Origin of the sequence: Cloacibacterium caeni, assembly GCF_907163125.1 — a bacterium.
Classification (GTDB): domain Bacteria; phylum Bacteroidota; class Bacteroidia; order Flavobacteriales; family Weeksellaceae; genus Cloacibacterium; species Cloacibacterium caeni_B.
This window is the reverse complement of sequence record NZ_OU015319.1, coordinates 2,075,918-2,133,588: the sequence shown is the minus strand read 5'-3', so window position 1 is coordinate 2,133,588 and position 57,671 is coordinate 2,075,918. Positions and strand designations below refer to the sequence as shown.

Below are 57,671 nucleotides of genomic sequence, written 5' to 3'. Positions count from 1 at the left end.
TATTTTTCTTTGTTTTCGTTTATCGTTTTTAATAACCTGCCTTGTAAATCAAAAAGTTCAATTTTTTGAATTTGTTTATCAATGGTTTCAATAAATAAAATTTCATCTGTTGGATTTGGGAAAATTTTGAAATTTTTGAGGCTATTTTCGACTACTCCCAATGTTACTTTATCAAAAACAACACTTGCAATATCAACTCTATCATCAGCTCCATTAAATAAGTAGCCTTCGAATCGACCAGAGTGTTGTAATTCCACCGTAAATTGTGTTCCTGCATAGCTATCAAGATTGATAATCAAATTTTGATATTGAGCATTTACAGCACCTTGATAACTTGGTCCAATTTGTGTACCATTTACCAAAACTCTAAACCAAGAATTATTGACTGTTCCAAATCGTCTAACTCGATGTCTTACGGTCATATTCAAAGTAGTTGTATTTTGAGCATCAACTTTCATGAACAAAGATGAAATAAAATCTTTATTTTCATTCCAAGCTTGAGATTCTGTAGTATTGTTACCTCCAATCCAAGTTATTTCTGTTCCTCGTTGATGTAACGAAACGGCTGGGTTGCCACTGGTGTAATTTACTGTGCCAAAAAGGCTGAATTGTGGTGATACAAACTGTCCTGTTGTATTGGTAGTAAAAAAAACAGAATAAGGTGGCGAAATAATATTGGGTAATGTAGAAACAAAAAATTCATTCCACTTGCTATTTTTCGAACTACATTTTTTTCGAATATAAATTTTATACGGAGAAGCAACACTCAAATTTTGAAAAGTATAGGGTAAAGTGGAGCTAATCCAACTATCATCTGTTAATTCTAATGCTTGGCTAACAAAGGCAATATCATACAATGTGGTGCTATCAAGCCCTGATAAAGTTATGGAATTTGTTGTTTTTGAAATACTTATTTCTTGATCGGTGATAGAGCAACTTTCTTCTTTTAATTCAATGGTATCAACCCATGCACTTCTTTGATTGTTTGGACTATAAAAATCGCTTACATGTTCTATAGTTAATGTGAATTTTTTGCCTATGTATTTTTTTAAATCTACAATAACAGTTTGAAATTCAGTATCATCGCTTGTGGTTGTTCTGTAGGTCCAACCTACTTGCAAATTGTCAATTAGTACTCGTAAGTTCGACTTTAATTTTTGTTTTAATCTGAAACTAAATATAGGATTAACGGGGTTATTGGTCAAGTCAACCAAAAATTCTGCTTGGGCAATATAATCAGAATTATTATCCCAAATATTTCCAGCTTCTGTATAACTTGGTGTACCCAACTTAAAATCAGATGATCTAAAGAGTAATCCATTAGTTGAATTATCTGCTGCAACTGCACTAACAGATGAGTTTCCTAAATATCCTGTAGGTAAAAAATAGTCTCTAGAATACTGTCCATCAAAAGTAATGATGTGTGGGACACTAATTTCTAAAGGTTTTGTTGAGAAAGTTTGGTTAGCATATCGTGGTGCTGGACTATCACAGTCGGATGTAGCACTAAATCGGTATTTTTCTGCTGGAAGTAAGTTGGTTAAGTTAAGAGTATTAGAAGTAGTGGTTTTCAGAGTAGAAGGAATAGTAGTGCCATCTGGATAAACAGAATAATGGTAAGCATTAATTAACGGATTGTTTTGAAAGTTTATAGTTGCAGTTGATTGAGTTATGTTTTGAACACCAGTTTGAAATGTTGGAGAAATGCAACGTTCAAGTGACCCAAAAAAACGTGTTGCTGGATAGGAATTTTCAATTAGCACTGATGTTCCAGATGAATCGGTCAACGACATAATACTTCTTTTGGGAGGATTATTAAAGTTTTCTCCTCCTTTAAATCCTGATAATGCGCTCGAGGTTGAACCTGGAGCGATTTCTTCTACTTGGATAACTAAATTTTCTGTTCCTGTATAATTAAACGGCGTTGTAAAATTAATTATTACTTCTCCAGAACCTCTAGCAATAGAACCATTAAAAACTTCAGTAAGTTCAGATTGGTTGATGAACCCAACACCATTGCCAAATTCCTCAATGCTTGTTGTTCCTAATTTAACAATCCATTGACTAGAGTTTTCAAGTGATATACTAGAAAAAGAGGTTAAGTACCTTATCTGATTTATTAAACCTTTAAAATTCAGATCAGATTTGTAATATATAACTTGTGATTTTGAAAAGTCTGATTGCGGAGAAATAGGTTGATTCGTGAAATCAATAGAAGACCCAAAATCTATATTTGAGACTATCTCAGTTTGACTAAAAGAAAATAGAGGTAGTAAAAAAAGTAAGATTGTTTTCATTTTATGTATAAAGTTTGGTTTATGGTTATTTGCAAAATTAGGTTAATCTATCTGATATAAAAAATGGTAAACACCAAACGGTCATTTTTTGTTGTGAAAAGTGTATTTCATTTATTATATAAGGTTTTCTTTTTAGCGTGATGTTCGTCATAAGGTTTCTTGCAACGTTTTGCGGCTTGGCGAAGGGCGGGATTTTTAGCACTAAAGTTTAAACGAAGTACAAATGTTGAACCTTGCACAAATGTTTCTACGAAGCACGAAACCCCGCCTTTTGCCAAACCGCTGTGCTTGTTGCACAACTCAAATATACAAAAATTTGTATAAAAATTGGATATTTCGTAAATTTAAATATGCAAGGAAAGAAGAGTTTTACGCCCCAATTATTTGTTTCGGTTAATTTGTTGGATTTGGTTCCAGAGGATAATTTTTACAGAAAATTGCAAACCGAACTCAATTTACATTTCATTTACAAAGCTACTCAAAAGTATTATGGCAAAGAAGGCCAAGAGAGTATAGATCCTGTAGTTTTCTTTAAGATATTGTTGGTGGGATATTTGAATAACATCAATAGTGATCGACAATTAATTGCTTTTTGTAGTGATAGCTTGTCGATACGATTGTTTTTAGGTTATGATGTACATGAGCAGCTTCCTTGGCACAGTACCATTAGCCGAACTCGCAATTTATATGGCGAAGAAGTGTTTTTAAACTTGTTTAAAGAAGTCTTGAGAATGTGCGTTTCTAAAGGCATGGTTCGTGGTAAACGACAAGCGGTGGACAGCGTTTTCATCAAAGCCAACGCCAGTATGGATAGTTTGGTAGAGAAGGAAGTTTTGGAAGATGCCAGTGCTTTTGTAAACGAATTAGAAGAAAACAGCGAATACAAAGTAACTTCCACCCGCAAGAAACTGGTAGAACGCCACCACGATTGGAAAGCAGAAGCGTATAAAGGAATGCCAGCAAATAGCAACAGCAATCAAACCGACGAAAACGGCAATCTCATCCGTCCCAAATACTTGTCTAATCACACCCATTATTCTCCCACAGATACAGATGCCAGAGTAAGCGTAAAACCTGGCAAAGCGAGACAATTAAATTATTTTGGACAAATCGCAGTAGACGATGCGCACCATGTCATTACAGGAGCGTGTTCTGATTTTGCTGATAAACGCGACAGTCAATGTTTAGAACAAATTGTAGAACTTACCGAAGAAAACTTAAAAGAAAACGGAATCGAACTCGAAGAACTCTTAGCCGATGGTGGTTACAGCAGTGGTGAAGCATTGGCGTATTTACATGAAAAAAACATCAACGCTTACATCCCAAACTTCGGACAATACAAACCCGAGCGAGAAGGTTTTACCTTCAACAAAGAAGAAAATTATTACCAATGCACAAAACCCGAAGGCAACCAAGCGAAACTGCTTTTCAAAGGCGAAAAAAGGGATAGTAAAGGCTACACCAAACGAACGTACCGAAGTAGCGAAACAGATTGCAAAAACTGTCCACTAAGAGAACAATGCTGTGGCAAAAGCACCAAGTTCAAAAAATTAGACGACAGCATCCACAAAGAACATTACGACCGCATGCACCAAAAACTCACCCAAAACGAGAAATATGCCAAGAAAATGGTAAAAGTGCGAAGTAAAACAGTAGAACCCGTGATAGGAACGTTGGTCAACTTTACGAACATGAAGAGAGTCAATACACGAGGCATCAAAAACGCAAACAAACACGTATTAATGGCAAGTTTAACCTACAACTTGAAAAAATACTTACGCTTTATCACCAAAAAACCGAGTGTTTTAGCCCAAGTTCTATCTCTAAAACAAGGGAAGAACTTTGCTTTTATAAAATCAGTCTTCCCAAGCATCAATAACTCAATTTTAAGCACCCCAAATTTTATGATTTTGAATCTTAATTAAAAAATAAACCTCTCTAAAATTGCTTCTAAAGAGGTCAAAATTTTATGTTTTTGAAAACTATTTTCTAAAAAAAGGAGTTGTGCAACAGCTACCGCTGTTAGCAGTAGTGGTTCTTCTTTCGTCCGTCATTTTGATAGTTTTAGAATTTTAAATGCTCCTTGTCCAACGATGAAAAATACAATTGTTCCAACGATAAGGTCAGGATATTTTGAGTTTGTCAAGTAAACAAGTCCGCCTGCTACGATTACTCCAAGATTTACAATTACGTCATTAGAAGTAAAAATCATACTTGCTTGCATATGAGCTTCTTTGCTTTTACTTTTTTGCAGTAAATACAAACAAAGTCCATTACCAATAAGAGCAAGAAGTGAAATAATTATCATTGTCTGAAATGCTGGAATTGTTTCCGTTCCAACAAATCGTCTGATAACTTCTATAAAACCAAAAACCGCAAGTGTCAATTGAAAATAACCTGCCGATTTTGCAATATTTTTCTTTCGTGTCATTGTTCCGCCAACTGCAAAAAGTGCAAGTCCGTAAACAATACTGTCGGCAAGCATATCCAAACTGTCCGCTACAAGTCCCATTGAGTTTGAAATAAAACCTGTCGTAAGTTCAAGTGCAAAAAAGAAAAAGTTTATGGCTAAAACTTGCCAAAGCAATTTTTTCTCACGGTCAGTGTTGTCGGTTGTTGCAATGTAATTGTCTGCCGAAACGCTATCAATAAGAGAAGTATCAAATTTTAAGTTGTCAAGTCGCTGAAAAATTTGGTCATGGTTTTCTGTGTGAAAAACGGTCAGTTGTCTGTTAGGTATATCAAAGTCCAACGAGTTGATGTTTGTCAAGTCGGCAAGTTTCATCCGTATCATTTGCTCTTCGGATGGGCAGTCCATTTTTGATATTTTAAATGTCGTTTTTCTCATTCTCTATTGTTGTCGGTTGGGTCGTCCTACCATTACTGCTAACGGATTGCAGCTACCCGAAGGTGGCGTTTTGAAACACTAAACTGTCTATACGCTCAATGTTTGTTTGAAACACCAATGTCCGTTTACGCACTTCCCCGCCACTTTTGGGTAGCTGCTGTTAGCGGTTCGTTGTTTTCGGTCTATTTGGCCATTACTTGTCCACCGATTTTAGCAGTCTATTTGATTTTTTAAAACTTTTAAGAAACAAAATTAAACTAATTAATGTCAATATTGAAGCAATTAAAAAAGGAATTCCTGGAAAATAAATCTCGGATTGTTCTCCCGTAAAGTAAGAAAAACTGCTTGTCATTAACGGTGGTGCAACCAGAGTTGTCAAGCCCATTAAACTACCTAAAGCACCTTGAAGTTCGCCTTGTTCGTTGTCGGGCATTGCAGAAGACATAATACTTTGAACGGCTGTTCCCTGAATTCCACCAACTATGAAAAGTAATAATGCTGTAAAGAGTAACCATTGCCACGGTGTAAAAGCAAACAGAAAAAAGCCTGTCATCATAAGTACAAACCCTAATACTGCCATTCGTTTATCGCCCAGTTTTTTTGCCAAAATACCGACTAACCATAGCTGAACGATAATTGATAGAATGCCTATAAATGCTAATGAGTAGCCAACAAGAGAGCTGCTCCATTTAAATTTTTCAATGGTGAAAAATGCCCAAACACTTTCCATACTGTGATTGGCGATGGAAACAAAAATCATTGATAGCACTAAAGTTTTTATCAATGGGAATTTCTGTAAGTGTTTGAGGGAACCAAATGGATTAGCTCTTTTCCAGTCAAATTTCCTGCGGTTATTTGCTTTTACCGATTCCGGGAAAAAGTAATAGCCAAAAATAAAATTGATAAAACTTAAAATAGCAGCAACGATAAAGGGTGTATGAGTTCCGAATTGTCCCAATGTTCCGCCAATTATGGGCCCAATTATAAACCCTAAACCAAAACCTGCGTTTATAAGCCCGAAATTTTTAGTTCTATTATCGTCTGTGCTAAAGTCGGCAACACAAGCAGATGCAACGGAATAGCTTGCTCCTGTTATACCTGCAATTGTCCGCCCAACAAAAAGCCACAAAATATTTGGTGCAAAAGCAAGAAAAATGCAGTCAATACTGAACCCAAACAATGAGCATAAAAGCACTGGTCGCCTGCCATATTGGTCGCTTAAATTCCCTAAAACTGGTGCAAAAACAAATTGCATAATTGCATAAGCAAATGAAAGCCAGCCTCCGTATTTGGCGGCTGTGCTGATGTCTGAATGAAGTAGATTAGTTAGTAGTTGTGGTAGAACTGGAAAAATTAGTCCAAAACCTGCGGTGTCAATTACGACAACGATTAATACAAATATGAATGTTGATTTATGATTTGATTTCATTTTTATGAAGCGATAAATTATAGCATTACTCTGAAAAAGCATAATGCAGTTTGTTAATAATAAATTCAATGGAAAGAAGTCTCAACCAGATTTGGTCAAGAAAAAAAAACGTTGATCGCTCTGAAAATATTATTGCCTCATAATGGCACAAATATATAAACAAAGTATAAGAAGTCAATGACGAGTTGCGAAAAATAATTAACAAGACCAACGAAGCGTTAGTTTTTTTGTCGGGCGTTTAATGCTCGTACGGTCGTCTTTTTACAATGACCGCTAACATCCAAATATACGCATTGCGTATAATTTAATTATATATACCTGCGTAAAAAAACAATAAAAATATATAAATATTTGATAATCAGTATTTTATTTTTATTAATTTTGGACTTGCGCAATAATTGTAATATGGACTACAAATTAGTAGACAAATTTTTAACTAGACTGAGGGTACAAAGATTCTGAGAAAATACAATTGAGAATTATAAAAGTCAACTAATTTATTTTTTAAAAATTTCTAATCAGTATAAACCAGAAGATATAACTGATAATCAGTTAGAAAAATTTATTATATGGCTAGTGAATGAAAAAAATATTGGTCAATCTTATCAAAAAGCAATGTTAGCAACACTAAAAAAATTTTATAAAGAAATTTTTAATAGAGAAGTTAACCTGTCTCATCTTTATCCTAAAAGAAAAGAAAATAAATTACCAAAATTTCTTACACAAAATGAAATTAAAAAAATTATTGATATTACAGAAAACCTAAAACATAAAACCATCATTACTACTATTTATTCTTGCGGGTTTAGATTAAGTGAATTATTAGAATTAAAAATATCTGACATAAAATCAGAACAAGATTGTATTGTTATTAGACAATCAAAAGGAAATAAAGATAGAATAGTAATGCTTTCACCCAAACTTTTAGATCTATTAAGAGAATATTATAAAAAATACAAACCAAAAGAATATGTTTTTGAAGGGCAACTTGGCGGAAAATATTCTGCAAGAAGCGTTCAGCAGATTCTTAAAAAGTCAATAGAAATTGCAAAAATTAAAACTCAGGCTTCTGTGCATACTCTCAGACATTCTTACGCCACACATCTATTAGAGAATGGAACTGATATAAGGATTATTAAAGAGCTTCTTGGGCATAACTCGATAAAGACTACGGAAATTTACACTCATATAACAGATGTTCAGAAACATAAATTAAGAAGTCCGCTTGATTTTCTGTAAAAATTTCCTCACTTCAAAACCTTTATTTATATTTGCTTTAAGCAGAAATTATTTATGAAGCTCAATATAAAAAACGAAACAGGCAGATTAAAATCGGTAGTTCTAGGTCAGCCAAAGTCTATTGGCCCAGTTCCTACTTTAGAAGAAAGTTATGATGCTAAGTCATATTACTCCATAGAAAATGGCATTTATCCTAAAGAAGAAGACATCATCGCAGAAATGACCGCCTTCGAAAAAGTGCTCAAAAAATATGATGTAGAAGTTTTCAGACCGAATATTATCAAAGATTACAATCAGGTTTTCGCAAGAGATGTAGCCTTCGTCATCGAAGATAAAATGATTATTTCAAACGTCATCAAAGATAGAGCAGATGAACAGGAAGCTTATCGCAAGATTTTTGAAAAAGTAGAATGGCGCAAAATTATTAATCTACCTGAAACTGCTCATATAGAAGGCGGAGATGTAATTGTTTGGGATGATTTTCTGTTTGTAGGAACATGTTTCTCCGAAGATTACAGAAATTATAAAACAGCCAGAACCAATGAATACGCCATAGAAATTCTGAAAGAATATTTCCCGAAAAAACGTATCATAGACCTTGACCTTAAGAAAAATGACAAGGTTCCGTATCAAGGAGTTTTGCACTTAGATTGTACGTTTAATCCTATCGGAAAAGACAAATGTATTATCTATAAAGATGGTTTTGTAGATGAGAGTGATTACCAACTTATCATCGATATTTTCGGGGAAGAAAACTGCTTCCACATTACACCAGAAGAAATGTTCGAGATGAATCCTAATATTTTCTCTATTTCGCCAGAAGTGGTGGTTTCAGACGAAACTTTTACCAGAATGAATGACTTTCTGAGAAATGAATGGGGTTTTACGGTAGAAGAAATTCCGTATCGTGAAATTTCTAAAATGGGCGGTTTGCTCAGATGTTCTACCATGCCTTTGGTTAGAGAATAATTAGATTGTTTTTATCAAAATAAAAAAGGACAACTTCATAAAGAGGTTGTCCTTTCGATTTAAAGAAATAAGAAATAAAAAATTATTGTAATGAAAACTTGATTTTCGTTTTTATAGCGTCTGAAGAATTCCCAATCAGCGCTTCGAAATCACCAGGTTCTGCTACCCAATCGTGTTTTACAGGGTCAAAGAAACTTAAAGCTGATTTGTCAATCGTGATGGTTACTTCTTTTTGTTCACCCGGATTTAAGTAAATTTTTTCAAAACCTTTCAGTTCTTTTAATGGTCTTGGCAAAGAAGATTTTACGTCTCTTATGTACAATTGAACTACTTCTGCACCTGCTTTTTTGCCTGTATTTTTTACTGGAATCGTAAACGTAATAGTCTCATCTTCGGTAATAACGGCTTTGTCTGCTTTAGCTTGACCAATCTCGAAAGTGGTGTAACTTAATCCATGCCCGAAACTGAAAAGTGGTTTGATATTTTTGGTGTCATGCCAACGATAACCTACGAAAATACCTTCGTTGTATTTTATGTTGATAGGGTTTTGTTGGTCTTTTCCTTTTCCTTGTGCCAATTCTTCTTTATTACCAGGATATTCTCCTAATTGATGCGCTGAATTGTCTTCTAATTTCACAGGGAAAGTGAAAGGCAATTTACCAGAAGGATTAGCGTCACCTGCTAAAACTGAAGCGAGAGCATGACCACTTTCTGAACCTAAATACCACGCTTGAACAATGCTAGGAACTTCTTTTACCCAAGGCATTTCTACAGCATTTCCTGAAACTAAAACTACAGAGAAATTTTTGTTCACTTTTGCTAAAGCAGAAATTAATTCATCTTGATGATAAGGCAAGCCCATATCTTTTCTGTCATTTCCTTCACTGTCTTGGAAATCACTTTTATTAAGTCCACCTACAAAAATTACAAAGTCAGAATTTTTAGCGAGTTCTACCGCTTCTTTGGTTAATTCCGCCTGTGAACGTTTGTCAGTAAGGTCTTTTCCAGTTTTTACACCGTTATATTCTCCAGTTACATCTCCTACATAACCTCTCGCAAAAACTACTTCTGCATCTTTCCCGAATCTTGCTTTGATTCCGTCTAAAGGTAAAGTTTCATATTTTACTTTTAAGGAAGAAGAACCACCACCTACAGTCATCATTTTGATGGCGTTTTCACCAATTACAGCAATCTTTTTAGTTTTGGCAACGTTAATTGGCAATACATTTTTTTGATTTTTTAGCAATACAATTCCTTCTTCACCAATTTCTTTGGCAATCGCTCTATGTTCTTCAGAAGCAATGTTTCCAAAAGGTTTGTTTTTATTCATTGTGGTTAAGAAAGCCAATCTTAGGATTCTTCTTACTTTATCATCCAATTCTTTAGTTCCTACTTCACCAGACTTGATGAGTTTTAAATAAGGATGTGCCAAATAGTAATTGTCATAAGCATTGCTAGTTCCTTCCGAAAGTCCATTTGTCCAGCTTCCGAATTCCATGTCAAGACCATTCATAATGGCTTGTTTGGTATCATTTACAGCGCCCCAATCAGAAATCACTACTCCTTTAAAACCCCATTCTTTTTTCAGAATATCGTTTAATAAATATTGATTTTGACTTGCATACTGATTTTTGTACATATCATAAGCTCCCATGATAGACCAAGTGTCTCCTTCTTGTACAGCTGCTTTGAAGGCAGGTAAATAAATTTCGTACAGCGTTCTATCATCTACAATTACGTTGCTGGTATGTCTAAATTGTTCCTGATTATTAAGTGCATAATGTTTTACACAAGCAGCTACACCATTAGATTGAACCCCTTTAATGTATGGAACCACCATTTTAGAAGATAAAAATGGGTCTTCTCCCATATATTCGAAGTTTCTACCGTTTAATGGAGTTCTGTAAATATTTACACCAGGTCCTAATAGAATATCTTTTTTTCTATAACGAGCTTCTTCTCCAAGAGCTTTTCCGTAATTCCAAGACATTTTTTTGTTCCATGTTGCAGAGAGTGCAGTAAGCGCAGGATAAGCAATGATGGAGTCATTGGTCCAACCAGCTTGATCCCATTCATCCCATTTTACTTCAGGACGAATTCCGTGTGGTCCATCGGTAGTCCAAAATTCTGGAATTCCTAATCTTGGAACACCTGGTGAACTGAATTTTGACTGAGCATGAAGCATCGCTACTTTTTCTTCTAAAGTCATTTTAGAAAGTGCATCTTCTACTCTGACTTCTATAGGTTGCGAATCATCTAAATAAATTTGTGTCTTTTTTTCTTGTGCTTTTGCTTGAAAACTCATTAACGAGACTAAGCAAACAAGTGCAATTTTCTTGAACATAAGAATTAATTTTTGGTTCAGTAAAACTACAACTTTTTATTATTATCTCAAAATGAGATAATAAATTTTTCAAAAAACTTATCTTGAGATTAAAGATTTAAAAATAAAAATCAATAAATCACCTGTTAATCAGTTGGTTATGATTTGTTAAAATGAAAAAAATATTTTTTTTCTTCTAAAAATTTGGTTTTCTGTAAAACTTGTTTTTATATTTGCACCACGATAAACGTTCTTTATACACGCAACTTATTAAGAAAGGTGGAGGGAATTGACCCTGCGAAACCTTGGCAACCTGCTAACAGAAATGAGAGTAAGGTGCCAAATTCAACCCCGAAATTCGGGAAAGATAAGTCTGAAATCAGTTTAAAATAGTCATACACTATATCAAAAACTCTTTCGACTTGTCGGAAGAGTTTTTTTATGCTCTTTCGTCAAGAATTTTCTGCAAATAAGTTGCTCTAATATTTAACAATTAAAAAATTATTAAAAAAATGAGCAATTTAAAATTTGAAACGCTTCAACTTCACGCTGGTCAAGAAATCGACCCAACTACCAATTCTAGAGCGGTGCCGCTTTACCAAACTTCGTCTTATACCTTTAACAATGCAGAACATGCTGCCAATCTTTTTGGGTTAAAAGAATTTGGGAATATCTACACCAGACTCATGAATCCTACTACAGATGTATTCGAAAAACGTGTGGCTGCACTTCACGGTGGAGTAGCTGCTTTGGCTACCGCTTCTGGTCACGCTGCGCAATTTTTGGCAATTACCAATATTTTACAAGCAGGAGATAATTTTGTGAGTTCGCCTTATTTGTACGGAGGAAGTTATAATCAGTTCAAAGTTTCTTTCAAAAAATTAGGAATCGAAGCACAATTTGCTAAAGACGATGAGCCAGAAAGTTTTGAAGAACTCATTAACCAAAACACCAAAGCGATTTATTTAGAAACCATAGGAAACCCTACGTTGAACGTTGCGGATTTTGATGCAGTCGCTGCAGTGGCTAAAAAACATAATATTCCACTTATTGTAGATAATACTTTTGGAGCAGGTGGTTATTTGTTTAGACCGATTGAACATGGCGCAAATGTAGTGGTAGAATCTGCAACCAAATGGATTGGCGGTCACGGAACTTCTATTGGCGGAATCATCATAGATGGAGGAAATTTCGATTGGGGAAATGGTAAATTTCCACAGTTTTCTGAACCTTCAGATGGTTATCATGGATTGGTTTTCTCAGATGTTTTTGGAGTTAATGGACCTTTTGGAAATATTGCTTTTATCATCAAAGCCAGAGTAGAAGGTCTTAGAGATTTCGGGCCTACGATTTCTCCATTCAATTCATTTTTATTGCTTCAAGGTTTAGAAACATTATCGCTTAGAGTAGACAGAACCGTAGAAAATGCTCAGAAATTAGCGGAATTTTTAGAAAATCACCCTAAAGTTGAAAAAGTATTGTATCCAGGTTTGCCTAGTTTCCCAGATTATGAAAATGCCAAAAAATATTTGAAAAAAGGTTTCGGAGGGGTACTTAATTTTGAAATCAAAGGCGGAAAAGAAGCAGCGGTAAAATTCATCGATCATTTACAATTGATTTCGCATTTAGCAAACGTTGGAGATTCTAAAACGCTGATTATTAACCCTGCTTCTACTACACACGAACAACTTTCAGATGAAGAAAGATTAAAAGCAGGAATTACTCCGGGACAAATTAGATTAAGCGTAGGAATAGAACATATTGATGATATTATCGCAGATTTAGAGCAATCATTCTCTAAAATATAGAAATTGGAAGGCTGAAATCGGAAATTATCAATAGAATCGGGCTTTAGCCCGATTTCAAAAAATAAAAATTCAACTGGCTTTAGCCAAAACTTAAGATTAAAACAATCTTTTTTTAATATAAATTTGAAAATTTTGGAAAATTTTACGGCAGGAAGTTTTGCCCTAGAAAGTGGAACTGAAATAAAAAATGTAAACATTGCTTATCATATTTTTGGTGAATTAGCTCCAGAAAAAAAAGTGATTTGGATTTGTCATGCCTTAACTGCAAATTCAGATGTGCAAGATTGGTGGCCTAATTTCATTGGCAAAAATTTAACCTTAGACACCGAAAAATATACCATAGTTTGTGCCAATATTTTAGGTTCTTGCTACGGAACGAGTTTCCAAAAACAAGAAAAACCTCCATTAATCACCATTCGTGATATGGTAAAACTTCACCAAGAGTTAGCCAAATTTTTACAAATTTCTGAAATAGAATTGCTTCTAGGAGGTTCTCTCGGCGGAATGCAATGTTTAGAGTGGGCGATTGCAGAACCAGATTTTATCAAAAAATTATTTGTAATTGCTACCAATGCAAAGCATTCTGCGTGGGGAATTGCTTTTAACGAAGCACAAAGAATGGCGCTGGAATTAGGCGAAAACGGAATAGATGCAGCAAGAGCTATCGCCATGCTTTCGTACAGAAACTATGATACTTTTGAAGCCACTCAAACTGATGAAGAAGAAAAATTAGAACAATATAGAGCAGCTTCTTATCAAAGACATCAAGGAGAAAAACTCAGAAAAAGATTTTCTAAAGAAAGTTATTTCATGCTTTCTAAAGCTATGGATTCTCACCACTTGGGAAGAGGAAGGAATTCAGTAGAAAATGCTTTGAACCAAATTACAGCAGAAACTTTGGTGATAGGAATTGATAGCGATATTCTTTTTCCTGTTTCGGAGCAAAAATTTATAGCTGAACATATTAAAAACGCTAAGTTGGAAGTGATTTCTTCATTGTATGGACATGATGGTTTTTTAATTGAAACTGATAAGATTTCAACATTGCTTAAAAAGCATTTCAACTTATAAGAAAACACAAATGATGATTTTCAAAAAATTAAAATTAAAAAAATGAGCAAAAAATTAACGATAGGATTGTTTGGTTATGGAGTGGTAGGAACTGGTCTTTATGATGTTTTGCACAAAAGTAAAACGGTAGATGCCACCATCAAAAAAATTGTAGTAAAGCATAAAGATAAGCCTAGAAATATTTCGCCAGAGCATTTTCATTATGATAAAAACGAAATTCTGCAAGATGAAGAAATCAATCTGGTCGTAGAATTAATAGATGATGCAGATGCAGCTTTTGAAATTGTAAAAATTGCGTTAGAAAACGGAAAAGCAGTGGTTTCGGCGAACAAAAAAATGATTGCAGAACATTTCGAAGAATTGCATGAACTGCAAAAAAAGCATCAGGTTCCTTTCTTGTATGAAGCGGCAGTTTGTGGCAGTATCCCGATTATTAGAAATTTAGAAGAGTATTACAATAATGACTTTCTGCAATCTATTCAAGGAATTGTAAATGGTTCTACCAATTATATTTTGACCAAAACTTTCCAAGATAATTTAAGCTACGAAGAGGCACTGAAAGAAGCCCAAGAAAAAGGCTATGCAGAGAGCAATCCTATATTGGATACAGGCGGTTTTGATGCACGCTCTAAACTTCAAATTCTATTGACGCATTCTTTCGGAATTACCACGAAGCCAGAAGAAGTTTTCAATGTGGGAATTCAGAATTTGGGAGATTTAGAACTCAAATATGCCAAAGAAAAAAATCTACAAATTAAATTATTGGCTTACGCTCAAAAAAGAAATGAAGAAGAAGTCATCGCACTTGTGATTCCGAAATTTGTAAAATCTACTGATACTTTTTCTACAGTGAGTGATGTTTTTAACGGAGTAAAAGTACAAACCGCTTTTGCCGATAAGCAATTTTTCTACGGAAGAGGAGCGGGTTCATTGCCTACTGCAAGTGCAGTTTTGTCTGATATTTCAGCCATTGCTTATGATTACAGATATGAATACAAGAAAATAGCCAACTCAGAAAATCTGAAATTGGCTCAAGATTTTCCTTTGAAAGTTTTATTTAGACATAAAGCCAAAGACAGCCAAAATTTTGAAAATTATTTTGAAGAAATTGAAGAGTTTTATGGCAATAGAGAAGATGCTTATTTTGTAGGAAGCATTCGTTTTCAGCAACTAAAAGACGTTTTCACAAAGCATCAAGATGAGGTGTCATTTGTGTTGATTGATATTTTATAATTATTAACTTGTTTTTTCCTTGAGCGTTGTTTTTCTCTGAAAAATGACGCTTTATTTTTTGTATTTTTGGCAGACAAGAAAAATATATGCAAACAACCAACACCGTTTTAATGATAGAGCCCGTTGCATTTGGTTTTAATGCAGAAACGGCACAGAATAATTATTTCCAAGTAAATTCAGAAAATGCTGAAACGCAAGGAAAAGCACTGCAAGAGTTTCAAAATTTTGCAGAAAAATTAAGAAGTCATGGCATCAATGTGATGACGATTAAAGACACGTTAGAACCTCATACTCCAGATTCTATTTTTCCTAATAATTGGATTTCTATGCACCAAGATGGAACAGTTGTTCTCTATCCAATGTGTGCCGTGAACAGAAGATGGGAACGTAGAAATGATATTTTAGAAACGCTTCAAGAGAAATTTGAGGTAAAAGAAATCATTGATTTTTCGGCGCCAGAAAAAGAAGGAAAATTTTTAGAAGGAACAGGAAGCATGATTTTCGATCATGACCACAAATTAGCGTATGGTTCTGTTTCGCTGAGGTTAGACGAAAAATTGTTCAGAGAATTTTGTGAGAAATTTGGTTACACCCCTGTTGTTTTTCATTCTTTTCAAACAGCGAATGGAGAAAGATTACCAATTTATCATACCAATGTGATGATGTGTGTAGCAGACCAATTTGTGGTGATTTGCCTAGATTGTATTGATGATGAAACCGAAAGAGTGAACGTAGTGAATACGATTTTAGAATCAGGAAAGGAAATTATAGAAATTTCTGAAGATCAAATGCAACAATTCGCGGGAAATATGCTTCAAGTACAAAACGAAGATGGCAAAAAGTTTTTGGTAATGAGTGAAACGGCTTACAATTCTTTAACGCCAGAGCAAATTTCAGCTATCAAAAAGTACAATGAAATTATTTATTCTAATCTAGAAACCATAGAAATAAATGGTGGCGGAAGCGCAAGATGCATGCTTGCTGAGGTTTTCTTACCGAAGAAATAAAATATAAACTGAAGCACCGAAGTTTTCGGTGCTTTTATTTTTTCCAATCTTTAAAACTCATTTCAAATTTTATTTCCTCTCCGTGGAATCCTGCGTTTTTCCAGCCCTGTTTTTTGTAAAATAGTTCTGCTCTAGAATTTGTTTCTGTTGAAAGCCAAATGGTTTTTTGGGTTTTGCTAAAATATTCGTCAAGCATTAATTGATGAAGTTTTTTGCCAATACCTTTTCCTTCGTATTCGGGTAGAAGAAATAGCGCCCAAACATTATTTTCTATAAAATCTACAATAGAAAAGCCTACAATATTATCATCAATTTCGCACACGAAACCAGTTCCTCTTTTGGTAATAAACTCTTCTACCAATTCATCAGGAATTAAGTTAGGATTAGAAAGTTGATTTTCTTTTACAGAATTTCTCACTACTTGTATCAGAGGAATATCTTTAATGGTTGCTTTTCTGTATATCATGTTGTAAAAATAAAAAAAACCACGAACAAAATTTTGCTCGTGATTTCTTTAATTAAAATTTAGTTTAATATGATGGGTTTTTGTGAGATTAGTTTCCTGTTCTGTTTTTGATTTCATCTGCTGCTCCATCTATGCTTCTGGCCTTTTTCAGTTTTTTGTTTCCAAAATTATAGGTAATAGAGAGGTTAAATCTTCTGTTGTATTGGTTTTGGTCTATATAGTTGTAATTTCCATCTGTTTGAATGCTGTTTATGGTAACCCAATTGGTATTAAGTACATCTCTGAAGTCTACCGCAAATGTGAAATCATTCCATATTTTTTTCACAGAGAAGTCTAAAGAAGAAATAGGGTCTAGAATGCCTAAATCTATTCTCTGTTTGCCAAGGTAGAAGTAATTTACGCCCAGAAACCAATCTTTTTTAGATGAGAGTCTAATATTGTTTGATAGTTGTAAAAATGGAGTAGTCATGCTTCCATTTGCGTGAAACGGCGCGAATTTTTCTCCAGTAATTGGATCTGTGTCTACAGTTCCTTTAAAAGAATTTACTTGTAAACCTAATACGTAATTTGCAGTCCAGATTTGGTTAAAGAAATTCTTATTCATTCCTAGATTTACAGAGAAATTATTTTCTGAGCCATAATTGGTTCTGATGTATCTTAGTTCTTTTACATTTTCTCCGTCAGAATTTTTGATGGTTCTCTGCAGAGGAACTTGTGTGGTAGCGTCTTTGGTATATGAGTCTGAAATTTGTAAAAAATAAGAATTTTTATACATGTACATTAATTCTTGGTTGTATACAGAAGAAGCTTTTACAAAAGGATTATTCTGTATATAATTAATTTCTGTAAGGTATACTCTTTCAGGATTTATTTCCCAGAAGCTAGGTCTTTTTACTCTGCTGGTAAAAGCATAAGAAAGAGAGTTGTTCTTATTGATGGTGTAATTTAGATTAACAGTAGGGAGCAGATTGGTGTTATTTCTTTTCACATTAATATTGGTGTTTAGAATTTCGCCGTAGCTGTCTGTAAATTCTAATCTAGCTCCTATTTTTGCTGAGAATTTTTCTCCAAAGTTTTTTTCTGCATTGGCATAGATACCTCCTATTTTTTCGTCATATACAAAATGATTACTTTGATTAATGTCTTTAATATAGGTTTGCGAAGGATAGTGAAATCTTTCTAAGTAAGTATCATTATCTGTTTTGGTTTTATTAAAATTACCACCAGTAGAAAGGGTGAAATTTTTAAAAACTTTTGTAAAATCCAGTGTTGTAGAAAGGTTATCGATGTTTTGAGGAATTTCTTGTCTAAATTTTCCTACTTCTGAAATATTATTCCCTAAAACGTCTGTAATAGTGGTTACATTAATGTTTTGTTGAGCTTTAGTAAAGTTAAGATAAGCTGCATTAAGGTTTATTTTGCTTCCTTTGTCATCTAATTTTGCTTCATAATTTAAGTTGATAGAGTTGTTAAAATCACGAGCGTTCATATTATTTACAGCTCTATTATAAGTAGTTTTAGTAACATTGTTATCATCTCGGTAGAGTAGAGTGTTCAGTAAATTACTTTGTGCGTCTTTTGTTTCGCTGTACCAAGAATTATAGCTTAAACCTATGTTTTGTTTTTCGGTAAGGTCATAGTCTACATTTACATAACCGCCTAAATCTAAATCATTATTTCTTACGTATCCTACAGAAGTGTTATTAAAATTAGCATCTCCGTTTTTAAGCGTGTATTGTTGGTCTCTAAAGGTGTTTCTGCTGTTAAAATTAGAACTTATTGCTAACTTATTTTTTCTGAAATTAATAGATGCAGAAGCATTTTGGCTATTTCTTTTGGCTTGAGTATTCCCGAATCGTAAATTTCCGTTTGTACCGTCGGTGAGTTTCTTTTTCAGAATAATGTTGATGATGCCATCACTAGATTCTACATGATATTCACTTCCAGGTACTGTAATGACTTCTATTTTTGCAATATTTTCTGCAGGCATACTTTTCAAAAAAGATTCTAGAGCATCTGCATTCATATTAGATTTTCTACCATTAATGAAAATTACAGCATTGCTTTTTCCAGAAATTTTTATGTTTTTATCATCGGTAGAAGAAACAAGTGGCGTTTCTTTCAATAAATCAAAAGCATTATTTCCTTTAGCAATAGGCGATGCTGCTACATCAAAAACCAATCTGTCAGATTTTTTTTGAAGCACTTTTTTGGTCATTTTTACTTCTTCTATGTCTTTCGTTTTTTCTTCTTGCGAATAAGAAAAAAGAGAAGTAAGAAGTGCGGCGGTAAATAATATTTTTCTCATGGTGTAATTTTTAAGTTTAAATGTTGTGAAAAAAAGAAAAGTCGCAGTAGGTTATTAGTTCAGTGATTTGGTGTGGTGATTAGTTTTTGTGGTTATTAATTTTTTCACTGCGACTTTTTCAAGTTTGGTTATTAGTTTTAGTTATTAGTTTTTAAATGGTTAAAAGTTTTTCTAAAAAATTTTCTTCTATTTAGCTGAAGTATGTTTTGTTAAATAATTTACATTGCAAAGATATATAATTAATTTAGTATTATGCAATACAAAGTAGTAAATAAAATTTATTACTTGATTTAACTTATTGATTTTCAGTGATAAAAATTTAGTTAATGAATTGCTTTCAGAAATAAGACAATCTAAATGGAATAAGTATTACATCAAAAAAACAAAAAAAAGTGAAAATTTCTTTCCACTTTTTATAATATTTTGAAGGTCAAATCTTTATTCTCTCTCAAATTTTGCCAGTTTTTTGTCAATCCAAATCGTTGCCAACGGAAAAAACGCAGCCAGAAGTGCGAATACAGAATCTTCGTCATCCCACTGATAAATTTTTCTACAAGGAAAGGCTAAAATCAGGTATAGTGTGAAAAATAAACCATGAATACTTCCCATCACACTGATGTAAATAATGGGTAAAATTCCCTCCTTGTCCTCACGAATCCAAATCATAGCAGAGAAAAGCAAAAGCCAAGAAATAGCTTCGGCGATACAAATTTGTCTAAACCATTTGATGAGTTTTTCTTGAGAATATTTGGATAAAAAGAAATTTTCGATGAATTCCATTGTGTAGTGAGTTACTTTATTTGAAGTACAAAAATAAAGATTTAATAATGAATTTTACTTATAAAAACTACTTCCGTCTAAATATTCAAAAACTTCTGGTGGAAGCATAGGTCTTACATTTTTGCCTTCTTTAATCATATTTCTAATTTCTGTGGCAGAAAGTTCTATTATCGGTGCATTTACCATGCTGATGTTCTCGCTCTGTAAATATTCGCTGTCTTTTTTCTCACCTTCAAAAGTTCTGGGATAGACTATGATTTGATAATCAGACATCAGTTTTTCTGCGTTTTTCCATTTAGGAAGCGAGTCTAGATTGTCTTCGCCCATAATCAGCGCAAAAGAATAATTGGGATATTTTTCTTTGAGATAAGTAAGCGTATCAATCGTGTAACTTGGCTTTGGTAAAGAAAACTCTACATTAGAAGCTCGCATTTTAGGATAGTTTTTCACTGCAAGTTGCACCATATCAAGACGATTATGGTCTGTAAGCAATGATTTTTTATCTTTAAATGGATTTTGCGGAGAAACTACAAACCAAAGTTCATCCATATCCGAATTTTCTAAAATATAGTTCGCCAAAATCAAATGCCCAATATGAATGGGATTGAATGAGCCGAAAAATAGTCCGATTTTTTTCATTAAAGGGTTTAGGAGTTAGGGATTAGATTTTTGGATTGATGTGATAAGAGAGTTTAGCATTTTAGCAATTTCTATAAATTTTGTATCAAAATCTTGATATTGTTCTTCGGAAATAAAATTTAAGTTTTTAGAAATTAGAAATTGTGTTTCTAATTCTGCTAAACTTCCTCTTGCAATTTTTAAAAATTGAATATAATCATTAGAACTTCTTCTAGAATGGCCTTCTGAAATGTTAGATGGGATAGAAACGGATGCTCTTCTGATTTGGGAAGTTAAGCCGAAGATTTCATGTTTAGGATATTTTTCTGTTAAATGATAAATTTCTGTAACCAAAGAAACAGACTTTTGCCAAACAATCAAACTTTTGAAATCTCCCATAACTAATCCCTAAATCTTAATTCCTAATCCCTAAATTTCACATCACGAATGTTCAAATAATAGGTCACGTTTCCTTTCCAATGATTTTCTTCTACGGTAAAAGCAATGTCAAAATTTTTAGTTTTGAAATCATCCATATATTGACCTAATTTAAAGCCAATACATTCTATATTTCTACCAGAAACCGGTTGATGAATATAGAATTTTAGGTGATTTCCGTCTTTACCCATTTGTTTTACATAACCAGAAACTTTTTGGTTTCTCAGTTCTAAAACAGGCTTCATATTGTGTGGACCAAAAGGTGATAATTTTCTATGAAAATTAAAGAAATCGCGGTTTAAATCTTCTATTTCAATGACAGAATCTATCGTAATGGAAGGGAATTTTTGGTGTTCTTGAATTTTTTCGGCCACTACTTTTTCAAATTTTTCTTTGAAAGCTTCAAATTTATCTTTTTCCATCGAAAGTCCAGCCGCAGCTTGATGTCCTCCGAATTTTAAGAAATATTCACTACACGCTTCTAAGGCTTCGTGCACATCAAAATCTGAAACGCTTCTCGCAGAAGCTACCATTTCGCCATTGTTTCCATCGGTGAAAACCAAAGTCGGTTTGTAGTACACTTCCGTCAGTCTAGAAGCTACAATCCCTATTACGCCTTTGTTCCACTCATTGTGATAAACTACAGTGGTGAAATTATTTTCTTGTTGGGTTTCGATGACTTGGTTAAAGGCAGATTGAGTAGTATTGGCATCTAATTCTCGTCTGGAATCGTTGAGGTTTAAGATGTCGTCTACAATTTGATGAGCGTGTTTCAAGTTGTCTGAAATCATCAATTCTACCGCGGCTTTTCCATGAGAAATTCTTCCTGCAGCATTGATTTTCGGAGCAATTTCGAAAACGATGTTAGAAATATCAAACGTAGAAATTTTTTCTTCAGGAATCAGGAGTCTTATTCCTAATTTTCTGGTTTTTCTTAATGTTTTTAATCCCAGTTTTGCTAGAACTCTATTTTCGCCAGTCATTGCTACAATATCTGCGGCAATAGAAATAGCGAGTAAATCAGTAAGTTCATAGAGCTCGTTTTCTGGAATTTTATAAATAGTATTAAGACCTTGACATAATTTAAAGCCTACTCCACAACCAGAAAGTTCTTTGTAAGGATATCTACAATCGGTTCTTTTTGGGTCTAAAACGGCAAAAGCTTTTGGTAATTCTTCGCCTGGTAAATGGTGGTCGCAAATAATAAAATCAATACCTAGAGAACTGGCATATTCTATTTTATCTAAGGCCTTAATTCCACAATCTAATGCGATGATAAGTGAGAATCCGTTTTCTTTAGCAAAATTAATTCCCTCATCAGAAATTCCATAACCTTCAGAATAACGATCTGGAATATAGAAATCTAAATATTTTTTTTCTACAATTTTAGAAAGATAAAGATACATGAGCGAAACTGCAGTAGTTCCGTCTACATCATAATCGCCGTAAACCAGAATTTTTTCGCCATTTTCTATTGCAGAGGCAATTCTGTCTACTGCCAATTGCATATCTTTCATCAAAAACGGACTGTGAATGTCTTCTAATTTTGGTTTGAAGAATTCTCTGGCTTTTTGGTAATCATCAATGCCTCTTAGAACCAAAATTTTTGATTCTAAAGTCCCGAAACCAATTGAAGAACTGATGCTGTCTACAATTTCTTCATCAGGTACTGGTTTATATATCCATTTTTGGCTCATAAATGCAAAGTTAGGGAAAAAATAATTGCTAATTTAATAGACATTTGTTATTAGTTCTATTTTAAAAACAAAAAAAACCGCCCAAAATTTTGAGCGGTATATTTTTTAACTTTTTTCTTTCGCCTTTCAGCTTAAGAATACATTTGTTGTTGTAATTCTTTAATTTTTTTGTCTTCTAGATATTCATCGTAAGTCATATCTCTATCGATAACACCTTTTGGAGTAAGTTCTATGATTCTGTTACAAACCGTTTGAAGCATTTCGTGGTCATGAGAAGCCAATAAAATGTTTCCCTTGAAATTAGAAAGTGAGTTGTTCAGCGTAGTGATACTTTCTAGGTCTAAGTGGTTGGTTGGTTCGTCTAAAAGTAAAACGTTTGCTTTTTGGAGCATCATTCTAGAGAACATACATCTCATTTTTTCACCTCCAGAAAGTACAGTACAAGATTTCAATGCTTCGTCTCCCGAGAATAACATTCTGCCAAGGAAACCACGCATAAATTCTTCGTGTCTTTCTTCGTCATTTTTAGTGAATTGTCTTAACCAGTCTACTAAATTTAAGCTCTTATCTTGGAAGAAATCAGTATTGTCTAGAGGCATGTAAGATTGGTTCGTAGTAACTCCCCAATTGTACTCTCCTTTATCTGCAGTTGCGTTTCCTGAAATAATTTCGAAAAATTCTGAAATTGCCAAAGAGTTTTTAGAGATAATAGCTACTTTATCACCTTTCTTTAACTTAATATCTACGTTAGAGAAAAGCAATTCGCCGTCTTTGGTTTTTTCTAAATCTTTTACTTCAAGAATTTGGTCGCCTGCTTCCCTTTCCATTTCGAAAATAATTGCAGGATAACGTCTAGAAGTAGGTTTTATATCGTCAATATTCAGTTTCTCAATCATTTTCTTTCTAGCAGTTGCTTGTTTTGCTTTAGCAACGTTAGAACTAAATCGAGCAATGAAATCTTGTAATTCTTTTTTCTTTTCCTCAGCTTTTTTATTTGCTTGTTGACGTTGTCTTGTAGCTAACTGAGAAGCCTGATACCAGAAAGAGTAGTTACCTGTATAAAGATTTAATTTAGAATAATCTAAGTCACCAATGTGCGTACAAACGGTGTCTAAGAAGTGACGGTCGTGAGAAACTACAATTACCGTATTTTCATAATCAGCTAAGAAATCTTCTAACCAAGCGATGGTGTCAATATCTAAGTCATTGGTAGGTTCGTCTAGAATCAAAACATCTGGATTTCCGAAAAGTGCTTGAGCCAAAAGAACTTTTACCTTGTCTTTGTTTTCTAGCTCTCCCATCATTTGCCAGTGCATTTCGTCTTTGATTCCCACGTTAGAAAGCATGGTTTGCGCATCCGATTCTGCGTTCCAGCCTCCCATTTCGTCATAGATTACACCGAGTTCTCCAGCTTTTATTCCGTCTGCATCAGAGAAATCCTCTTTAGCATAAAGCGCATCCATTTCTTCTTTGATTTCGAAGAGTTTTTTATTTCCTCTTAAAACAGTTTCTAAAACGGTAAAATTATCGTAAGCAAAGTGATCTTGTTCTAGAACAGACATTCTTTTGCCAGGTTCTAGTGATACATTTCCTGTAGTTGGTTCTTGTTTTCCTGTTAAAATTTTCAGAAAAGTAGATTTTCCTGCGCCATTTGCTCCGATGATTCCGTAGCAATTTCCTTTGGTAAACATGATGTTTACCTCGTCAAATAAAACTCTCTTCCCGAATTGTAGTGATAAATTAGATACTGTTAACATATTGTTTCGTAAATTTGGCGCAAAAGTAAGAAAAGAATTTGGTATTTCGAGGCTAAGTTTCGGATAAAGAATGAATTATTATAAAGGAAAATAGATTTCTAGGGTAGGTTAATTGACCTTTAAAATTATTTGATTCATAAAAAATTAATAAATTTTAATAAATGATTATCAGTAAGTTGGTTTTTTTATTCAATTAAAATGAGCGGAAAAACTGAATTTGGCACGTGCTTTGGTGCTTGTTTCAAGGTTTTTCAAGTCATTTGTCATTTTAATGAAGATTTCAGAATTCAATAAAAATGGTAAAATTTTATAAACTTTAATATAAATTATGTAAATTTATATTTTAGCAATAATTAGACATTTGCAGTATACAATGAAGATAGAAAAAACCATAAATATTTTAAATAAACGAGCAAAATTCGAATATGAAATTTTAGAGCAGATAGAAGCAGGAATTGTTCTTACGGGAACCGAAATTAAAGCGCTTCGTTCGTCTAAAGCTTCTATTACAGAGAGTTTTTGTCAGTTTATAGAAAATGAGCTATTCGTTGTGAATATGAGTATTGATGAGTATAAATTGGGAACTTTTTATAATCATAAAATCAAAAGAGAGCGTAAACTCTTATTACACAAAAAAGAATTGCAAAAGTTTCAAAGAAAGTTGAAAGATGTAGGGATGACTATAGTGCCCCTAAAACTCTACATAAATGACCGAGGAAAAGCAAAAATGTTGATTGCTTTAGGTAGAGGAAAAAAACTTTTTGATAAAAGAGAAACAATAAAAAACAGAGAAAATAAAAGAAATTTAGACAGAATATTAAAGAAAACCTAAAAAAACTTTGTTTTTAACGATATTTTGTGTTTATTTTGCATTATCAATTATTTAATCATTTAATTCTATGAAAAATCTAAAATTAGGAATTTCAGCATTGGCACTTACACTTGCCTCTACTGCTTTCGCTCAAACTACTTCTAACCCTTGGGTTATCGGAGTTGGTGCACATGGAGTGAATCACATGGGTGTTGCTAACGGTGGTGTTGACAAAGTATTTGACAACTTCGATCAAGTTTTCACGCTTAACAACTATACTATTACACCTCCATTATCAAAATTAACTATTGCAAGAAACCTTAACAAGTATTTTGTTCTTGATTGGCAAACTTCAGTAGGAAATATTGATAACAAGAGATTTGATATGGGGAAAGAATTTTTCCTACAAACAGGTCTTGGTTTACAATTTAAATTTGCAGGTCTTTGGAATGAAGAATCTTGGTTTGATCCATATGCAAGAGTTGGGGCTAACTACTTAAGACATGATTACTCAGGTCTTACCTTTCCAAGATATGACAATGCAAATGATGTATTAAGAGGGACTTATAATAGTGATGATGTAACTGGAAAAGCGAACCATTTCTCAGCTGCAGCGGGGTTAGGTGCAAACTTATGGTTAACTAAAAACTTTGGATTTAATTTACAAGGAGATTATGTAGCTACACCTGGAGATAATACAAATGTACCTGATTTCTGGCAAGCTTCTGCTTCTCTCATGTTCAGATTCGGTAATACAGATAGAGATAAAGATGGTATCAAAGATAGCGAAGATGCTTGTCCAGATGAACCAGGTCTTGCTCAATTCCAAGGTTGTCCAGATACAGACGGTGACGGTGTTGCTGATAAAGATGATAACTGTCCAGAAGTTGCTGGTCCAGTAGAAAATAACGGTTGTCCTTGGCCAGATACAGATGGTGACGGTGTTCTTGATAAAGACGACGCTTGTCCGTCAGTAGCAGGTCCTGCTGCAAACAATGGTTGCCCTTGGCCAGATACAGATGGTGACGGTGTTCTTGATAAAGATGATGCTTGTCCTACAGTTCCTGGATTAAAAGAACTTAACGGATGCCCTAGAAAAGTAGCTGAAGATGTAACAGGTCAACTTAAAGATATCTTATTCAACTTTAACAAAGCTACTTTAAGACCAGAATCTGAACCTAAATTAGATGCTGCTGCTGCATATCTTAAACAATATGGTAACGGTAAATATTTAGTAATCGGTCATACTGATAAAAAAGGTACTGATGCTTACAACTTAAAACTTTCAAGAGAAAGAGCTGCTGCTGTAGTAAAAGCTCTAGAAGCTAGAGGTGTATCTGCTGATCAATTAAAATCTAGAGGAGTTGGATCTGCTCAAGCTACAGAGCCTGCAACTGCATCTGATGAAGCTAGATTGAAAGACAGAAAAGTAGTAGTAGAAGAAATTACTACACTTTGGGAATCATTACCTAAACATGATATTCCTGCTCCAGCTAAAAAAGCTCCAGCTAAAAAGAAAAAATAATTAATTATTTTTCAAAATAATAAGCACCCTCAATTTTGGGGGTGTTTTTTTGCACTAAATTTTGTATTTTTGCATTCGTAAATTTATAATTATGGGACGCGCATTCGAATATAGAAAAGCTTCAAAAATGGCTCGTTGGGATAAAATGGCCAAAACGTTTTCTAAAATTGGGAAAGATATCGCTATTGCAGTAAAAGCTGGCGGTCCAGATCCAGATTCTAACCCTGCTCTTAGAAGATGTATCCAAAATGCAAAAGGGGCAAATATGCCTAAAGACAATGTAGAAAGAGCGATTAAGAAAGCTTCTGGTGCAGATGCAGAACATTATGATGAAGTTACTTATGAAGGTTATGGACAAGGTGGTGTAGCTTTCTTTGTAGAATGTACAACCAATAACTCTACCAGAACGGTTGCAAACGTAAGAGCAATTTTCAATAAATTTGATGGTAATTTAGGTAAGAACGGAGAGTTAGCTTTCATCTTTGACAGAAAAGGAATTTTCACCATAGATAAATCTTTAATCAAAATGGATTGGGAAGATTTCGAGATGGAAATGATTGATGGAGGTGCAGAAGAAATTGATAGCGATGAAGAAGAAGTGATGATTACCACTGCATTTGAAGATTTTGGTTCTATGTCTCATAAATTAGATGAGCTTGGAATAGAAGCTAAAAGTGCGGAACTACAAAGAATAGCAAATAATACCAAAGAAGTAAACGAAGAACAGTTCAAAGCCAATATGAAAATGCTAGAACGTTTCGAAGATGATGATGATGTGCAAAACGTTTACCACAATATGGAAATTACAGATGAACTGATGAATTCTCTATAAAAATAAGAAAGCCGCAAATTTTGCGGCTTTCTTATTGAGGAAATACATCTTCTATATCTTTCATTCTAAGCATTACAGAACGAGCATAAGAACAATGCGGAACAATAGTCCAATCGTTTTCTCTCGAAAACTCTATGCCTTTTTCTACGAGTTTTTTCCCCATTCCCATTCCCTCGAATTTAGGAAAAACCATTACATAAGAAATAATCAGTGTGTTTTTCTCTGGCTGAATTGTATAAGTCAGCCTCCCGATTTCTTCGCTTTCATTTTTAAGAGAAATAAAGCCTCCGTTTCCGTTTTTATGATTTTCAAAAATTAAATTCATAATCTAAATTTTTATAAAAGTAAGAAATTTTAAAATTCGAACATCATATAATTGCATTTGATTAAATTTCCTTATAATTTAGCATTTCTATAAATTATGAAAATTTCAAAATCACATCTTTTAGACGGAAAAACCATTTCCATAACAGGTTCGAAAAGCATCTCGAATCGTTTGCTTATTTTGGGAAAATTATTCGGAGATTTAAAAATAGAAAACCTTTCAAATAGCCAAGATACTCAACTTTTACAAAAAGCACTGAACGAAGATGCTGAAACGGTAGATATTCATCACGCCGGAACGGCAATGCGTTTTTTGACCTCATTTTATGCCATTCAAGAAGGAAGAAAAACCATTCTTACGGGTTCGGAAAGGATGAAGCAAAGACCCATAAAACCATTGGTTGACGCATTAAGAGAATTAGGCGCGGAAATTAATTATCTGGAAAATGAAGGTTTTCCGCCTATAGAAATTCAAGGAAAGAAAATTGAGAAGAATTTTGTAAAAATTCCTGCCAATATTTCTTCACAGTTTATTACTTCGCTTTTGTTAATTGGCGCTAGTCTGGAAAACGGTTTAGAAATAGATTTGCAAGGCGAAATTACCTCTCGTTCCTATATTAAAATGACACTTAAAATCTTAAAAGACATTGGAATTGAAACACGTTTTGAAGGAAATACTATAAAAATATTAAGTGCGGAGTCGTCTTTATCGAATCAAAAATTAGATAGGCATTATCACTCTTCTAAGATTAAGCATTACACCGTAGAAAGTGATTGGAGTTCTGCTTCTTATTTTTATTCTTTGGTGGCGATTGGTAAGAAAAAAATACATCTCAAGAGTTTTTATGCTCATTCATTACAAGGAGATTCAGCTTTAAAAGAAATTTATTTGAAATTTTTTGGAGTAAATACCATTTCTGACGCAGGAGAGAATAAAATTACATTACTTCCAGATACTCATTTTCAATATCCAGAAAAATTCGTTTTGGATATGAATGATTGTCCAGATATTGCACAAACGGTTTGTGTGACTTGTGTTGCACTGAAATTGCCTTTTGAAATTTCAGGTTTAGGAACTTTGAAAGTGAAAGAAACAGATAGACTAGTCGCACTTCAAAACGAATTAGAAAAAATTGGTTGCAAAACAGAAATTTCCGAAAATTCCATCAAATCTTTAGAATTTTTTGAACAAAAAAATGATATTTCTATTGCCACGTACAATGATCACAGAATGGCGATGAGTTTTGCGCCGTTTGCTTTGGTAAAAGAATTAGACATACAAAACGAAGATGTGGTAGAAAAATCTTATCCAGATTTTTGGAGGGATTTTTTTGAAATTACAGAGAAGTTGTAACATAGAGTTCACAGAGTTTTGCACGGAGAGCACAAAGGTTTTTAATATTTCTCTTCAAAAAGCAAAGCGTCTCAATAATCTAAAATTAGTGAACTTTGTGAAATGCTTTGAGAACTTTGTGATATAAAAACGAACAAAATTGATGACAATAATAATAACAGGAACTTCCACAGGAATTGGTTTTACACTCGCTGAATATTTCGGAGAAAAAGGACATAAAGTTTTTGGCTTAAGTCGAAAAAATGTGGAAAATCAATATTTTACTTCGATTCCAACCGATATTACTGATAACACACAAGTTCAAGCTGCGATTTCAGAAATTCTAAAAACCGAAAGCAGAATAGATGTGCTCATCAACAATGCAGGAATGGGAATGGTAGGCGCTGTAGAAGATTCTACCAAAGAAAATATCACAGAATTGTTTAACCTAAATTTAGTAGGAGCTGTGCAAATGATGAGCGCAGTAATGCCAAAAATGCGTGAACAAAAATTCGGAAAAATAATCAATATTTCGAGTATTGGTAGTGAAATGGGACTTCCGTTTCGTGGATTTTATTCGGCTTCAAAATCTGCACTGGATAAAGTGGTAGAAGCAATGCGTTACGAAGTCTATCAATGGAATGTAGAGGTTTGCAGTTTACATTTGGGAGATATTAAAACCAAAATTGCAGAAAATAGAGTGAAAACTCAAGTTTCAGAATCGTATAAAAACGTTTTTGACAAGGTATATTCTTTAATGAACGCTCACGTTGACGAAGGAACCGAACCTTTGGAAGTGGCACTTTACATCGAAAAATTATTAGAAAAAAAATCTTGGAAAGCACATTATTATTTCGGGAAGTTCGGGCAGAAAATTGGCGTTCCTTTGAAATGGATTCTTCCTCAGAAAACGTTTGAAAATTTGATGAAGAAGTATAATAAAATGGATTAAGGTTGCCAAGAATACACGAATAAATTTATAGATTTTTTTCGCTGATTGTGCTGATTTATTAACAGTTTCAATTAGCAAAATTTGCTAAATCAGCGAGAGTTTAATTTTAAAAAGCAGTTAAATTTTATTTTTATAATGTTTATTCGTGCATTCGTGGCGATTGCCAAATACTAATTCAATAAAAATTTGCGTTCTTTGCGTAATCATCTTTGCGACATTGCGTGAAAAAAAATCTGTACATATTCCTAATTTTTCTTCCTTTTTTTCTGAAATCCCAACAGAAAAAATTCATCTTAATTGATGTTCAAACCCAAAAAGAATTCGTGAAAAGAGATTCACTTTCTGCAGTGAAATTTCTAGATTCTTTGGCGGAAAACAATTACTATTTCACTAAAATTTTAAACGTTGAAAAAGTAGAGAAAATCACAAAAATCGTTTTTGACAAAGGAAAAAATTTCTATGAAGCCAAAGTGAAATTTTCGACAGAAACCGCAGAATTTTTAAAATCAAAACCCGAAATTTTCGCCAAAAATCTAGATTCTCTTAAACAAGTCATCAATCAAAAATATACAGACGAAGGTTTTGCTTTTAACCGAGTGAAAACACAATTTTTAGGCTTTGAAAACGATGTTCCGAAAGTTGAAATCTCTATTTTTAAAGGTGATAAAAGAGTAATCAATGGTTTTGTTTTGCAAGGATTCACCAAAGTTCCGAAACGCTTTGTGAAGAATTTAGAAAAAGAATTTGTAGGAAAAACGTATGATGATGGTAATCTGCTCAAAATCAATTCTCGGTTAGAAAACCATCCTTTTTTGGTTCTAGAAAAAACTCCGCAAACCCTTTTCACCAAAGATTCTACGCAAATTTACCTTACTTTTCAGAAGAAAAAATCCAATAATTTTGACGGGATTATCGGTTTTGGGAATAATGATAAGAAGAAATTTACTTTTACAGGAAGCATTAATCTCAATCTGAAGAACGTTTTTAATAGTTTTGAGACCATTTCTTTGTATTGGCAAAGAAACCAACAGAGTGGACAAAACTTCGATTTACAAGCCGATATTCCGTATCTTTTTGGTTCTAACATCGGCACGAATCTCAATATGAATATTTACCGTCAAGATTCTACTTTTGCCAATGTGAAATTTCGTCCAGCGTTGTATTTTCATCTCTCGTCCAAACAAAAAATTGGAGCGAGAGGAAATTTCGAGATTTCTTCGGTTTTAGATGACACTTATACTTCGGGACAAGACTTTAGCAAAAAAGGAATTGGAGCTTTTTACGAATTTACAGATACTTCGGAAGAACCGCTTTTTATTTACAAAACCAAAATTATTGGCGAGGCAGATTTACTCAGTTCTTTTTATCAAAATTTAGATAAAACTTTTCAACAAACCCGTTATTTTCTCTTTGCAGAGCGTAATTTTCACCTCAAAGGAAATCATTATTTCAATGTGAAAGCAGAATCTGCAATGCTGGATTCAGATGGAGAAATTACTACTAATGAACTTTTCAGAATTGGTGGTTATAATTCATTTCGAGGTTTTAATGAACAGTCTCTTTTTACCGATTTTTATGCTTTTGGTGGAATAGAATATCGTTATTTGGTGAGTAATCAAGCATTTTTTGATGTTTTCGGGCAATTGGCTAATGTGAGAAATTCTTCATTGAAAACTACCTCTAAACTCTATAGTTTCGGACTGGGTTTTAATTTTTTATTACCGATTGGTTTGATGACTTTTCAGATTTCCAACGGACAAGAATTTAATAATCCATTTAAATTCCAAGACACTAAAATTCATTGGGGAATCATCAGTAAGTTTTAAATTTCTCCAAAAAAAAATTCTCTAAATTGCTTTAAAATAAAGCGAAATTCCCAGAATGTTAATTTTTTTTAGAATCCTTGAGTTTCTTCTAACAATTATTAACAGTTGAAAAAAAAGTTTAATAGAAGTTTAACTATAATTTTAGTTATCAACGTTTTATTTAGTCCGAAAAACAAAGTATTTTTGCTCCATATTTATGAAGCGAATTTTATTACTAAGCTGTTTGCTGTTTTTAACTTCAATAAGCGCTCAAACTTTTTCTGGAACTCTATTTATGCGAGATAAATCTTCTTTCTATCTCAACCAGATTTACGTTACCAATCTCAATGAACAGAGAACGTATCTTACTTCTTACACTGGAGAATTTAAAATTCCTGCAAAAGTAGGAGATGTAATAAGATTTACCTCAATTGTTTCGGAGCGAAAAGACATCAAAATTACTCCTCAATTGCTTGAAAATCCTCGAAATTTGATAGAACTCGAAGTGGCTTATAGAGAAATTCAAGAAGTGATTTTGAGTAGATTTAAACCTACAGGAAATCTTAGAAAAGATGTTCGTACTTTAGATTCTAAAAAATCTTCTCTTGAAATAGCGAAAATAATAGGTTTGCCAGCTCCAAAAGGCGATGGAACTCCGCCAATAACGCCTGTTGCAAGCTTAGCGAATGGTGGTTTAAGCATTGGTTTAGAGAGTCTTTATGATGTAATTTCTGGGCAAGCCAAGAAAAAACAACGCCTTCAAGAATATGAAAGAATGCAAATTGGCATTAAAAATATTAAAGCATATTTGGGTGATGATTATTTTACCAGATTAAAAGTTCCCGTACATTTAGTTGATAATTTTCTGCAATTTGTATATACTTCTGATAATTTGAAAATTTATTTAGATGTGGCTAATTATGAGGCTGTAAAAGTCTCTATAGAAAAATATTTGCCTATTTATCAAAAAAGATTACGCAACTCTCACCTTCAAGAAGTTTTAAATTAAACAATGATAGGGCAATTCCATCTTCCTAATTTTTATTAAATTTAAAATAATTATATCTTTGCTTTCTTAAAAATTGACTTGTGGGGAAGAATAAAATAGCAAGATTTGAAGAAAATAGAAGACTTTCAAATGTAATACAACCAACTAGAGAAGAAGCTTTAGGTAATTTTGAACTCAAAGGCAAATGGAGAGAAAAGGTTTTTAAAAACGACAATCCTATTGTTCTAGAGCTTGGTTGTGGTAAAGGTGAGTATAGTGTAGGAATGGCAAAAGCTTTTCCTGAGAAAAATTTTATCGGAGTAGATATTAAAGGAGCAAGATTTTGGTTTGGAGCAAAAGAAGCAGTAGAAAAAGGTTTAAATAACGCAGCTTTTTTACGCACCCAAATAGAATTGATAGATTGCTTTTTTGATGAAAATGAAGTTGATGAAATCTGGATTACCTTTCCAGACCCTCAGATTAAATACAGAAGAGGGAAACATAGACTCACCCATCCAGATTTTTTAAATCGCTACAAAAAAATTCTGAAACCTTCCGCAATTATTCATTTGAAAACAGATTCTGAGTTTCTGCATGGTTATACTTTGGGGATTTTACAAGGATATGGCCACGAAATTCTAACCGCTCACCATGATATATATGGAGCGCCAGAATATGAACCAGATACTCTCTATCTAAGGGAAATAAAAACTTATTATGAGGAATTATTTTCTGCTAAAGGCAAAACCATTACCTATATTAAATTTAGATTGAATCAAAAATAAAAAAACTCTCAAGAATTTCTTGAGAGTTTTTTGTTGTTGATCTTCGAAAAATTATTCAGCGTCAAAGTCTTTATCTGCATCAGCAGTTACTTTTTCACCTTCTTTAGATTTTTCTTTATCAGCTTTTCTTTGAGATTGACCTTCTTTGATAGATTCTGATACTACAGAAAGAATCATGTCAATAGATTTAGAAGCATCATCGTTTCCTGGAATTACGAAGTCTACTTTTCTAGGATCTGAGTTAGTATCTACGATACCAAATACAGGAATACCTAATTTTTTAGCTTCAGTTACAGCGATGTGTTCTCTCATGATATCTACTACGAATACAGCAGAAGGAAGTCTAACCATGTCAGCGATAGAACCTAAGTTCTTCTCTAAGTTAGCTCTTTGTCTGTCTACTTGTAATCTTTCTTTTTTAGATAAAGTTTCGAATGTACCATCTTTCTTCATTTTATCGATAGCGTTCATTTTCTTAACCGCTTTTCTGATTGTAACGAAGTTAGTTAACATTCCACCTGGCCATCTTTCAGTGATGTAAGGCATGTTAAGTTCTGATGCGTGTTTTGCTACTACTTCTTTAGCTTGTTTTTTAGTAGCCACGAAAAGAACTTTTTTTCCTGCAGAAGTAATTTTTTCTAAAGCGTTGCAAGCTTCATCTAGTTTCACTGCAGTTTTATGCAAATCGATAATGTGAATACCGTTTTTCTCCATGAAAATGTATGGAGCCATATTAGGATTCCACTTTCTAGTCATGTGACCAAAGTGTACGCCTGCTTCTAATAAGTCTTTAACTTGTGCTTTTGCCATTTTTTTAATTTTTGTTAGTTTACGTTCCGCTTTTAAGCAATCAACTTTACGTTGGATGGGAGTAAAGTTTGGGTGCTAAACATAACGGGCAATTTTTGTAATAATTTGTAAATAAACCGAGAAAAAAGATTAACGTTTTGAGAATTGGAATCTCTTTCTTGCTTTTTTCTGACCTGGTTTTTTTCTTTCTACCATTCTAGCGTCTCTAGTAAGAAGACCAGCTGGCTTAAGCGCTAATCTGTTTTCTTCATTAATTGCACATAGTGCTCTAGAAATCCCTAGTCTAATTGCTTCAGCTTGACCTGTAATTCCACCACCGAAAACGTTTACAGTAACATCGTACTGACCTACAGTTTCAGTTAATAAGAACGGTTGGTTTACTTTATATACTAACATGTCAGTACAGAAGTAAGTTTTTGCATCTTTACCATTTACAGTGATGTTACCAGTACCTGGTTTCACGTAAACTCTAGCTACAGAAGTTTTTCTTCTTCCAATCTTGTGAACTATAGACATAATTATTTAATTTCGTTAAGGTTAATAACTTTTGGTTGCTGTGCTTCGTGCTTATGCTCAGACCCAGCGTATACATACAAATTCTTGTAGATAACACTTCCTAATTTGTTTTTTGGTAACATTCCTTTTACAGATTTTTCTACCAATTTACAATTGTCTTTTTTGTGCACTTCTTCAGCAGTTAACGATTTTTGACCACCTGGATATCCAGTATGCCAAATGTATTCTTTGTCTGCCCACTTGTTGCCAGATAAAGCAACTTGTTCTGCATTCAAAACGATTACGTTATCACCACAGTCTACGTGTGGAGTGTAATTCGTTTTGTGCTTACCTCTCAAAATCTTTGCAACTTTAGAAGCTAATCTTCCTAACGGTTGCCCAGCTGCATCTACCACAACCCATTCTTTCTTAGCGGTAGCTTTGTTAGCTGATACGGTTTTGTAACTTAATGTATTCACTTATTATCGTTTACGATTAAACATAATTTTCCCCTAAAAAGGTGTGCAAAGGTATTAATTTTTTTTGGAATTGAAAAACTTTATCAAGATTTAAACGTAAATTTAACCTTAAAAAATTAATTTTCAATCTCTTAATGACTTGTTGTTTCTGAAACTTGCCAGTAAATAATACCCCACAAATACTATAGAAAACTTAAAAACAGAAGGTAAAGCCTTTTCTAAATCAAAAATGAAAGCGCCAATCAGTACTAAAAAAATCATCGCGCCAAAAGAAATTACTAGTTTTTTCGGTAAAGAAATAACAGGATTGTCTAAATAAAAAGCCATTCCCCAAGCTAATCCGAAAGCAAAACTGTAAAAAAGTTCTAGCCATAATCCACCACTTTCTAGTAAAAAATGATTGATTAAAAAACTGATTAAGGTTCCTGCTATTGTATACAATAAAGCTCTCTTCATGTTTTAAAATTTTTACAAAAATACTTAATTTTTCAATTATCGGGATTTTTCTATCTTTGAGACCTATCGAAAAGTTATTTATGGAAACCCAAAAATATCAACCTAACAATAAGGTAAGAGTAGTTACTGCAGCCTCACTTTTTGACGGACATGACGCTGCCATTAACATTATGCGAAGAGTGATTCAAGGAACAGGATGCGAAGTTATTCACCTTGGCCATGATAAATCCGCAGAAGAAGTAGTAAACTGTGCTATTCAAGAAGATGCAAACGCTATTGCACTTACATCTTATCAAGGCGGTCACAATGAATATTTTAAATACATCTATGATTTACTTCGTGAGAAGAACTCTCCTCAAATCAAAATTTTTGGTGGAGGTGGTGGAGTAATTCTTCCTGAAGAAATTAAAGATTTAATGGAGTACGGAATCGACAGAATTTATTCTCCAGATGATGGTAGAGAAATGGGATTGCAAGGAATGATCGACGATTTGGTGAAGAAATCTGATTTTGCAACGGGCGAAAGCATTTCGGTTACTGATATTGAAAAAATTAAATTTGAAGATGCTAAATCTATTGCGCAAGTGATTTCTGCAGTAGAAAACTTTTCAGATGAAAAACCAGAATTGGTGGAAGCATTAAAAGAAAAAGCAAAACATTTCAATATTCCCATCATCGGAATTACAGGAACTGGAGGCGCTGGTAAATCTTCATTAACAGATGAATTGGTGCGTAGATTTTTAAGAGCTAACGCGGATAAAAAAATCGCAATTATTTCTGTAGACCCTTCTAAAAAGAAAACAGGAGGCGCTCTTTTAGGCGATAGAATCAGAATGAATTCCATCAATGATTCTAGAGTTTACATGCGTTCTATGGCTACTCGTGAGAATAATGTTTCGGTTTCGCCTTACATTCATTCTGCATTAGATGTTCTTAAAATTTCTAGTCCAGATATTATCATTTTAGAAACTTCTGGAATTGGTCAATCTGGTTCCGAAATTACTGAAATTGCAGACGTTTCTATGTATGTAATGACGCCAGAATACGGTGCTTCTACTCAGTTAGAAAAAATTGATATGCTAGATTATGCAGATTTAATCGCATTGAATAAATCTGACAAAAGAGGAGCTTTAGATGCTATTCAAGCGGTGAGAAAACAGTTTCAGCGTAACCACCAATTATGGGAAACGCCATTAGAAGAAATGCCAGTTTTTTCTACGAAGGCAAGTCAGTTTAACGATTGGGGAACTACCGCTTTGTACAATGCATTGATTGAAAAAGTAAATGCTAAATTCACTTCATTAGATTTAAAATCATACGAAGAACAAAACGTTTCGGAAGAATCTACCATTATTCCACCGAAAAGAGTTCGTTATCTTTCAGAAATCGTAGATAATAACAAAAACTACGATAAACAAGTTGAGGAACAAGCGCTAATTGCTAAGAAAATGTACCTTATTGAAGGAGCGAAAGCGCTGATTACAGATGATGAACATACTACAGATAAACTTGAAAAAGTTTTCCTAAAAACGAAAAAAGAACTTTCGGAGGAAAACAGGTTGTTCCTTCAAGGTTGGCATCATTTCAAAGAAGAAATGCAACAAGATAGTTTCTCTTATTTGGTTCGTGGAAAAGAAATTAAGGTAGAAACCAAATATGAATCGCTTTCTCATCTTAAAATTCCAAAAATTGCTTTGCCAAAATTCCAAGATTGGGGCGATTTAATTCGTTGGAAAGGTCAAGAAAACGTTCCAGGTGCGTTTCCTTATACTTCGGGAATTTATCCTTTCAAGAGAACGGGTGAAGATCCTACCAGAATGTTTGCAGGTGAAGGTGGTCCAGAACGTACCAACAGAAGATTCCACTATGTTTCGGCGGAAATGCCTGCGAAAAGACTTTCTACAGCGTTTGATTCTGTGACTTTATATGGTCAAGATCCTGCTTACCCGCCAGATATTTACGGAAAAATTGGGAATGCTGGAGTTTCTATCGCGACTTTAGATGATGCTAAAAAATTATATTCAGGTTTTGATTTAATCAATGCATTGACTTCAGTGTCGATGACGATTAACGGGCCAGCTCCTATGATTTTAGCGTTTTTCATGAATGCAGCCATCGACCAAAACGTAGAAAAATATATTAATCAGGTTGAGGCAGAGGTTAAGGCAGAGTTTGAGAACAAGGTCGAGGCAAAGTTGAAAGAAAAATACGATGATAAAGGCTTAAAAAGACCAGTTTATAACGGTAATTTGCCGGAATCTAATAACGGATTGGGTTTAAAACTTCTAGGTTTAACTGGTGATGAAATTGTAGATGCAGAAACGTATCAAAAGATAAAAGCAGAAACTATTGCAACGGTTCGTGGAACAGTTCAAGCGGATATTTTGAAAGAAGACCAAGCGCAGAATACTTGTATTTTCTCTACAGAATTTGCTTTGAGATTGATGGGCGATGTTCAGGAATATTTCATTCAAAATAAAGTGAGAAATTTCTACTCGGTTTCTATTTCTGGTTACCATATTGCCGAAGCTGGCGCAAATCCAATTTCTCAGTTGGCATTTACATTGGCAAATGGTTTCACGTATGTGGAATATTATTTGAGCCGAGGAATGAATATCAATGATTTTGCTCCGAATTTATCGTTCTTCTTCTCCAATGGAATCGACCCAGAATATGCGGTAATCGGTAGAGTAGCGAGAAGAATTTGGGCAAAAGCCATGAAACTTAAATATGGAGCTGATGAAAGAAGTCAAATGTTGAAGTACCACATTCAAACTTCTGGTCGTTCACTTCACGCACAAGAAATTGATTTTAACGATATCAGAACTACGCTTCAAGCGTTGTACGCAATTTATGACAACTGTAACTCGTTGCATACCAATGCTTATGATGAAGCGATTACCACGCCAACTGAAGAATCTGTACGTAGAGCAATGGCGATTCAGTTGATTATCAACAAAGAATTAGGTTTAGCGAAAAATGAAAATCCGCTTCAAGGTTCTTTCATTATTGAAGAATTGACGGATTTGGTAGAAGAAGCAGTTTATGCAGAATTTGACAGAATTACAGAACGAGGCGGAGTTCTAGGAGCAATGGAAACCATGTATCAGCGTTCTAAAATTCAGGAGGAATCCATGCATTACGAATGGTTAAAACATACAGGAGAATATCCAATTATCGGCGTGAATACTTTCCTCGGAAAAGATGGTTCGCCAACGGTTTTACCAGGAGAAGTAATTCGTTCTACTGAAGAAGAAAAGCAATTGCAGATTCAGAATTTAGAGAATTTCCAGAAATCCAACGAAGATAAAACTCATGAATGGTTGCAGAAACTTCAAATGGCTGCGATCAATCAGAAAAACTTATTCGAAGTGATGATGGAAGCGGTGAAATATTGCTCTCTCGGACAAATAACCAACGCACTTTTCGAAGTGGGTGGAAAATACAGAAGAAACATGTAGCCGAAGTTCGGCTTCCAAAAATTTAAAAACTCCAGAGAATTCTCTGGAGTTTTTTTGTTACAACTGACTAGCAATTCCTTCTACAAAGGTTTTGGTGAAATCTTTGTTCATGGCTTTTCGGTGTTCAAATTTTGGAACTACTAGATTTTCGGTGAGTTGTTCTGTGGTTTTTCCTTCGGCGAGAGATTTTTTAATAAAATCTGCGCTGGCTTCTAAGAAATTTCTCATTTCGGTGAGATTTTCTAGGTTTCCTTTTGTGAGATTTTTATCTGGAGCATGTCCGAAAATAAATAAAGTGTCTTTGTCAAAAGTAGAAATGGCTTTTTCTAAAACAGAAATCCAACTTCTAAAATTAGAACCATCTTTTACGCGATAAACAGGAATCATGTTGATGAACATTAAATCTCCCATGTGAACCACATTGTCTTTTTCGAAATGATACATCGCGTCACCAAAAGTATGTCCCGCTCCGAAATGATAAGCAGTTACTCTTTCTCCACCAGATTTGATGAGGTATTGGTCTTCAAATAAAATATTGGCGTAAACTTGTTTGTCTACATTTTTAGCGAGTTCTGCTGCATTTTTCTGCAATTCTGGAACATTCTTTTGTGCCACAATTTTTTGAGTCAAATTTTTAAAAGCGAAATTTCCTGCAGTGTGATCTCCGTGATGATGCGTGTTGCAAAGAAACTCAATCGGTTTTCCTTTGACTTGAGAAATAGAGTCAATTAAAGGTTGAATAAAATCTGGAAATTGAGCATCAATAACTACAAATGAATCTTTGGTTTCTAACAAACCTACAGTTCCACCACGATTGGTAAAGCTGCTTACATTTCCTCTGATTTTAGAAACCTCGCCTTTTAAAGGAAGTAATGCATTGTAAATGTTTCTCTGTGAAGTACAAGCCAACAGTTGAGGTAAAAATGCTACACCTAAAGTTGCGCCAAGAGAAGTGGTAAGAAATTCTTTGCGATTCATGATTTTATTTTTCACGAATTTAATTATTTATACGTTAAATAGTCTTAAAATTTAAAATTTTTATTCATAGAATAATATCTTTGTCTTTTTAACATAATAATTAAATGAGAGGAGAACAAAACATCATTAACGACTTAAAAAACTGGAAGGAACTCATCAAACCTTATGCTACACCTGAAGTAAAATTAGCAAGAAAAGAGGTTTGGAAAACAGTTTTACCTTTCGGTTTGCTTTTTATAGCGGCAGCCATAGTTTATGAATTTCAATTTTGGGGCGCTTTAGGAATTTGCTTTTTGGCAGGATTATTTTTAACCAGAATTTTTATTATTCAGCATGATTGCGGGCATCAATCTTTTTTTCCGGACAGAACTAAAAACGATAGAACAGGATTTCTAATGAGTTTGATGACGTGTATTCCTTACAAATATTGGGCACGCTCTCATAATCATCATCATGCACACCAAGGTCAATTAGATACCAGAACCATTGGAGATGTTACTTTGTTGACAGTGAGAGAATACAACGAACTTTCTAATTGGGGAAAGATTAAATACAGAATTTATCGTTCGGTACCCGTGATGTTTGTTTTGGGGCCTATTTACTACATTTTTATTCACAACAGAATTCCTTTTATCAAATTTAAAGGTTGGGAAAAAGAGCGTTTAACTCTGTTGAGAACTAATTTATACTTATTAGGATTTTTTGCCATTTTAGGAATGATTTTAAGTTTGCCGACTTTTGACCTTATCGAAGGTTTTAAAAAATTAGCACTTTTATACATTCCTATCCTTATCACGTTTGCTTTTACAGCAATTTGGTTTTTTTACATGCAACATCAGCACGACCCAAATTACAAAGCATGGAAAGAAGATTGGCAATATCTTTTAGCAGCAATTAAAGGAAGTTCTTATTATAAACTGCCAAAAATTTTCAACTTTTTCACAGGAAATATTGGGTATCATCATATTCACCATTTGGCTCCGAAAGTTCCTTTCTATAAATTAGAAAAATGCAGCAAGGAGAATCCAATTTTCCAAAAATATGTGACCACTATTACTTTATTAAGCAGTGTAAAATATGCTTTTTATACGCTTTGGGACGAAGAAAATTACAGAATGATTACTTTCAGACAACTGAAAACCATTCCTGTAAAAGCATAAAATTATTTCACATGATATTTCAAACCTTCAAGATTTTCTTGGAGGTTTTTTGTTGAGGTTAAAGAAAAGCCCTGCAAAAGATTTTGTATCTTTGAAAAGACAAATTCAGGAGGATGAAAGACGTAAAAATAGAATTCAGAAAACCAATGTATCCCGTAAATCCAGAATTGATGGATTATTTGGAAAAAAATCATCGACTTACCAATATCAGATTTTATTATGATGATTTATTGCGTTTTTCAGATTATATGCCTGTTCATGATAAAGAAGGCAAGGACACACTTTGGCTCAATGTGTATTACCCAGAATTTGAACACGCCGAAATCGAAGCCAATCTCAATAAAATTTACACGCTTTTACATTCTGATGGAGATGTAGATGTACTTCCTTTTTTGAAGGTAGATTCTATTCATTTTTGTACGTTTGGGAATTCTAAACCGTTCAGAATTAGAGTAAGAAATATTCTGAATGATAATTACACCAATTTTTACATCAAAAAAGCAGATGCTTCTAGGATTTATGGACTGGAACTAGAAGAAATTTTGTCTCCAAATCGTATTAATTTCCTTTTGTACAAAGACACTTTAATTGAGGAACATATTTTAGGAATTCCTGGAGATGTCTTTATAGAAAAGCATTTAGACCAATGTTCACCTCAAGAAAAAGCTCAAATTGCCAAAGAGTTTGTGAAATTTAACGAAAGATGTCTTATTGGTTTACTTGGAGATATGCGTTCTTACAATTACGTGGTGATTCCTGCGCATGATTTTGACCAAGTGGTGTATAGAATTCGTCCGATTGATTTTGACCAGCAATGCTACGAAGGAAATCTCAAAATTTATCTGCCTCAATATTTCAAAGAAAATAAAAAAATGGTAGAAATGGTTTATGATAGACTTAAACCCAATTCCATCGAACAATACCGTAAAGAAGTTCGTTCTGCCATTGCAAAACGCGCCAGTACAGACGGAAGATTGCCTCATTTGCTAGAAATTATGAAAAGAGATGAGATTTCTAAACCAGAACATGTAGAAGAATTGAAAGCAGGATTACACAAACTTACTTATAGCATTCAGTTCAAAAAATGTGAATCTATGGGCGAAATTCTAGAAACTGGACTCAATTTCGTGATTAGAAATTATAATAATTCTAACGTGAGATAGCTTTATTTCTAAAGAAAAAATTCTCTACATTTGCCTTATGCAAGCCGAAAAAATCATTTTGGGAATCGACCCGGGAACTTCTGTAATGGGTTTCGGGATTATTTCTGTTCATAAAGGAAAAATGAAACTCATTGCCATAGATGAATTGGTAATGAAAAAAGAACCCAATCATGAAACGAAACTCAAAAGGATTTTTGACAAAACTTTAGCTTTAATAGACGAATTTCATCCAGACGAAGTTGCTCTAGAAGCTCCATTTTATGGGAAAAATGTACAATCTATGCTCAAACTAGGACGAGCTCAAGGAGTGGCAATGGCTGCAAGTCTTCATCGTGATATTCCCATCACCGAATATTCTCCAAAAAAAGTAAAAATGGCGATTACTGGAAACGGAAACGCTAGTAAAGAACAAGTAGCAGGAATGCTGCAAAATCTTCTTGCAATGAAAGAATTTCCTACCAAATATCTAGATGCTTCTGATGGTTTAGCAGTGGCGGTTTGTCACAGTTTCAATCTAGGAAAACCTGAAAATGATAAAAATTACACGGGTTGGGCAAGTTTTTTGAAACAAAATCCTGATAGAATTAAGTAATTTTTAGAGTTCTAAATCTTGTAAAATTAAATTTTAGTTTACTGTAATTCAATATTTTAAAATTGTAAAATGATTTTACAAATATTTTACTGTGTAAAACCTAATACTATTCGTAACATTGTTGCGTTATTATTCGACCAATCAAAAAATATTCCTATGGAAAATAAAACGCAAACTCCAGATAAAAATATTCCTACCAAAAGCGGAATATATCATCAGATGAACGGATTTCAGAAATTTCTGATGATGTGTTCTGGTTCTAATCTACATATTTTACAAAAATCTCCTAGCGAATGGAATAAATACGCAGGAATTGGCGGAATTGTACTTTTCACTGCCGTTTTTGCTACACTTTCAGCGAGTTATGCCATGTTTACGGTTTTCGAAGATGTTTGGATTTCGACTGGATTTGGAATTTTATGGGGACTCATGATTTTTAATCTCGATAGATATATTGTCTCTTCCATCAAAAAAACGGGTAGTTTTTGGAATCAATTTTTCATGGCGGTTCCGCGTTTGATTTTGGCAACTTTTCTTGGAATTGTGATTTCAAAACCTTTGGAATTGAAAATTTTTGAAAAAGAAGTCAATAAGCAGTTGAACACTATCATCCAAAGAAATAAAACCGAATTGCAGAAAACCATGAATGGTAGAATTTTGCAACAATCTGGTCCTTTTGCTGAAGAAAAACAGAAGATTCAGAAACAAATTGCTACATATCAAGCTTCTTATGATTCTGCTGCGGTGGAATTAGAAAAAGAAATTCTAGGAACAAAAACGGGATTAACTTCAGGAAAAGTAGGCTTCGGAACGAATGCTAAAAGAAAATCTGAATTGAAAGAACAACGCAGAAAAGATTTAGAAAATTACCAAAAACAAATGGAGCCGAGATTGAAATATTTGGATTCTCAAATTTCTGGTGTGTATCAAAATCTACAAACCGAACAGAAAAATTCTGAACAAGCAGAAAATAAATTTGATGGTTTTGCTGCGAGATTACAAGCTTTAGACGAACTTGGGAAAACCAATGAAATTATGGCTCTTGCCTCATTTTTCATTATGATGATGTTTATTACGCTAGAAATTTCTCCTGTTTTGGTGAAGCTAATTTCATCAGTTGGACCTTATGATTATCTTCTCGATAAAACCGAAAACGATTACCGACTATATTCTAAGGAAAAAATAGAAAAAGGAAATGCCGCTACAGATTTTAGAATAGAGAATTTTAAAAATAATCTGGGAAAATAAAATTTCGAAAACCTGCGATAATTCAGCCACATAAAATTTCTGGAAGTTTTTTCAAGTGATAATTTTGCATCGTCAAATTATATATGAAAAGTGCTATGCAGAATTCGGGAAAAAGATGGTTTATTGCCGTGATGGCTACCTTGGTACATCTGTGTTTAGGAACAGTTTACGCGTGGAGTTTTTTCCAGAAAACCGTCTCCGAAACTTTTGGTTGGAGCAATTCAGAAACAGCTTGGGCATTTAGTTTAGCCATTTTTATGTTGGGGGTCACTGCAAGTTGGGGTGGACAAAATTTACAGAAATTTGGGCCGAGAAAATTAGCGTTAATAGGAGCTTTTCTCTACGCTTTCGGTTATATTATTTCTTATTTTGCTTTACAAAACGAAAGTTTGTGGTTGCTGTATTTCGGGTATGGAATTGTAGGAGGAATTGGTTTAGGTTTGGCTTATGTAACGCCAGTTGCTACGGTTTCTAAATGGTTTCCAGATAAGCAAGGCTTAGTAACGGGAATGGTAGTAATGGGATTTGGATTGGGCGCTTTGCTCATGTCAAAACTTTTGGCTCCGATATTTTTAGAATATTTTGAAAAAGATTTAGCCAAAACTTTCCTTGCAATTGGGATTACTCTTTTGGTTCTTCTTCCGTTTTTTGCCAATTTTCTGAACTTGCCAACAGAAGAAAAATCGACAGAAATTTCAGCCGAAAAATTAAGTGCTACCAAAGAAATTCTCTCTCCAAATTTTATTTTCATTTGGTTGATTTTCATGTTTAATGTAGTTGCAGGAATGATTTTCATATCGTTTCAATCACCTTTATTACAAGATTTATTGAAAGCCGAAAACGTAAATATAGACACCGCAACGCTAGAAAAAAGTGGAGCCACTTTAATTGCAATTAGTGCATTATTCAATGGTTTAGGAAGATTTTTCTGGGGAAGTATTTCAGATAAATTAGGAAGAGTAACCACTTTCAGATTATTACTTTTAATAGAAATGTGCGTTTTTGCTTCTTTGATTTTTATTAAATCACCCATTTTATTTTCTGTAGGAGTTTGTTTGATTTTACTCAATTATGGAGGAGGTTTCGGCGTTTTACCGTCTTTAATCAAAGATTTTTTTGGAACAAAACTGATGCCGATAGTTTACGGAGCAGCACTTACAGCTTGGGGAGTTGGAGGAATTTTAGGCCCACAAATTACCGCTTACATGAAAGATCATTTCGCCGAAAACGCAGGGTTATATGCTTATAAAGTAGCTTTGGTTTTAATAGCTTTGGGAATTGGGTTATCGTTTTTTGTGAAAAATAAAAAAGCTCAATAAAAATTGAGCTTTAGAATATCAGTTCATCAGTTGAGCATATTTTTTTCTGTTTTCCCACAAAATCCAAAGTAAAATCACCGCGAAAACCAATCCTGGAACAATTCCAGCAGGATCATGGTGAAAATGATGCGCTAAAATTCCAATGATGATAGGCAATATTACTAATGCGCCAACTGCTCTAGTTTTTGGAAGTAATACTAAAAGTCCTCCTAGAATTTCTGTAATCGCAATGAGAGGCATTAACCAACCAATTTTGCCAAAAGCATTGAACATTTCTAGTTGTTGTGGAGTTAGTTTTGGCGTTGGCATAAAGTTGAAAAATTTATTTGCCCCGAAAATAATCATTCCCACTCCGAAGAGAATGCATAAAATGTTGTAAACTGTTTTCATATTTTTAAGTTCTGGTTTAAAAATTTACTGTTCCAAAATAATACTTTGGTTGTGAATATAATTCTAAACCAAAAATTCTCCATTTAAGAGTTCCATCAACTTTATACCTATATGTATTATTTTGAACTTTTGTTAAATTAATATCAGAAACATCCCAATATTTTCCAGAAACAAAGCCATCATAAGTACTTGAATATTTGACTGGAGCGATACTTCCATTGATGTTTTTAAAATAAATAAATAAATTTTTTGATGTAGAAATTTGCTTATCTATTCTAATTATTTTAAAACTACTTATTTTGTTTATTTCAGAATTTATTTTTTTCTCTAAAGGAAATTCTTTTGAGTCATTTTCTTTATTTTCTGAAGAAGCAAGAGACATTATCCCAAAAACAAAAATAAATGAAGCAAAAATTCCAAATTTTTCTTTTATTAGTTTTACAGAGTAAAGTAATATATAAAATAAATAGAAGATTAAAGCAAAATTTAATATTCCCCATATTAATTCAATCATAGTTTTAAGTTTTTAGTAAAGATAAAAAAAAATCTCTCAAAAATTTTTGAGAGATTTCTATTTTAAAGTTTCTAGGAATTATAGTGAATAATTCGGAGCTTCTTGCGTAATAATTACATCGTGAGGATGAGATTCTTTCAATCCAGAACCTGTAATCATCACCATTTTTCCGTCTTTTTGTAAAGTTTCAATATCTTTTGTTCCGCAATAGCCCATTCCAGCTCTAATTCCTCCAGTTAATTGGAAGATAACGTCTTCTAATTTTCCTTTGTATGGAACTCTTCCTTCAATTCCTTCTGGAACAAATTTTTTGGCTTCACTTTGGAAATATCTTTCTTTTCCACCACGTTTCATGGCAGAAAGACTTCCCATTCCTTGATAAGATTTGAATTTTCTACCTTGGAAAATAATTTCTTCACCTGGTGCTTCTTCCGTTCCTGCTAAAAGTGAACCAAGCATTACTGCACCAGCTCCAGAAGCGATAGCTTTTACAATATCACCAGAAAGTTTAATTCCACCATCGGCAATTACAGCTACATTATATTCTTTAGCTTTTTCGTAAACGTTATAAATCGCCGAAAGTTGAGGAACACCAACTCCAGCTACAACTCTTGTTGTACAAATAGAACCAGGACCAACTCCTACTTTTAATACGTTAGCTCCAGCTTTAATTAAAGCTTCAGCTGCATCTGCTGTTACGATGTTTCCGCCTACAATATCTAAATCTGGAAAAGCATTTCTAATTTCTGTAATTTTATCGAGAACACCTTTAGAATGACCATGCGCTGAATCTACTGCGATAATATCTACACCAGCTTCTACTAATGCAGCAACTCTAGTCATCGTGTCATCTCCTACACCAACTCCAGCTCCTACGATTAATCTTCCGTTTTGGTCTTTATTGGCTTGAGGATATTCTAATTGATTGTCTATATCTTTTATGGTAATTAATCCTACCAAATGATTTTCTGAATCTACAATCGGTAGTTTTTCTATTCTGTTTTTGAGTAAAATTTCTTTGGCTTGCTCTAAGTTGGTAGATTTATCAGAAGTGATAAGATTTTCTTTGGTCATCAATTCTTCTACTTTTGCAGAAAGATTTTCTTGATATTTTACATCACGATTGGTGATGATTCCAATTAATTTATTGTCTGTATCTACTACTGGAAGTCCAGAGATTTTATATTTCGCCATAAGTTCCTTGGCTTCAGCCAAAGTATGATCTTTAGAAAGCGTAACAGGATCAGCAATCATTCCGTTTTCTGAACGTTTTACACGGTTTACTTGTGCAGCTTGTTCTGGAATAGGCATATTTTTATGAATAAAACCTAAACCTCCAACTCTGGCAATAGCAATCGCCAAATCTGCTTCTGTAACGGTGTCCATCGCTGCAGAAACGATAGGGACATTGAGCGTGATTTTGTCTGAAATTCTAGATTTAAGAGAAACTTGATTGGGTAAAACTTCTGAGTAAGAAGGGATAAGAAGCACATCATCGAAAGTGATGGCGGTTTCTACGATTTTGTTGTGAATAGACATCTTTACTTTCTTTGCAAAATTAAACGTTTTTTTTTAATCATGAAAATTAAATTTTCTTAATAAAAAAGCTTCCTAAATTTTAGGAAGCTTTGTATCGTATTTAATTCCTGTTTTTCACAATAATCCAGTTTTTATATGTAACCTTAGTGTTGGTATCAGGCTCTGTCCATTCTAAAACATACCAATATGTTCCCGTGACGATGCTTCTTCCGTTTTCTGTTCCATTCCAAATGTAATTGGATTGTTTTTCACTAGAGTACACTTTTTTCCCAAATCTATCAAAAATAGAAATTTTCACGTCTTTTTTCACTCGTAAATCTGAGTAATCTAAGACGTCATTTATTCCATCACCATTTGGAGTAATGGCATTAATAATATTAATAATGGTAAATTCATATTCAACAGGTGTACAGACATATGCATCTCTTACGTAGACTTTTTGTATACCTCTATTAAGATTATAAAAAACATTAGAATTCTGCCAATTTCTCTGGTCTAAATAATATTCATAAGGTGCAGTTCCGCCAGAAACATTTATGGTAATCCTGTTTCCTTGTTCTATCACGCTGTCAATTACAGGGTCTACTGCTTCTGAAATCGTAAAAGATTGCTTGTAAACACAACCATTTGTAGAAGTAAGTTCTACATAATGCGTTCCTATTCCATAAGTAGCATTGTGGAGCGTTTCTCCTTCGGTTCCGTTGCTCCATTTGTAATAAATGAAATTGGTACCTGCATCTACCTCAGCGGTGGTGTTTTTACAAATGGTTTTGTTTTGTAAATCAGTAGAAGCTTTTGGAGCTTTAATATTTACGGTAATTTTGGCCCAATTCGGACAAAAATTAGCTTTTTCGAATCTTAAGAAATAAGATCCGGTTGAAGTAATATTTTGTGTGCTCGAAATAGGATTGACATTATTTTTAGCATCATTTTCAGAGTTGAAATAAGTGATGGAAACGCTATTGTCTGTGGTAAAGAAAGGCTCAAATGTTTTAAGATTTACAGATTTTATAGCATCTAAATCATCATCACAAATAGATGGAGGTGTAGCCTCATTTGTTAAAAGATTTAGCGTAGTTCCTAATTTAAATTCAATAGGTTGAATTTCTGGCGCGCAAACACCGTTTTCTACTCTTACATAAATGGTAGTGTCTGTATTGTATGACCAATTGTTGGGCAAAGTATTGGTGTTACTAAGGGTAGCGTCTGTTAAATTTTGATAATATTTTACTACAAATTCAGGTTTGTAATTGGTAATGATAGTAGTATTTAAGTCATCTAATTTAATGGGAATATTTCCGTCAAAATTAGTATCGCAATTCGTGAATGTTGTAGGAGCTACTATTACTTTTTCTAGATATTCTACTAGAATTGCGCCTCTTAAATTGCAACTAGAATTAGAAATATAGACTTCATATTTGCCAGGCGAATTAACTGTATAAGTAGCAGATGTTTCCCCTGAGAGTATATTTCCATCTTTGTACCATTGATAAGTTGATCCGGGTTCAGTAGCATCTAAAGTCAAATTATCTCCCTCGCAAAGCGGATTGTTGGTTGAAATTAATCTATCTGTACCAATATCTTTACTGCCTACAAAACTTCCTGCTTTCAGGAAAACAGCAGAATCATAGCGACCACTGGAGTCTCCATGGTCAGCAATTACAAGTTTTATGTGGTATTTTACACCTTTTTCAATGCTAGATTCTGCATTCAGTACTTTGGTTTGTCCATTGAAATTTGTCGGCGAGTTGTTCGGGTCGTCAATTCCTAGGTATCCTCCGAAATAATTAATGTTTTGTGGGCAGGTGTTTGCTCCACTTATCGTAAGAGAGGTAACGGGCGATGTAGTGTTTGGTACAATTGCAATATTTCGATATGCTTCGGAGTTGTCGGCTTTTTTAATCAAAAAGGCAAATGCATCAGAATAGTAACAATTTCTGGGTCTATATTCTTCAGATAAGAACATATACTCGAAACTTATTTTGTCAGTATTGGCGATGAAGTCAAATTCTAAAGATGTTGCATTTCGGATATTTGTCGTGTCTAAATGATATTTATTTAGTATATCAATCAAATCTTGATCTTTTCCCCAATAAAAATTGTATTCACTTTGTGTATCATTTTTAGGACCTTCAGCTTTTTTAGCTTTTCCAGTAGATAATATAATGCCTTCATCTATTTCAAAATTGCTAGATCCTTTAGTGAAAAATCCATAGCTAGTATCACCAGCGCCAAAATCCCATCCAGAAATTGAAACATTAGATATTAATAAACAATTATTATTTGTGCCAATAAGTTTATCGACTAAATCATTTGCCGAAAAAGAAGTGTTTACATTAATGTATTGAGCATTAATGAACGTGATGAATAGTAATAATATGAAACTAAGATTCTTAGATGAATTCATTTTTATAAAATGGACAGCAAATTTACTTTATTATTATCAATAATGCATAAAAAAAACTCTGTAAGAATTTCTTACAGAGTTTTTTATGAGTTAAGTATTTAAAAAGAATTAAGAAAGAGCAACTCTCTTGAATCCTGTTACTTTTAAGTCTCCGTTTACAGATTTTACGAAATCAGCTACAGACATACCTCCATCTTTAATGAAAGCTTGGTGTACTAAAGTGTTTTCTTTGTAGAATTTCTGCATTTTTCCTTTAAGGATATTGTCAATAATGTTTGCAGGTTTTCCTTCTTTAGTTAAGATATCTCTTTCGATTTCTAATTCTCTGTCAATAACTTCTTGAGAAACTTGAGTTTCGTCTAAAGCGATTGGGTTCATAGCAGCAACTTGCATTGCTACAGATTTAGCAGCATCTTCTGCACCTTCTACGTTAGCAGAAAGAGAAGTAAGAGTAGCGATTTTATTACCAGCGTGGATGTAAGAACCTACGAAATCACCTGCTAATTTTTCAAAAGCACCGATTTCAATTTTCTCACCGATTACTCCTGTTTGTTCAATTAATTTTTCAGCAACTGAAATACCATTATAGTCAGAAGCTAAGAAATCTTCTTTAGAGTCAAAATTAAGCGCTCTTTCAGCGAAATCATGAGCTAATTTTACGAAGCTTTCGTTTTTAGCAACGAAGTCAGTTTCGCAGTTTAATGCGATTACAACACCTGCAGTGTGGTCAGCATTTACTTTAGCAATTACAGCTCCTTCTGTAGATTCTCTATCTGCTCTGTTAGCAGCTACTTTTTGTCCTTTTTTTCTAAGGATTTCAATAGCTTTTTCGAAATCTCCTTCAGCTTCTGTAAGCGCTTTTTTGCAGTCCATCATACCTGCACCTGTCGTGTTTCTAAGTTTAGCTACGTCTGCAGCAACTGGTGTATACATAATTGAAATTTTTTGTTTATTATTGTGGCATAAATTTTGAGATGCAAAGATATGAAATTTCGTGTAAACTAAAAATAGGGTTTTTGCGTTATATTTCTAAAAATAATTGATAATAAACTGAAATGAAAAACAAACTTTTACTTCTTATTTTGCTAGTCTTTTCCACCTTTTCGTTTTCGCAAACTTCTCAGGAATTAGACAAAGCAATGCTGAGTAAAGACACTAAAGTGATTGCAGAATTTATTAAAAAATATCCTAATAATAAAAACACTCCTTTTCTACAGAGAAAGCTAAACAGTATGACTGGGAGTGGAAATGCAGCCGCTAAACCGAGTATACAACCGTTGAATACAGAAAAATTAGAAAAACAGGTAGAAAAAAGTGAGGCGAAAGGAGAACCAGATGCTAAAGCAAAACGTACTGCCGAAGTTCTTACGCACTTATTTAATAATGACCCCAATAAAAAAGATGCTTACGTTTTGATTAGAAATAAATCTGAATGTAACCTCATTGTAAAATTCGAAGGAAAAAAATTCTATAATCTAGATGTTCCTAAAATGGGTGAAAATTATATTCTGGTGCAGAAAGGGACGTACAGAATTACCACGATGATTTGTAATGCGCAATACGCATCTGTAAAAAATGTTACTCAAGATATAGAAATCAACTTGAATGCAGCAAAAAAAGTCAGAAAATAATTTCTGACTTTTTTAATTTAAAATTTTTTAGAAAAATTAACCTACAAATCTACCCATTGCAATAAATTTCTCTTGTCTGTGATTTACTAATTCATCACCAGTGAAATTTTTGAGAGATTTAATATTGGTTAAAATATTTTTCTTTACATTATTATAAGCTATTTGTGGGTCGTAATGAGCTCCACCAAGTGGTTCTTCTATAATACCATCGATGATTTTCTCTTTCAGCATATCTTGTGGAGTAAGTTTTAATGCATTGGCAGCAGTTTCTTTGTGCTCCCAGCTTCTCCATAAAATAGAAGAGCAACTTTCTGGAGCAATTACAGAATACCAAGTATTTTCTAGCATGTATACTTTATTTCCTACGCCAATTCCTAAAGCACCACCAGAAGCACCTTCTCCAATGATAATGGTGATAATAGGCGTTTTCATTTGGCACATTTCATAGATGTTTCTAGCAATGGCTTCACCTTGACCTCTTTCTTCGGCTTCTAAACCAGGATAAGCTCCAGGAGTATCAATGAAAGTAACAACAGGAATTCTGAATTTTTCTGCCAATTTCATTAATCTAAGCGCTTTTCTGTAACCTTCAGGATTACTCATCCCGAATCTTCTGCGCTGTCTTTCCTTAGTAGTTCTTCCTTTTTGAGTTCCGATAATCATTACACTTTGACCGTCTATTTTTGCAAGACCACCTACCATTGCAGGATCATCAGCAAAATTTCTATCACCGTGTAATTCTACAAAACTATCTTTGTCTACTATTCCATTAATAAAATCTAATGTGTATGGTCTGTCTGGATGACGTGATAGTTGAACTCTTTGCCAAGGCGTAAGATTTCCGTAGATTTCTTTCTTTTTTTCGATGATTTTGTCTTCAATTTGGCTGCAAGCCAATTTCATATCTACACCGCTTTCTTCACCAACTAAAGAACAAGTTTGGTATTGTTCCATTAACTCCTTAATTGGTAATTCAAAATCTAAATATTCCATTTTTGTTTAGAATTAATCCTCCAAATGTAGTAAAATTTCTTGTTTGAAAGAATTATTTTATTTTTTCTATGGCTAATTTTAGCCTTGTTAAACTTTCTTCTTTGCCTAAAATTTCTAATAAATCTGGCACGTCTGGTCCTTTTAATTCCCCTACTAGAGCGAGTCTAAGAGGCATCATGACTTTCCCAAAACCTAAACCTTTTTCTTCTACTAAATGATGAATTTCTTCCTTCAAAATTTCGGATTTAAATTCTGTAGTGTTTAATTTTTCAGAAAGTTCTGTCATGATGGAAGCTGTTTCTTCGTTCCAAGCTTTTTTTACTGCTTTTTCATCGTAAGAAGCAGGTGCTTCGAAGAAGAATTTTCCTTGTGTATAAATATCTTTCACGAAAGTGGCTCTTTCTTTCATTAAGCCAATGATTTTTAATAATTTTTCGTCTGAAAGATTGATATTTTTGGTTTCTTCTAAATTTTTAAAACCTTCTAAAAGCTCTTCATTAGACTGTCTCTGAAGATATTGATGATTAAACCATTCTGCTTTTTCTTTAGAAAATCTTGCGCCTGCTTTGTGTACTTTATGCAAATCAAATTCAGCAGCCATTTCTTCTAGACTTAGGATTTCTTTATCATCAGAAGGACTCCAACCAAGAAGTGCCAAGAAATTTACAAAAGCTTCTGGTAAATAACCTTCTTCTTTGTAACCTTTGTACGTTTCGCCAGTTGCTTCGTCATAAAAATTCATCGGGAAAACAGGGAATCCAAATTTTGCGCCGTCTCTTTTGCTTAATTTTCCTTTTCCTTCTGGTTTTAGAATCAGAGAAAGGTGTGCAAATTCTGGAGCAGTCCAACCCATTGCTTCATATAATAAAATGTGTAAAGGCATTGAAGGAAGCCATTCTTCACCACGGATTACGTGTGTGATTTCCATTTCGTGGTCGTCTATAATATTGGCGAAATGATAAGTTGGCATTCCATCATTTTTTACCAAAACTTTATCATCTAAAGTATTGGTGTTTACAGAAGATTTTCCTCTGATGATGTCATCTAAATTTACAATTCTATCAATCGGCATTTTAAATCTTACTACATAAGGAACGTTCTGATTGATGAGTTCCTGAGTTTCTTGTTCAGAAAGTGTAAGACTATTTCTCATACTATTTCTGGTGAAATTATTGTATGAAAAAACTTCGCCTTTTGCTTCGTATTCTGCTCTTACTTTTTCTAATTCTTCGGGAGTGTCAAAAGCAATATATGCATAATCCGTTTTCAGGATTTCTGCGGTGTATTTGTCGTAAATATGTCTTCTTTCTGATTGTCTATAAGGTCCGTAGTTTCCTCCATGAATTGGGGATTCATCTGGAATAATGCCGCACCATTCTAGAGCTTTCATAATGTATTCTTCTGCACCTTCTACATATCTTGCTGTATCTGTATCTTCTATTCTCAGCACGAAATCTCCGCCTTGATTTTTGGCAAAAAGATAATCGTATAACGCTGTTCTTACACCACCTAAATGTAAAGGTCCAGTCGGACTTGGTGCAAAACGCACTCTTACTTTGCTCATTTTTTAGAAATTTTAAGTTGCAAATTTACGATTTTTATAGTTTTCTGATTATTATGGAGTACCTAAAATTTTTATTTCTTAATTTTGTAATATAATTTAAACTTTAAAAACATGCTAGAAATTGGTGAAAGACCTTGGGGAAAGTATTTTGTATTACAAGATGAACCTAATTTTAAATTAAAAAGAATAGAAGTTTTACCTAATCAAAGACTTTCTTATCAATACCATCATCATCGTCAAGAATTTTGGACAATCGTAGAAGGAGAGGCGGTAGTAGTATTAGACGGGGAAGAAAATTTCTTACAATATGGGCAGAGTATTTTTATTCCTCAAGGAGCTAAACATAGAATAGAGAATCGCAGTGATAAAGTTTTGGTTTTTGTAGAAGTACAAACTGGAACTTATTTTGGCGAAGATGATATCGTAAGAATACAAGACGATTACGAAAGAAATTAAAATAGAAAATCCCGAAAATGGACTGCCCCCAAAAAGTTAGACACTTTTTAGGGGCATTTTTTATGGGGAAAAGTAAATATTCAGTAGACTTTAAATTAAAAGCTATAAAGAGATATCACAAAGGGGATATTGGAACAGACGATTTAGGAAAACGCATTGGAGTTTGTGGTTCCTTGGTTCGTAAATGGATAAAATTTTATGAACTTTATGGAGTTTCAGGACTTGTTCGGCTTTCCAATACGCATTACACAAAAGATTTTAAATTAAAGATTTTATCAGTAATTGAGAAAGAGAATTTAAGTTTAAAAGAAGCGTCGAGAAGGTTTAATATTCCTGCGGAGTCCAGTATTCTTAGTTGGCAGCGAAATTACAAAAAAAATGGTATTTTAGGTTTAGAAAACAGACCCAGAGGAAGACCTAAAACCATGAGTAATTACAAGCGAAAAAAAAAGAAAACAGGCAAGCCCTTAACAAGGGAGGAAGAACTGTTGGAGAGGATTTATTATTTAGAAGCCGAGAACGCCATTTTAAAAAAGTTAGACGCCTTAATTCAGGAAAGGAAAAATCCAAAGCCATCGAAGAGTTAAGGCAGGACTTTGATTTAGCAGTACTGCTGCATTGTACATCGATGGCAAGAAGCAGTTTTTATTACTATCAAAAACGCTTTCAAATGAAAGATAAATATGCGGAAATAAAAGAAATGATTAAGCAGATTTATCATCGTCACAAAGGAAGGTTGGGCTATAGAAGAATTACTTTGCTTTTGAAAGAAAAAGGAATTTTGATTAATCACAAAACTGTTTTACGACTTATGAAAATATTAGGTTTAAAGAGTATTATCCGAGTGAAGAAATATAAATCTTACAAGGGAGAGCAAGGGAAAATTGCGCCCAATGTTCTACAGAGGAATTTCAAATCGGACACTCCTAATCAGAAATGGGCAACCGATGTTACAGAGTTTAATGTATCGGGTAATAAACTTTATCTATCTCCAATCATCGATTTATTTAATGGTGAAATTGTCAGTTTTGACTTATCTGAAAGACCTGTGTTTAGCCAAATCATCAGAATGCTAAAGAAATCATTCAGAAAAGTAAAATCTACACAAAACATCATTCTACATTCTGATCAAGGTTGGCAATATCAAATGAAACATTACCAAAACTTGTTAAAAGAAAAAGGTATTATTCAAAGTATGTCCCGAAAAGGAAACTGTTTGGACAATGCGGTGATAGAAAACTTTTTTGGAACGATAAAATCAGAAATGTTTTATGCCAGAAAGTTTGGTTCCATTCAGGAACTTAAGATGGAAATAGTGAAGTACATTCACTATTACAACAATGATAGAATAAGACTCAATCTCAAAGGAAAGAGTCCGGTACAGTACCGAACTCTTTCCTTTGAAAATATTGTTTAATTTTGTCTAAACTTTTGGGTGCAGTCTAAAATACTCGGGATTTTTTTATTTTTTATAATTCAAGATTACTTTTTCTATAATGGCTACACATTCTAGCAATTGTTCTTTGGTAATTACCAATGGTGGAGCTAGTCTTATAATATTACCATGAGTAGGCTTTGCTAATAAACCATTTTCTGCAAATTGCATGCAAAGATTCCATGCAGTAGGTGACTCTGGAGTGTCATTCACTAAAATAGCATTCAATAAGCCTTTTCCTCTCACTTGATAAATCAAATCTGTCTTAGCAATGATTTTCTGAATTTCAGCACGGAAAAATTTTCCTAATTCTTCTGCTCTTTCTGATAGTTTTTCTTCTTCTACTACATCTAAAGCTGCTACTGCAACTGCGCAAGCTAATGGATTCCCTCCAAAAGTAGAACCATGCTGACCAGGATGGATAACTTGCATAATGTTATCATTTGCCAAAACAGCAGAAACTGGATACATTCCTCCAGAAAGTGCTTTTCCTAAAATAAGAATATCTGGTTGTACATTTTCATGGTGACAAGCGATTAATTTTCCTGTTCTAGCAATACCTGTTTGAACTTCGTCTGCCACGAAAAGAACATTGTACTTTTTACATAATTCTGAAGCATTTTTTAAATATCCTTCATCTGGAACATATACACCAGCTTCCCCTTGAATAGGCTCTACTAAAAATGCAGCGATGTGTTCTGCTTCATCTTCTAAAACCTTTGCTAGTGCTTCAATATCGTTGTATGGAATTCTTAAAAATCCGGGTGTAAATGGTCCGTAATTATTGTGTGCATCTTTGTCATTAGAAAAAGAAACAATCGTGGTAGTTCTTCCGTGGAAGTTGTTTTCACAAACGATTATTTTAGCATAACCATCTTTAATTCCTTTGACTTCGTAGCTCCATTTTCTAGCGAGTTTAATGGCAGTTTCTACGGCTT

General features: G+C 33.7%; 49 protein-coding genes and 1 riboswitch (2 of these 50 running past the window's edge). Of the genes, 24 read left to right on the top strand and 25 right to left on the bottom strand.

The features are described 5' to 3' along the window. Positions 1-2,297, bottom strand: the 5' portion of a protein-coding gene (locus KKQ79_RS09860; protein ID WP_213189985.1) for a T9SS type A sorting domain-containing protein. Its footprint begins 94 nt before the window's first position; the window shows 2,297 of its 2,391 coding nt (coding positions 1-2,297); its start codon is at positions 2,295-2,297; its stop codon lies beyond the left edge, outside the window. A gap of 350 nt (positions 2,298-2,647) precedes the next feature. Here KKQ79_RS09860 and KKQ79_RS09855 point away from each other — a divergent pair, with 350 nt between their 5' ends. Beyond that, positions 2,648-4,222, top strand: coding sequence for an IS1182 family transposase (locus tag KKQ79_RS09855; protein ID WP_213189007.1), 1,575 nt, complete (start codon positions 2,648-2,650; stop codon positions 4,220-4,222). A 125-nt stretch (positions 4,223-4,347) separates the two neighbouring features. Here KKQ79_RS09855 and KKQ79_RS09850 read toward each other — a convergent pair whose 3' ends face one another. Together KKQ79_RS09850 and KKQ79_RS09845 are read right to left on the bottom strand one after the other, a co-directional pair. Further along, positions 4,348-5,145 carry a cation diffusion facilitator family transporter gene (locus tag KKQ79_RS09850; protein ID WP_213189983.1) on the bottom strand — a complete coding sequence of 266 codons (798 nt, stop codon included), beginning with the start codon at positions 5,143-5,145 and terminating at the stop codon, positions 4,348-4,350. A 193-nt stretch (positions 5,146-5,338) separates the two neighbouring features. Further along, a complete protein-coding gene (locus KKQ79_RS09845; protein ID WP_213189982.1) occupies positions 5,339-6,574 on the bottom strand; it encodes a TCR/Tet family MFS transporter in 1,236 nt (411 codons plus the stop codon). A gap of 471 nt (positions 6,575-7,045) precedes the next feature. On the opposite strand from KKQ79_RS09845, the gene KKQ79_RS09840 reads away from it, so the two are divergent. Both KKQ79_RS09840 and KKQ79_RS09835 read left to right on the top strand, forming a co-directional pair. Continuing rightward, complete coding sequence (locus KKQ79_RS09840) at positions 7,046-7,813, top strand: tyrosine-type recombinase/integrase (protein ID WP_284070071.1); 768 nt, start codon at positions 7,046-7,048, stop codon at positions 7,811-7,813. Positions 7,814-7,867: 54 nt separating this feature from the next. Next, on the top strand, positions 7,868-8,782 hold the full coding sequence (locus KKQ79_RS09835) for a dimethylarginine dimethylaminohydrolase family protein (RefSeq protein WP_213189980.1): 915 nt from the start codon (positions 7,868-7,870) through the stop codon (positions 8,780-8,782). Between the two features lie 82 nt (positions 8,783-8,864). On the opposite strand, the gene KKQ79_RS09830 is transcribed toward KKQ79_RS09835, so the two are convergent. Then, a complete protein-coding gene (locus tag KKQ79_RS09830; RefSeq protein WP_213189978.1) occupies positions 8,865-11,126 on the bottom strand; it encodes a glycoside hydrolase family 3 C-terminal domain-containing protein in 2,262 nt (753 codons plus the stop codon). A gap of 243 nt (positions 11,127-11,369) precedes the next feature. Then, positions 11,370-11,479: riboswitch (SAM riboswitch) on the top strand. 138 nt (positions 11,480-11,617) lie between these two features. On the opposite strand from KKQ79_RS09830, the gene KKQ79_RS09825 reads away from it, so the two are divergent. From KKQ79_RS09825 to ctlX, 4 genes are all read left to right on the top strand, one after another. Further along, positions 11,618-12,913 carry an O-acetylhomoserine aminocarboxypropyltransferase/cysteine synthase family protein gene (locus tag KKQ79_RS09825; RefSeq protein WP_213189977.1) on the top strand — a complete coding sequence of 432 codons (1,296 nt, stop codon included), beginning with the start codon at positions 11,618-11,620 and terminating at the stop codon, positions 12,911-12,913. A 132-nt stretch (positions 12,914-13,045) separates the two neighbouring features. After that, positions 13,046-13,984, top strand: a complete 939-nt coding sequence (locus KKQ79_RS09820; RefSeq protein ID WP_250131231.1) for a homoserine O-acetyltransferase family protein — start codon at positions 13,046-13,048, stop codon at positions 13,982-13,984. Between the two features lie 42 nt (positions 13,985-14,026). Next, positions 14,027-15,217: a homoserine dehydrogenase gene (locus KKQ79_RS09815; RefSeq protein WP_213189975.1), complete on the top strand. Its 1,191-nt coding sequence runs from the start codon at positions 14,027-14,029 to the stop codon at positions 15,215-15,217. Between the two features lie 86 nt (positions 15,218-15,303). Next, positions 15,304-16,224, top strand: a complete 921-nt coding sequence (gene ctlX, locus KKQ79_RS09810; protein ID WP_213189973.1) for a citrulline utilization hydrolase CtlX — start codon at positions 15,304-15,306, stop codon at positions 16,222-16,224. A 34-nt stretch (positions 16,225-16,258) separates the two neighbouring features. On the opposite strand, the gene KKQ79_RS09805 is transcribed toward ctlX, so the two are convergent. The 7 genes from KKQ79_RS09805 to KKQ79_RS09775 all read right to left on the bottom strand — a co-directional run bounded on the left by KKQ79_RS09805 (position 16,259) and on the right by KKQ79_RS09775 (position 24,288). After that, positions 16,259-16,690, bottom strand: coding sequence for a GNAT family N-acetyltransferase (locus KKQ79_RS09805; protein WP_213189972.1), 432 nt, complete (start codon positions 16,688-16,690; stop codon positions 16,259-16,261). An 88-nt stretch (positions 16,691-16,778) separates the two neighbouring features. After that, positions 16,779-18,998, bottom strand: coding sequence for an outer membrane beta-barrel protein (locus KKQ79_RS09800; protein WP_213189971.1), 2,220 nt, complete (start codon positions 18,996-18,998; stop codon positions 16,779-16,781). A 438-nt stretch (positions 18,999-19,436) separates the two neighbouring features. Then, the gene (locus tag KKQ79_RS09795) at positions 19,437-19,778 is read right to left on the bottom strand and encodes a DUF3817 domain-containing protein (RefSeq protein WP_213189969.1); all 342 of its coding nucleotides are present in this window, start codon (positions 19,776-19,778) and stop codon (positions 19,437-19,439) included. 54 nt (positions 19,779-19,832) lie between these two features. Next, complete coding sequence (nadD, locus tag KKQ79_RS09790) at positions 19,833-20,417, bottom strand: nicotinate (nicotinamide) nucleotide adenylyltransferase (RefSeq protein WP_213189968.1); 585 nt, start codon at positions 20,415-20,417, stop codon at positions 19,833-19,835. Positions 20,418-20,432: 15 nt separating this feature from the next. Then, on the bottom strand, positions 20,433-20,795 hold the full coding sequence (locus tag KKQ79_RS09785) for a four helix bundle protein (RefSeq protein WP_213189966.1): 363 nt from the start codon (positions 20,793-20,795) through the stop codon (positions 20,433-20,435). Positions 20,796-20,818: 23 nt separating this feature from the next. Next, positions 20,819-22,531, bottom strand: a complete 1,713-nt coding sequence (gene recJ, locus KKQ79_RS09780) for a single-stranded-DNA-specific exonuclease RecJ (protein ID WP_213189964.1) — start codon at positions 22,529-22,531, stop codon at positions 20,819-20,821. A gap of 131 nt (positions 22,532-22,662) precedes the next feature. Next, positions 22,663-24,288 carry an ABC-F family ATP-binding cassette domain-containing protein gene (locus KKQ79_RS09775; RefSeq protein WP_069800965.1) on the bottom strand — a complete coding sequence of 542 codons (1,626 nt, stop codon included), beginning with the start codon at positions 24,286-24,288 and terminating at the stop codon, positions 22,663-22,665. A 373-nt stretch (positions 24,289-24,661) separates the two neighbouring features. On the opposite strand from KKQ79_RS09775, the gene smpB reads away from it, so the two are divergent. The 3 genes from smpB to KKQ79_RS09760 all read left to right on the top strand — a co-directional run bounded on the left by smpB (position 24,662) and on the right by KKQ79_RS09760 (position 27,456). Beyond that, positions 24,662-25,120: an SsrA-binding protein SmpB gene (smpB, locus tag KKQ79_RS09770; RefSeq protein WP_213189963.1), complete on the top strand. Its 459-nt coding sequence runs from the start codon at positions 24,662-24,664 to the stop codon at positions 25,118-25,120. A gap of 67 nt (positions 25,121-25,187) precedes the next feature. Beyond that, positions 25,188-26,624, top strand: a complete 1,437-nt coding sequence (locus tag KKQ79_RS09765) for an OmpA family protein (RefSeq protein ID WP_213189961.1) — start codon at positions 25,188-25,190, stop codon at positions 26,622-26,624. A 91-nt stretch (positions 26,625-26,715) separates the two neighbouring features. Beyond that, complete coding sequence (locus tag KKQ79_RS09760) at positions 26,716-27,456, top strand: YebC/PmpR family DNA-binding transcriptional regulator (RefSeq protein WP_213189960.1); 741 nt, start codon at positions 26,716-26,718, stop codon at positions 27,454-27,456. 31 nt (positions 27,457-27,487) lie between these two features. Here the strand turns inward: KKQ79_RS09760 and KKQ79_RS09755 are convergent, their stop codons facing one another. Beyond that, positions 27,488-27,781 carry a GNAT family N-acetyltransferase gene (locus KKQ79_RS09755; protein ID WP_213189959.1) on the bottom strand — a complete coding sequence of 98 codons (294 nt, stop codon included), beginning with the start codon at positions 27,779-27,781 and terminating at the stop codon, positions 27,488-27,490. Positions 27,782-27,877: 96 nt separating this feature from the next. On the opposite strand from KKQ79_RS09755, the gene KKQ79_RS09750 reads away from it, so the two are divergent. The 5 genes from KKQ79_RS09750 to trmB all read left to right on the top strand — a co-directional run bounded on the left by KKQ79_RS09750 (position 27,878) and on the right by trmB (position 33,643). After that, positions 27,878-29,134 carry a 3-phosphoshikimate 1-carboxyvinyltransferase gene (locus KKQ79_RS09750; RefSeq protein ID WP_213189957.1) on the top strand — a complete coding sequence of 419 codons (1,257 nt, stop codon included), beginning with the start codon at positions 27,878-27,880 and terminating at the stop codon, positions 29,132-29,134. A gap of 142 nt (positions 29,135-29,276) precedes the next feature. Further along, positions 29,277-30,065 carry an SDR family NAD(P)-dependent oxidoreductase gene (locus KKQ79_RS09745; protein ID WP_213189956.1) on the top strand — a complete coding sequence of 263 codons (789 nt, stop codon included), beginning with the start codon at positions 29,277-29,279 and terminating at the stop codon, positions 30,063-30,065. A 323-nt stretch (positions 30,066-30,388) separates the two neighbouring features. Further along, a complete protein-coding gene (locus tag KKQ79_RS09740) occupies positions 30,389-31,891 on the top strand; it encodes a BamA/TamA family outer membrane protein (RefSeq protein ID WP_250131230.1) in 1,503 nt (500 codons plus the stop codon). Positions 31,892-32,165: 274 nt separating this feature from the next. Beyond that, a complete protein-coding gene (locus KKQ79_RS09735; protein ID WP_250131229.1) occupies positions 32,166-32,879 on the top strand; it encodes a hypothetical protein in 714 nt (237 codons plus the stop codon). 80 nt (positions 32,880-32,959) lie between these two features. After that, positions 32,960-33,643, top strand: a complete 684-nt coding sequence (gene trmB / locus KKQ79_RS09730; protein WP_213189953.1) for a tRNA (guanosine(46)-N7)-methyltransferase TrmB — start codon at positions 32,960-32,962, stop codon at positions 33,641-33,643. Positions 33,644-33,694: 51 nt separating this feature from the next. On the opposite strand, the gene rpsB is transcribed toward trmB, so the two are convergent. The 4 genes from rpsB to KKQ79_RS09710 form a co-directional block, all read right to left on the bottom strand. Continuing rightward, on the bottom strand, positions 33,695-34,453 hold the full coding sequence (gene rpsB, locus KKQ79_RS09725; protein ID WP_069800987.1) for a 30S ribosomal protein S2: 759 nt from the start codon (positions 34,451-34,453) through the stop codon (positions 33,695-33,697). A 129-nt stretch (positions 34,454-34,582) separates the two neighbouring features. After that, positions 34,583-34,969: a 30S ribosomal protein S9 gene (gene rpsI, locus KKQ79_RS09720; RefSeq protein WP_069800989.1), complete on the bottom strand. Its 387-nt coding sequence runs from the start codon at positions 34,967-34,969 to the stop codon at positions 34,583-34,585. 2 nt (positions 34,970-34,971) lie between these two features. Then, positions 34,972-35,427 carry a 50S ribosomal protein L13 gene (gene rplM / locus KKQ79_RS09715; RefSeq protein WP_069800991.1) on the bottom strand — a complete coding sequence of 152 codons (456 nt, stop codon included), beginning with the start codon at positions 35,425-35,427 and terminating at the stop codon, positions 34,972-34,974. A 123-nt stretch (positions 35,428-35,550) separates the two neighbouring features. After that, positions 35,551-35,883: a hypothetical protein gene (locus KKQ79_RS09710; RefSeq protein WP_213189952.1), complete on the bottom strand. Its 333-nt coding sequence runs from the start codon at positions 35,881-35,883 to the stop codon at positions 35,551-35,553. A gap of 80 nt (positions 35,884-35,963) precedes the next feature. On the opposite strand from KKQ79_RS09710, the gene KKQ79_RS09705 reads away from it, so the two are divergent. Next, positions 35,964-39,344, top strand: coding sequence for a methylmalonyl-CoA mutase family protein (locus KKQ79_RS09705; RefSeq protein WP_213189950.1), 3,381 nt, complete (start codon positions 35,964-35,966; stop codon positions 39,342-39,344). Between the two features lie 57 nt (positions 39,345-39,401). Here the strand turns inward: KKQ79_RS09705 and KKQ79_RS09700 are convergent, their stop codons facing one another. Further along, a complete protein-coding gene (locus KKQ79_RS09700) occupies positions 39,402-40,322 on the bottom strand; it encodes an MBL fold metallo-hydrolase (RefSeq protein WP_213189949.1) in 921 nt (306 codons plus the stop codon). A 104-nt stretch (positions 40,323-40,426) separates the two neighbouring features. On the opposite strand from KKQ79_RS09700, the gene KKQ79_RS09695 reads away from it, so the two are divergent. The 5 genes from KKQ79_RS09695 to KKQ79_RS09675 all read left to right on the top strand — a co-directional run bounded on the left by KKQ79_RS09695 (position 40,427) and on the right by KKQ79_RS09675 (position 45,804). Further along, positions 40,427-41,482: a fatty acid desaturase gene (locus KKQ79_RS09695; protein ID WP_213189948.1), complete on the top strand. Its 1,056-nt coding sequence runs from the start codon at positions 40,427-40,429 to the stop codon at positions 41,480-41,482. A gap of 113 nt (positions 41,483-41,595) precedes the next feature. Next, a complete protein-coding gene (locus KKQ79_RS09690; protein ID WP_213189946.1) occupies positions 41,596-42,645 on the top strand; it encodes a hypothetical protein in 1,050 nt (349 codons plus the stop codon). 37 nt (positions 42,646-42,682) lie between these two features. Further along, the gene (gene ruvC / locus KKQ79_RS09685) at positions 42,683-43,237 is read left to right on the top strand and encodes a crossover junction endodeoxyribonuclease RuvC (RefSeq protein WP_213189945.1); all 555 of its coding nucleotides are present in this window, start codon (positions 42,683-42,685) and stop codon (positions 43,235-43,237) included. Positions 43,238-43,393: 156 nt separating this feature from the next. Further along, positions 43,394-44,485, top strand: coding sequence for a DUF4407 domain-containing protein (locus tag KKQ79_RS09680; RefSeq protein WP_213189943.1), 1,092 nt, complete (start codon positions 43,394-43,396; stop codon positions 44,483-44,485). Between the two features lie 83 nt (positions 44,486-44,568). Beyond that, positions 44,569-45,804 carry an L-lactate MFS transporter gene (locus KKQ79_RS09675; RefSeq protein WP_250131228.1) on the top strand — a complete coding sequence of 412 codons (1,236 nt, stop codon included), beginning with the start codon at positions 44,569-44,571 and terminating at the stop codon, positions 45,802-45,804. 18 nt (positions 45,805-45,822) lie between these two features. Here the strand turns inward: KKQ79_RS09675 and KKQ79_RS09670 are convergent, their stop codons facing one another. The 5 genes from KKQ79_RS09670 to tsf form a co-directional block, all read right to left on the bottom strand. After that, positions 45,823-46,194: a DoxX family protein gene (locus KKQ79_RS09670; RefSeq protein ID WP_213189942.1), complete on the bottom strand. Its 372-nt coding sequence runs from the start codon at positions 46,192-46,194 to the stop codon at positions 45,823-45,825. Positions 46,195-46,210: 16 nt separating this feature from the next. Then, positions 46,211-46,708 carry a hypothetical protein gene (locus KKQ79_RS09665; RefSeq protein ID WP_213189940.1) on the bottom strand — a complete coding sequence of 166 codons (498 nt, stop codon included), beginning with the start codon at positions 46,706-46,708 and terminating at the stop codon, positions 46,211-46,213. 78 nt (positions 46,709-46,786) lie between these two features. Then, positions 46,787-48,247 (bottom strand): IMP dehydrogenase, encoded by a 1,461-nt coding sequence (guaB, locus tag KKQ79_RS09660; RefSeq protein ID WP_069798834.1) that lies wholly within the window; start codon positions 48,245-48,247, stop codon positions 46,787-46,789. Between the two features lie 100 nt (positions 48,248-48,347). After that, complete coding sequence (locus KKQ79_RS09655) at positions 48,348-50,654, bottom strand: choice-of-anchor L domain-containing protein (RefSeq protein WP_213189939.1); 2,307 nt, start codon at positions 50,652-50,654, stop codon at positions 48,348-48,350. A 108-nt stretch (positions 50,655-50,762) separates the two neighbouring features. Further along, positions 50,763-51,587 carry a translation elongation factor Ts gene (tsf, locus tag KKQ79_RS09650; RefSeq protein ID WP_069798828.1) on the bottom strand — a complete coding sequence of 275 codons (825 nt, stop codon included), beginning with the start codon at positions 51,585-51,587 and terminating at the stop codon, positions 50,763-50,765. Between the two features lie 122 nt (positions 51,588-51,709). Between tsf and KKQ79_RS09645 the strand changes: the two genes are divergently transcribed. Continuing rightward, a complete protein-coding gene (locus KKQ79_RS09645) occupies positions 51,710-52,285 on the top strand; it encodes a DUF6759 domain-containing protein (protein WP_213189938.1) in 576 nt (191 codons plus the stop codon). A 36-nt stretch (positions 52,286-52,321) separates the two neighbouring features. On the opposite strand, the gene KKQ79_RS09640 is transcribed toward KKQ79_RS09645, so the two are convergent. Beyond that, on the bottom strand, positions 52,322-53,278 hold the full coding sequence (locus KKQ79_RS09640) for an acetyl-CoA carboxylase carboxyltransferase subunit alpha (protein WP_213189937.1): 957 nt from the start codon (positions 53,276-53,278) through the stop codon (positions 52,322-52,324). 52 nt (positions 53,279-53,330) lie between these two features. After that, on the bottom strand, positions 53,331-54,842 hold the full coding sequence (gene gltX, locus KKQ79_RS09635) for a glutamate--tRNA ligase (protein ID WP_213189936.1): 1,512 nt from the start codon (positions 54,840-54,842) through the stop codon (positions 53,331-53,333). Positions 54,843-54,953: 111 nt separating this feature from the next. Between gltX and KKQ79_RS09630 the strand changes: the two genes are divergently transcribed. Continuing rightward, positions 54,954-55,298, top strand: coding sequence for a phosphomannose isomerase type II C-terminal cupin domain (locus KKQ79_RS09630; protein ID WP_069798819.1), 345 nt, complete (start codon positions 54,954-54,956; stop codon positions 55,296-55,298). A 62-nt stretch (positions 55,299-55,360) separates the two neighbouring features. Then, positions 55,361-56,715 (top strand): IS3 family transposase gene (locus KKQ79_RS09625; RefSeq protein ID WP_213190712.1). Its coding sequence is split into 2 segments (ribosomal slippage): positions 55,361-55,835 and positions 55,835-56,715, totalling 1,356 coding nucleotides; the frame shifts between segments, so codons are not numbered across the junction. A gap of 45 nt (positions 56,716-56,760) precedes the next feature. Here KKQ79_RS09625 and rocD read toward each other — a convergent pair. Beyond that, positions 56,761-57,671: the 3' portion of an ornithine--oxo-acid transaminase gene (gene rocD / locus KKQ79_RS09620; protein ID WP_213189935.1), read on the bottom strand. 328 nt of this gene lie beyond the right edge of the window; 911 of the gene's 1,239 nt are visible here — the last part of the coding sequence; the start codon falls outside the window, past its right edge — the gene reads right to left on this strand; its stop codon occupies positions 56,761-56,763.

Excerpts from the sequence above, each read along its gene's own strand:
- KKQ79_RS09815 (WP_213189975.1), top strand. The coding sequence starts at position 14,027 with ATGAGCAAAAAATTAACGATAGGATTGTTTGGTTATGGAGTGGTAGGA.
- KKQ79_RS09835 (WP_213189980.1), top strand. The coding sequence starts at position 7,868 with ATGAAGCTCAATATAAAAAACGAAACAGGCAGATTAAAATCGGTAGTT.
- KKQ79_RS09665 (WP_213189940.1), bottom strand. The coding sequence starts at position 46,708 with ATGATTGAATTAATATGGGGAATATTAAATTTTGCTTTAATCTTCTAT.
- KKQ79_RS09700 (WP_213189949.1), bottom strand. The coding sequence starts at position 40,322 with ATGAATCGCAAAGAATTTCTTACCACTTCTCTTGGCGCAACTTTAGGT.
- KKQ79_RS09680 (WP_213189943.1), top strand. The coding sequence starts at position 43,394 with ATGGAAAATAAAACGCAAACTCCAGATAAAAATATTCCTACCAAAAGC.
- KKQ79_RS09670 (WP_213189942.1), bottom strand. The coding sequence starts at position 46,194 with ATGAAAACAGTTTACAACATTTTATGCATTCTCTTCGGAGTGGGAATG.
- recJ (WP_213189964.1), bottom strand. The coding sequence starts at position 22,531 with ATGAGCCAAAAATGGATATATAAACCAGTACCTGATGAAGAAATTGTA.
- KKQ79_RS09765 (WP_213189961.1), top strand. The coding sequence starts at position 25,188 with ATGAAAAATCTAAAATTAGGAATTTCAGCATTGGCACTTACACTTGCC.
- KKQ79_RS09750 (WP_213189957.1), top strand. The coding sequence starts at position 27,878 with ATGAAAATTTCAAAATCACATCTTTTAGACGGAAAAACCATTTCCATA.
- KKQ79_RS09690 (WP_213189946.1), top strand. The coding sequence starts at position 41,596 with ATGAAAGACGTAAAAATAGAATTCAGAAAACCAATGTATCCCGTAAAT.
- KKQ79_RS09655 (WP_213189939.1), bottom strand. The coding sequence starts at position 50,654 with ATGAATTCATCTAAGAATCTTAGTTTCATATTATTACTATTCATCACG.
- ruvC (WP_213189945.1), top strand. The coding sequence starts at position 42,683 with ATGCAAGCCGAAAAAATCATTTTGGGAATCGACCCGGGAACTTCTGTA.
- KKQ79_RS09675 (WP_250131228.1), top strand. The coding sequence starts at position 44,569 with ATGAAAAGTGCTATGCAGAATTCGGGAAAAAGATGGTTTATTGCCGTG.
- tsf (WP_069798828.1), bottom strand. The coding sequence starts at position 51,587 with ATGTATACACCAGTTGCTGCAGACGTAGCTAAACTTAGAAACACGACA.
- gltX (WP_213189936.1), bottom strand. The coding sequence starts at position 54,842 with ATGAGCAAAGTAAGAGTGCGTTTTGCACCAAGTCCGACTGGACCTTTA.
- KKQ79_RS09640 (WP_213189937.1), bottom strand. The coding sequence starts at position 53,278 with ATGGAATATTTAGATTTTGAATTACCAATTAAGGAGTTAATGGAACAA.
- KKQ79_RS09855 (WP_213189007.1), top strand. The coding sequence starts at position 2,648 with ATGCAAGGAAAGAAGAGTTTTACGCCCCAATTATTTGTTTCGGTTAAT.
- KKQ79_RS09785 (WP_213189966.1), bottom strand. The coding sequence starts at position 20,795 with ATGGGAGATTTCAAAAGTTTGATTGTTTGGCAAAAGTCTGTTTCTTTG.
- KKQ79_RS09795 (WP_213189969.1), bottom strand. The coding sequence starts at position 19,778 with ATGGAATTCATCGAAAATTTCTTTTTATCCAAATATTCTCAAGAAAAA.
- KKQ79_RS09645 (WP_213189938.1), top strand. The coding sequence starts at position 51,710 with ATGAAAAACAAACTTTTACTTCTTATTTTGCTAGTCTTTTCCACCTTT.
- KKQ79_RS09845 (WP_213189982.1), bottom strand. The coding sequence starts at position 6,574 with ATGAAATCAAATCATAAATCAACATTCATATTTGTATTAATCGTTGTC.
- KKQ79_RS09705 (WP_213189950.1), top strand. The coding sequence starts at position 35,964 with ATGGAAACCCAAAAATATCAACCTAACAATAAGGTAAGAGTAGTTACT.
- KKQ79_RS09775 (WP_069800965.1), bottom strand. The coding sequence starts at position 24,288 with ATGTTAACAGTATCTAATTTATCACTACAATTCGGGAAGAGAGTTTTA.
- KKQ79_RS09825 (WP_213189977.1), top strand. The coding sequence starts at position 11,618 with ATGAGCAATTTAAAATTTGAAACGCTTCAACTTCACGCTGGTCAAGAA.
- KKQ79_RS09630 (WP_069798819.1), top strand. The coding sequence starts at position 54,954 with ATGCTAGAAATTGGTGAAAGACCTTGGGGAAAGTATTTTGTATTACAA.
- nadD (WP_213189968.1), bottom strand. The coding sequence starts at position 20,417 with ATGAAAAAAATCGGACTATTTTTCGGCTCATTCAATCCCATTCATATT.
- KKQ79_RS09850 (WP_213189983.1), bottom strand. The coding sequence starts at position 5,145 with ATGAGAAAAACGACATTTAAAATATCAAAAATGGACTGCCCATCCGAA.
- ctlX (WP_213189973.1), top strand. The coding sequence starts at position 15,304 with ATGCAAACAACCAACACCGTTTTAATGATAGAGCCCGTTGCATTTGGT.
- rpsB (WP_069800987.1), bottom strand. The coding sequence starts at position 34,453 with ATGGCAAAAGCACAAGTTAAAGACTTATTAGAAGCAGGCGTACACTTT.
- KKQ79_RS09710 (WP_213189952.1), bottom strand. The coding sequence starts at position 35,883 with ATGAAGAGAGCTTTATTGTATACAATAGCAGGAACCTTAATCAGTTTT.
- KKQ79_RS09800 (WP_213189971.1), bottom strand. The coding sequence starts at position 18,998 with ATGAGAAAAATATTATTTACCGCCGCACTTCTTACTTCTCTTTTTTCT.
- KKQ79_RS09695 (WP_213189948.1), top strand. The coding sequence starts at position 40,427 with ATGAGAGGAGAACAAAACATCATTAACGACTTAAAAAACTGGAAGGAA.
- KKQ79_RS09755 (WP_213189959.1), bottom strand. The coding sequence starts at position 27,781 with ATGAATTTAATTTTTGAAAATCATAAAAACGGAAACGGAGGCTTTATT.
- KKQ79_RS09830 (WP_213189978.1), bottom strand. The coding sequence starts at position 11,126 with ATGTTCAAGAAAATTGCACTTGTTTGCTTAGTCTCGTTAATGAGTTTT.
- KKQ79_RS09760 (WP_213189960.1), top strand. The coding sequence starts at position 26,716 with ATGGGACGCGCATTCGAATATAGAAAAGCTTCAAAAATGGCTCGTTGG.
- KKQ79_RS09805 (WP_213189972.1), bottom strand. The coding sequence starts at position 16,690 with ATGATATACAGAAAAGCAACCATTAAAGATATTCCTCTGATACAAGTA.
- KKQ79_RS09735 (WP_250131229.1), top strand. The coding sequence starts at position 32,166 with ATGCGAGATAAATCTTCTTTCTATCTCAACCAGATTTACGTTACCAAT.
- rpsI (WP_069800989.1), bottom strand. The coding sequence starts at position 34,969 with ATGTCTATAGTTCACAAGATTGGAAGAAGAAAAACTTCTGTAGCTAGA.
- guaB (WP_069798834.1), bottom strand. The coding sequence starts at position 48,247 with ATGTCTATTCACAACAAAATCGTAGAAACCGCCATCACTTTCGATGAT.
- smpB (WP_213189963.1), top strand. The coding sequence starts at position 24,662 with ATGAAGATAGAAAAAACCATAAATATTTTAAATAAACGAGCAAAATTC.
- KKQ79_RS09745 (WP_213189956.1), top strand. The coding sequence starts at position 29,277 with ATGACAATAATAATAACAGGAACTTCCACAGGAATTGGTTTTACACTC.